The 55,713-nt window shown below is 71.9% G+C and carries 51 protein-coding genes and 2 pseudogenes (1 of these 53 running past the window's edge); 24 read left to right on the top strand and 29 right to left on the bottom strand.

Annotation, left to right across the window (positions count from 1 at the left end):
• The 3 genes and pseudogenes from ACFW9Z_RS03485 to ACFW9Z_RS03475 all read right to left on the bottom strand — a co-directional run.
• Positions 1-428: pseudogene (locus ACFW9Z_RS03485) on the bottom strand (class I SAM-dependent methyltransferase); its annotated part reaches 256 nt to the left of the window's first position; the annotation flags it as partial.
• On the bottom strand, positions 425-586 hold the full coding sequence (locus tag ACFW9Z_RS03480; RefSeq protein WP_384633696.1) for a hypothetical protein: 162 nt from the start codon (positions 584-586) through the stop codon (positions 425-427). The pseudogene ACFW9Z_RS03485 and the gene ACFW9Z_RS03480, both read right to left, overlap by 4 nt.
• 569 nt (positions 587-1,155) lie before the next feature.
• Positions 1,156-1,704 (bottom strand): hypothetical protein, encoded by a 549-nt coding sequence (locus tag ACFW9Z_RS03475; RefSeq protein WP_384633693.1) that lies wholly within the window; start codon positions 1,702-1,704, stop codon positions 1,156-1,158.
• 95 nt (positions 1,705-1,799) lie between these two features.
• Here ACFW9Z_RS03475 and ACFW9Z_RS03470 point away from each other — a divergent pair.
• Together ACFW9Z_RS03470 and ACFW9Z_RS03465 are read left to right on the top strand one after the other, a co-directional pair.
• A pseudogene (locus tag ACFW9Z_RS03470) lies at positions 1,800-2,132 on the top strand (transposase family protein); the annotation flags it as partial.
• 395 nt (positions 2,133-2,527) lie between these two features.
• A complete protein-coding gene (locus ACFW9Z_RS03465) occupies positions 2,528-4,345 on the top strand; it encodes a SpoIIE family protein phosphatase (RefSeq protein WP_384633690.1) in 1,818 nt (605 codons plus the stop codon).
• A gap of 77 nt (positions 4,346-4,422) precedes the next feature.
• Here the strand turns inward: ACFW9Z_RS03465 and ACFW9Z_RS03460 are convergent, their stop codons facing one another.
• Positions 4,423-4,635 carry a DUF397 domain-containing protein gene (locus tag ACFW9Z_RS03460; protein WP_384633687.1) on the bottom strand — a complete coding sequence of 71 codons (213 nt, stop codon included), beginning with the start codon at positions 4,633-4,635 and terminating at the stop codon, positions 4,423-4,425.
• Entirely contained in the window at positions 4,632-5,516 is an 885-nt protein-coding gene (locus tag ACFW9Z_RS03455; protein ID WP_384633683.1) for a helix-turn-helix domain-containing protein, read from the bottom strand. Before ACFW9Z_RS03455 ends, ACFW9Z_RS03460 begins: the two co-directional genes overlap by 4 nt.
• A 239-nt stretch (positions 5,517-5,755) precedes the next feature.
• Between ACFW9Z_RS03455 and ACFW9Z_RS03450 the strand changes: the two genes are divergently transcribed.
• Both ACFW9Z_RS03450 and ACFW9Z_RS03445 read left to right on the top strand, forming a co-directional pair.
• A complete protein-coding gene (locus tag ACFW9Z_RS03450; protein WP_384633680.1) occupies positions 5,756-6,049 on the top strand; it encodes a recombinase family protein in 294 nt (97 codons plus the stop codon).
• Positions 6,046-6,555, top strand: coding sequence for an ATP-binding protein (locus ACFW9Z_RS03445; RefSeq protein WP_384633678.1), 510 nt, complete (start codon positions 6,046-6,048; stop codon positions 6,553-6,555). The genes ACFW9Z_RS03450 and ACFW9Z_RS03445 overlap by 4 nt, the downstream gene beginning before the upstream one ends.
• A 92-nt stretch (positions 6,556-6,647) precedes the next feature.
• Here the strand turns inward: ACFW9Z_RS03445 and ACFW9Z_RS03440 are convergent, their stop codons facing one another.
• Together ACFW9Z_RS03440 and ACFW9Z_RS03435 are read right to left on the bottom strand one after the other, a co-directional pair.
• Complete coding sequence (locus ACFW9Z_RS03440; RefSeq protein ID WP_384633674.1) at positions 6,648-7,922, bottom strand: Ig-like domain-containing protein; 1,275 nt, start codon at positions 7,920-7,922, stop codon at positions 6,648-6,650.
• Positions 7,923-8,158: 236 nt separating this feature from the next.
• Positions 8,159-8,608, bottom strand: a complete 450-nt coding sequence (locus ACFW9Z_RS03435; protein WP_384633671.1) for a hypothetical protein — start codon at positions 8,606-8,608, stop codon at positions 8,159-8,161.
• Between the two features lie 108 nt (positions 8,609-8,716).
• On the opposite strand from ACFW9Z_RS03435, the gene ACFW9Z_RS03430 reads away from it, so the two are divergent.
• Positions 8,717-9,025 (top strand): hypothetical protein, encoded by a 309-nt coding sequence (locus ACFW9Z_RS03430; RefSeq protein ID WP_384633668.1) that lies wholly within the window; start codon positions 8,717-8,719, stop codon positions 9,023-9,025.
• A gap of 153 nt (positions 9,026-9,178) precedes the next feature.
• Here the strand turns inward: ACFW9Z_RS03430 and hutH are convergent, their stop codons facing one another.
• Positions 9,179-10,729 (bottom strand): histidine ammonia-lyase, encoded by a 1,551-nt coding sequence (hutH, locus tag ACFW9Z_RS03425; protein ID WP_384633665.1) that lies wholly within the window; start codon positions 10,727-10,729, stop codon positions 9,179-9,181.
• Between the two features lie 163 nt (positions 10,730-10,892).
• Here hutH and ACFW9Z_RS03420 point away from each other — a divergent pair, with 163 nt between their 5' ends.
• Entirely contained in the window at positions 10,893-11,630 is a 738-nt protein-coding gene (locus ACFW9Z_RS03420; protein ID WP_384633662.1) for a translation initiation factor IF-2, read from the top strand.
• 43 nt (positions 11,631-11,673) lie between these two features.
• On the opposite strand, the gene ACFW9Z_RS03415 is transcribed toward ACFW9Z_RS03420, so the two are convergent.
• From ACFW9Z_RS03415 to ACFW9Z_RS03400, 4 genes are all read right to left on the bottom strand, one after another.
• Positions 11,674-12,828 carry a diguanylate cyclase domain-containing protein gene (locus ACFW9Z_RS03415; RefSeq protein WP_384633659.1) on the bottom strand — a complete coding sequence of 385 codons (1,155 nt, stop codon included), beginning with the start codon at positions 12,826-12,828 and terminating at the stop codon, positions 11,674-11,676.
• Positions 12,829-12,930: 102 nt separating this feature from the next.
• Positions 12,931-13,743, bottom strand: coding sequence for an enoyl-CoA hydratase/isomerase family protein (locus tag ACFW9Z_RS03410; RefSeq protein WP_384633656.1), 813 nt, complete (start codon positions 13,741-13,743; stop codon positions 12,931-12,933).
• A 216-nt stretch (positions 13,744-13,959) separates the two neighbouring features.
• Positions 13,960-15,162, bottom strand: a complete 1,203-nt coding sequence (locus ACFW9Z_RS03405; RefSeq protein WP_384633653.1) for an adenylate/guanylate cyclase domain-containing protein — start codon at positions 15,160-15,162, stop codon at positions 13,960-13,962.
• Positions 15,163-15,489: 327 nt separating this feature from the next.
• Positions 15,490-16,362: a biotin--[acetyl-CoA-carboxylase] ligase gene (locus tag ACFW9Z_RS03400; RefSeq protein ID WP_384633650.1), complete on the bottom strand. Its 873-nt coding sequence runs from the start codon at positions 16,360-16,362 to the stop codon at positions 15,490-15,492.
• Between the two features lie 213 nt (positions 16,363-16,575).
• Here ACFW9Z_RS03400 and ACFW9Z_RS03395 point away from each other — a divergent pair, with 213 nt between their 5' ends.
• From ACFW9Z_RS03395 to ACFW9Z_RS03380, 4 genes are all read left to right on the top strand, one after another.
• Positions 16,576-18,156, top strand: a complete 1,581-nt coding sequence (locus ACFW9Z_RS03395) for an acyl-CoA carboxylase subunit beta (RefSeq protein WP_384633648.1) — start codon at positions 16,576-16,578, stop codon at positions 18,154-18,156.
• A gap of 27 nt (positions 18,157-18,183) precedes the next feature.
• Positions 18,184-18,390 (top strand): acyl-CoA carboxylase epsilon subunit, encoded by a 207-nt coding sequence (locus ACFW9Z_RS03390; protein WP_384633645.1) that lies wholly within the window; start codon positions 18,184-18,186, stop codon positions 18,388-18,390.
• 86 nt (positions 18,391-18,476) lie between these two features.
• The gene (gene mmpB / locus ACFW9Z_RS03385; RefSeq protein ID WP_384633642.1) at positions 18,477-18,605 is read left to right on the top strand and encodes a morphogenic membrane protein MmpB; all 129 of its coding nucleotides are present in this window, start codon (positions 18,477-18,479) and stop codon (positions 18,603-18,605) included.
• Between the two features lie 47 nt (positions 18,606-18,652).
• Positions 18,653-19,255, top strand: a complete 603-nt coding sequence (locus ACFW9Z_RS03380; protein ID WP_384633639.1) for a nucleoside triphosphate pyrophosphatase — start codon at positions 18,653-18,655, stop codon at positions 19,253-19,255.
• A gap of 32 nt (positions 19,256-19,287) precedes the next feature.
• Here ACFW9Z_RS03380 and ACFW9Z_RS03375 read toward each other — a convergent pair whose 3' ends face one another.
• Positions 19,288-19,770, bottom strand: a complete 483-nt coding sequence (locus ACFW9Z_RS03375) for a hypothetical protein (RefSeq protein WP_384633636.1) — start codon at positions 19,768-19,770, stop codon at positions 19,288-19,290.
• A 362-nt stretch (positions 19,771-20,132) separates the two neighbouring features.
• On the opposite strand from ACFW9Z_RS03375, the gene ACFW9Z_RS03370 reads away from it, so the two are divergent.
• Positions 20,133-21,887: an acetyl/propionyl/methylcrotonyl-CoA carboxylase subunit alpha gene (locus ACFW9Z_RS03370; RefSeq protein ID WP_384633633.1), complete on the top strand. Its 1,755-nt coding sequence runs from the start codon at positions 20,133-20,135 to the stop codon at positions 21,885-21,887.
• Positions 21,888-22,041: 154 nt separating this feature from the next.
• A complete protein-coding gene (locus ACFW9Z_RS03365) occupies positions 22,042-22,638 on the top strand; it encodes a TetR/AcrR family transcriptional regulator (RefSeq protein WP_384633630.1) in 597 nt (198 codons plus the stop codon).
• Positions 22,639-22,656: 18 nt separating this feature from the next.
• Here the strand turns inward: ACFW9Z_RS03365 and ACFW9Z_RS03360 are convergent, their stop codons facing one another.
• The 4 genes from ACFW9Z_RS03360 to ACFW9Z_RS03345 all read right to left on the bottom strand — a co-directional run bounded on the left by ACFW9Z_RS03360 (position 22,657) and on the right by ACFW9Z_RS03345 (position 28,302).
• Positions 22,657-25,098 (bottom strand): tetratricopeptide repeat protein, encoded by a 2,442-nt coding sequence (locus ACFW9Z_RS03360; RefSeq protein ID WP_384633627.1) that lies wholly within the window; start codon positions 25,096-25,098, stop codon positions 22,657-22,659.
• Complete coding sequence (locus tag ACFW9Z_RS03355; protein WP_384633625.1) at positions 25,095-25,499, bottom strand: hypothetical protein; 405 nt, start codon at positions 25,497-25,499, stop codon at positions 25,095-25,097. The genes ACFW9Z_RS03360 and ACFW9Z_RS03355 overlap by 4 nt, the downstream gene beginning before the upstream one ends.
• A 181-nt stretch (positions 25,500-25,680) precedes the next feature.
• Entirely contained in the window at positions 25,681-26,643 is a 963-nt protein-coding gene (locus tag ACFW9Z_RS03350; protein WP_384633623.1) for a DeoR/GlpR family DNA-binding transcription regulator, read from the bottom strand.
• A gap of 219 nt (positions 26,644-26,862) precedes the next feature.
• Positions 26,863-28,302: an NAD(P)H-quinone dehydrogenase gene (locus ACFW9Z_RS03345; protein WP_384633620.1), complete on the bottom strand. Its 1,440-nt coding sequence runs from the start codon at positions 28,300-28,302 to the stop codon at positions 26,863-26,865.
• 276 nt (positions 28,303-28,578) lie between these two features.
• Between ACFW9Z_RS03345 and ACFW9Z_RS03340 the strand changes: the two genes are divergently transcribed.
• The 3 genes from ACFW9Z_RS03340 to ACFW9Z_RS03330 all read left to right on the top strand — a co-directional run bounded on the left by ACFW9Z_RS03340 (position 28,579) and on the right by ACFW9Z_RS03330 (position 31,920).
• Positions 28,579-29,016 carry a gamma-glutamylcyclotransferase gene (locus tag ACFW9Z_RS03340; protein ID WP_384633617.1) on the top strand — a complete coding sequence of 146 codons (438 nt, stop codon included), beginning with the start codon at positions 28,579-28,581 and terminating at the stop codon, positions 29,014-29,016.
• A 163-nt stretch (positions 29,017-29,179) separates the two neighbouring features.
• Positions 29,180-30,004, top strand: a complete 825-nt coding sequence (locus tag ACFW9Z_RS03335; protein WP_084748871.1) for a purine-nucleoside phosphorylase — start codon at positions 29,180-29,182, stop codon at positions 30,002-30,004.
• Positions 30,005-30,279: 275 nt separating this feature from the next.
• A complete protein-coding gene (locus ACFW9Z_RS03330) occupies positions 30,280-31,920 on the top strand; it encodes a phospho-sugar mutase (protein WP_384633614.1) in 1,641 nt (546 codons plus the stop codon).
• 75 nt (positions 31,921-31,995) lie between these two features.
• Here ACFW9Z_RS03330 and ACFW9Z_RS03325 read toward each other — a convergent pair whose 3' ends face one another.
• The 10 genes from ACFW9Z_RS03325 to ACFW9Z_RS03280 all read right to left on the bottom strand — a co-directional run bounded on the left by ACFW9Z_RS03325 (position 31,996) and on the right by ACFW9Z_RS03280 (position 45,505).
• The gene (locus ACFW9Z_RS03325; RefSeq protein WP_384633611.1) at positions 31,996-32,823 is read right to left on the bottom strand and encodes a phosphate ABC transporter ATP-binding protein; all 828 of its coding nucleotides are present in this window, start codon (positions 32,821-32,823) and stop codon (positions 31,996-31,998) included.
• A gap of 140 nt (positions 32,824-32,963) precedes the next feature.
• Positions 32,964-33,929: a sortase gene (locus tag ACFW9Z_RS03320; protein WP_384633608.1), complete on the bottom strand. Its 966-nt coding sequence runs from the start codon at positions 33,927-33,929 to the stop codon at positions 32,964-32,966.
• Positions 33,930-34,242: 313 nt separating this feature from the next.
• Positions 34,243-35,715, bottom strand: coding sequence for a hypothetical protein (locus ACFW9Z_RS03315; protein WP_384633605.1), 1,473 nt, complete (start codon positions 35,713-35,715; stop codon positions 34,243-34,245).
• 236 nt (positions 35,716-35,951) lie between these two features.
• Entirely contained in the window at positions 35,952-36,875 is a 924-nt protein-coding gene (locus ACFW9Z_RS03310; RefSeq protein WP_384633602.1) for a substrate-binding domain-containing protein, read from the bottom strand.
• A gap of 217 nt (positions 36,876-37,092) precedes the next feature.
• A complete protein-coding gene (locus ACFW9Z_RS03305; protein WP_384633598.1) occupies positions 37,093-39,702 on the bottom strand; it encodes a hypothetical protein in 2,610 nt (869 codons plus the stop codon).
• A 32-nt stretch (positions 39,703-39,734) separates the two neighbouring features.
• Complete coding sequence (locus tag ACFW9Z_RS03300; protein WP_384633596.1) at positions 39,735-41,552, bottom strand: phosphate ABC transporter substrate-binding protein PstS; 1,818 nt, start codon at positions 41,550-41,552, stop codon at positions 39,735-39,737.
• Positions 41,549-42,937, bottom strand: a complete 1,389-nt coding sequence (gene pstA / locus ACFW9Z_RS03295; protein ID WP_384633593.1) for a phosphate ABC transporter permease PstA — start codon at positions 42,935-42,937, stop codon at positions 41,549-41,551. The genes ACFW9Z_RS03300 and pstA overlap by 4 nt, the downstream gene beginning before the upstream one ends.
• Positions 42,938-43,115: 178 nt before the next feature.
• A complete protein-coding gene (gene pstC, locus ACFW9Z_RS03290) occupies positions 43,116-44,195 on the bottom strand; it encodes a phosphate ABC transporter permease subunit PstC (protein ID WP_384633590.1) in 1,080 nt (359 codons plus the stop codon).
• A gap of 61 nt (positions 44,196-44,256) precedes the next feature.
• Positions 44,257-44,646 (bottom strand): hypothetical protein, encoded by a 390-nt coding sequence (locus ACFW9Z_RS03285; protein WP_384633587.1) that lies wholly within the window; start codon positions 44,644-44,646, stop codon positions 44,257-44,259.
• A 220-nt stretch (positions 44,647-44,866) separates the two neighbouring features.
• Positions 44,867-45,505 carry a PH domain-containing protein gene (locus tag ACFW9Z_RS03280; RefSeq protein WP_384633584.1) on the bottom strand — a complete coding sequence of 213 codons (639 nt, stop codon included), beginning with the start codon at positions 45,503-45,505 and terminating at the stop codon, positions 44,867-44,869.
• Between the two features lie 191 nt (positions 45,506-45,696).
• Between ACFW9Z_RS03280 and deoC the strand changes: the two genes are divergently transcribed.
• The 3 genes from deoC to ACFW9Z_RS03265 are packed head-to-tail and all read left to right on the top strand — an operon-like array spanning position 45,697 to position 48,997.
• On the top strand, positions 45,697-46,644 hold the full coding sequence (gene deoC, locus ACFW9Z_RS03275) for a deoxyribose-phosphate aldolase (protein WP_384634586.1): 948 nt from the start codon (positions 45,697-45,699) through the stop codon (positions 46,642-46,644).
• Between the two features lie 6 nt (positions 46,645-46,650).
• Positions 46,651-48,087 carry an aldehyde dehydrogenase family protein gene (locus tag ACFW9Z_RS03270; RefSeq protein ID WP_384633581.1) on the top strand — a complete coding sequence of 479 codons (1,437 nt, stop codon included), beginning with the start codon at positions 46,651-46,653 and terminating at the stop codon, positions 48,085-48,087.
• Positions 48,080-48,997, top strand: a complete 918-nt coding sequence (locus ACFW9Z_RS03265) for an aldehyde dehydrogenase family protein (RefSeq protein WP_384633578.1) — start codon at positions 48,080-48,082, stop codon at positions 48,995-48,997. Before ACFW9Z_RS03270 ends, ACFW9Z_RS03265 begins: the two co-directional genes overlap by 8 nt.
• Positions 48,998-49,074: 77 nt before the next feature.
• Here ACFW9Z_RS03265 and ACFW9Z_RS03260 read toward each other — a convergent pair whose 3' ends face one another.
• Entirely contained in the window at positions 49,075-49,497 is a 423-nt protein-coding gene (locus tag ACFW9Z_RS03260; protein ID WP_384633575.1) for a hypothetical protein, read from the bottom strand.
• Between the two features lie 62 nt (positions 49,498-49,559).
• Between ACFW9Z_RS03260 and ACFW9Z_RS03255 the strand changes: the two genes are divergently transcribed.
• Entirely contained in the window at positions 49,560-50,291 is a 732-nt protein-coding gene (locus ACFW9Z_RS03255; protein WP_384633572.1) for a uridine kinase, read from the top strand.
• 435 nt (positions 50,292-50,726) lie between these two features.
• Here the strand turns inward: ACFW9Z_RS03255 and ACFW9Z_RS03250 are convergent, their stop codons facing one another.
• A complete protein-coding gene (locus ACFW9Z_RS03250) occupies positions 50,727-51,515 on the bottom strand; it encodes a SigE family RNA polymerase sigma factor (RefSeq protein ID WP_384633570.1) in 789 nt (262 codons plus the stop codon).
• 210 nt (positions 51,516-51,725) lie between these two features.
• Between ACFW9Z_RS03250 and afsQ1 the strand changes: the two genes are divergently transcribed.
• The 5 genes from afsQ1 to ACFW9Z_RS03225 all read left to right on the top strand — a co-directional run bounded on the left by afsQ1 (position 51,726) and on the right by ACFW9Z_RS03225 (position 55,563).
• Complete coding sequence (gene afsQ1 / locus ACFW9Z_RS03245) at positions 51,726-52,403, top strand: two-component system response regulator AfsQ1 (protein WP_078533099.1); 678 nt, start codon at positions 51,726-51,728, stop codon at positions 52,401-52,403.
• Positions 52,400-53,965, top strand: coding sequence for an ATP-binding protein (locus ACFW9Z_RS03240; RefSeq protein WP_384633567.1), 1,566 nt, complete (start codon positions 52,400-52,402; stop codon positions 53,963-53,965). Before afsQ1 ends, ACFW9Z_RS03240 begins: the two co-directional genes overlap by 4 nt.
• Positions 53,962-54,642: a hypothetical protein gene (locus tag ACFW9Z_RS03235; protein ID WP_384633565.1), complete on the top strand. Its 681-nt coding sequence runs from the start codon at positions 53,962-53,964 to the stop codon at positions 54,640-54,642. Before ACFW9Z_RS03240 ends, ACFW9Z_RS03235 begins: the two co-directional genes overlap by 4 nt.
• Before the next feature lie 31 nt (positions 54,643-54,673).
• Entirely contained in the window at positions 54,674-55,258 is a 585-nt protein-coding gene (locus ACFW9Z_RS03230) for a VanZ family protein (protein ID WP_384633563.1), read from the top strand.
• 101 nt (positions 55,259-55,359) lie between these two features.
• Positions 55,360-55,563: a PspC domain-containing protein gene (locus ACFW9Z_RS03225; RefSeq protein WP_384633560.1), complete on the top strand. Its 204-nt coding sequence runs from the start codon at positions 55,360-55,362 to the stop codon at positions 55,561-55,563.
• Positions 55,564-55,713 lie beyond the last annotated feature (150 nt).

Raw genomic sequence — 55,713 nt, 5'->3', positions numbered from 1 at the left:
AGCAGGCCGCCCCGTCGGGCGTGGGCCGCGAACGTGACGAAGACCTGAGCGATCTCGTTGTTGTCGTGGACGTAGGCGAGGCTGTTGCCCATGCAGGTCACCACGTCCAGGCTCCGCCGGAGTCGGGTGGTGCGCATGTCTCCGATGCGGATGTCCAGCTCCGAGCGGATGTGACGGGCGTAGTCGACCATGCCGGGCTGGAGGTCCAGGCCGATGCACTCGAAACGCTCGGCCAGGATCTCCAGGTCCCTGCCGGTGCCGCATCCGAAGTCGACCAGCGTCCGCGCGTCCGGCCGGTGCCGTTCGATCAGGGTCTGGCACATCTCCGCGCCGGTACTGTCGGACTGGACCACGTCGTACAGGGCCGGGTCCCGGTAGAGGAGGTTCGTCGCTTCCCCTGGTTCCGCTTCCGTGTGGTGGCTGGTCACATGAGGCTCCGCAGTCCGGCCTCAAGGGCGAGGACATCGCACAGCAGATCAGGGACGGTCGGAACGGCGTCGGCGTCCTTGCGGGCCTGAGCGAGTGCCTTGCCGTCAACGTAGCCGAGATCGACCAGGACAGATTCCTTCAGCATGTCGTCCAGCACGGGCAAGCCGTAGGAGCGCAGGCCCTTCTCCTCTCCAGGACGGCCAGGAAGTTCTCCGGTTCGGTCGGCGAAGCCACGGATTCCGGCAGTCCCGCCCGTCTGATCGCTCGCGGAACAGCGCCTTGCCTCGCTTGTGCTCGTGCGGCAGTTGCTCCATGAACCGGACGATCCGCGGGTGCGCGAGCAGGCTCACAGGCCAGACTCCGACCCGCAGGAAGCCGGGGTTGTGCATCCCGAACGCCATCGGGGTCGGCACCGGCAGGACAGGAATGGGCGCCCGGTACTCGTTCACTTCGGCCAGGGCTCGGACCGCCCTCGGGCCAAGCCACGGAACTGGTTCCGGCGTCGGCAGTTCCGCGTCCGTTCTGGAGTGGTGGGCGTTGATCTCGTCCCCTCCACTGCCGGTGAACATGACCTTGCACCGCCGGACAGCTGCCTGCTCGCGTACGACGTCGAAGGCTTCCTGGTAGAACGCCCCGGCCGGATCGTGGGGCCGACGCAGGGCGCGCACGCCACCGGGGCAGAACGGCGGGTGCTGCCTCGCGGGGATGGCTGTGTCGGCGAGGTACTCAGCCGGTGGTTCGTGAGGTGTCCAGGGACCGGGCGAAGTCGGCGAGCGCGTGGAAGTCGTTCTCCCGTAGGCCGATCCGCGGGTTGACATGGTGCAGGAGCCCGGCAGCTTGGTGGTGAGCGGTCACGTAGGTCTGATCCAGTTCGCTCTGCTCGTCGTCCACCCAGGCAAAAGGACGGCCGCCTGCGTAGGCCACCAGCGGCCCGGTCTTCCAGTGGACTCCGTCAGGGCGTTCTCGAAGGAGGACGTCGCCGAAGTCCACGAAGGGAAGTTCTGGGAGACCCAGGACCGGTGCGATCCACCGGTTGGCGTCGTCCATCCATGTGGTGGCCCAGCACAGCTCGAAGCCGAGCTGGAGCAGGATTCGTCCGTGCTCCGGGTTGAGCCAGACCCGCAGGGGCCGTCGGGACGAGAGCCCTCTGTCGTCCTGATGCGCGTCGTCCCGGGGGACTCTGAGTGTCGTGTAGCCGTCGGGACGCCTCCCCGCCTTGGCCGCGTAAGGGTTGAGCGGCCCGTCCACGTCGAGGAACAGCAGTGGTCGGTTCACGGTTTCCCCCGGGTCTTGCCGCACTGTGGACTACCCCGATCAGCCTAACTGTGGGATTGCCTCGGCATTGGACCGGCCTGAGTGATGATCATGATGTGGCGAGTGCGATCACGGCATCGGAGCCGTCCTGGACAATCCCGTTCGCGGGGCTGAGCCCGCGCTGCTTCGGCAAACTGCTGACCACGCTCCGGCGCGATGGAGCAGATCTGGTCCACCGAGGCCGGCCATGGAGTCTGCCGCTGGAGGACCGGGGTGTTGCTGGTCACGACCTACTGGCGCACTAGTCTGACGCTACGACAACTCACGCCGTTGTTCGGCATCTCGAAGTCCACAGTCGGCCGAGCCATCAACCATCTCGGACCCCTGCTCGCACTCCACCCTCGAAGCAGTTCGCCAAGGACACCGTGCTCATCGTGGACAGCACTATGGATTTCGAACACCAAATCGAATAAGGGATCGGCTGAACCCTGACCAGCTCGCCGCCCTCGCCAAACTGGGCAGGGACTGGGCAGGGACTGGGCCGGGCCACCCGCCATGTGACCCGCTCCCGCGCACCTGAGTTCCGCGACATACGTGCCGCGGGGTGACTCCATGCCGTAGGGCTCAGATCGTTCCAAGCCGCAGTCGGCGTCGCCGCTGACGGTGGTGTCCGCGCAGTCCAGCCGGGGCGGTCAAGGCGGGGACGTACTGCTCGACAGGGACGGGCGCCGGGGCCCAGTCACTGAACAGGTGATCCCTATCAGGGGTACCCGGAGGTGCCGCGGTCGTTTCCGGTGCACACTGGGCACCAAGAGGCGTCGAGTCCTGTTGGGAGGCGCAAAAAGTGAACGCCGGCAGTGGTAGACGGCGGCTGCCCGGCCGGGGCTCCGCCGGGCTGCGCTCGGCCGGCGCGAACGTGCGGTTCCGCCGGGGCAGAGGCGTCCTGCCGCCGGACCGGTTCACCACCCGCAGCCGTCTTGCCTGGCTGAATTCCGCCAGCTCCCGCATCGGCACGACCCTGGACCTGGAGCGCACCGCACAGGAACTCGCCGAGTTCACCGTGCCCCGTTTCGCCGACGGGGCGGCCGTGGACATCCTTGAGAGCGTCCTGCGGGGTGACGAGGGCTCCCGGAAGACCGAAACCGGCATCCCGCAGATGCGAGCCACGGCGCTGTGCGCGATCGAGGAGCTCTCCAGCCTGGAGCCGACCCCGGTGGGGGAGATCTTCGTGCACGCCAAGGAGCCGCACGAGACGCTGCTCCACCGGTACGTCCTCCGGCAGGGCAAGCCGGTGCTGCTGAGCAAGGTGCGCGACGACGACTTCATCCGCGTCGCGCCGACCGCGAGCGCCGCCGCGCAGTTGCGTGCCGCCGGCGTGCACAGTTACCTGGCCGTGCCCTTGATCGCCCGTGGGCTGCTGCTCGGCAGCGCCGACTTCGTACGCGGCCGTGGAACCCCGCCGTTCTCCACCACCGACCTGGCTCTGGCGGAGCAGCTCGCCTCCAAAGCGGCGGTCTTCATCGACAACGCGCGACTGTACGGGCGGGAGCGCGAGCACGTCGTCTCGTTGCAGCGCTCCTTGCTGCCGCGCGTCACCCCGGCGACGCCGGGCCTGCTGGTGCACTCCGAGTACGCGCCCGCGGCGGCTCATCACGGCGTGGGCGGGGACTGGTACGACGTGATGGCCCTGCCCGGCGGACGGACGGCCCTGATGGTGGGCGACGTGATGGGGCACGGGCTGCCCGCCGCCGCCACCATGGGGCGCCTGCGGACGGTGGCCCGCACGCTGATGACCCTGGACATGGCCCCCGAGCGGATCCTCGCGCGGCTCGACCTGGCCACCCGCGACCTGGAGGACGAGCAGGTCGCCACCTGCCTGTGCGCGGTCTACGACCCCGCCGACTCCTCCTACACGCTGGCGAGCGCCGGGCACCTGCCGCCGCTGCTCCTCGACGGGCAGGGCGCCGCCGACCTCGTCCCGGTGCCCACCGGCGCGCCGCTGGGGGCGGGCGTGATCCCGTACGACCCCCTGCGGCTGCGCGTCCCGGACGGCGCCCACCTGATCATGTACACGGACGGCCTGATCAAGTCCCGGGACGCGGACGTGGACACCCAGTTGGACCGGCTGCGTGCGGCGGCGCTGAGCCTCCCGCCCGGATCGCTGGAGAAGGGCGGTCTGGTGGAGCGCGCCCCGGCCGCCGCCGCCCGGTTCGACGAGGCAGTACTCCTCGTCACCACGAGCGCCGCACTCCCGGCGGGGGACCTGTGGGTATGGGAGCTGCCGCAGGGCGGCCGGGCCGCCTCGGCCGCCCGTGGTCTCGTCACCGGCCAGCTCGCCGCATGGGGCCTGGAGGAACTCGCCGACGTCTCCGAGCTCGTCGTCTCCGAACTGGTCGGCAACGCACTGCGCTACGGGAACGGCCCCGGCAAGCTGCGGCTGCTGCGCGGGGACCGCCTCGTCGTGGAGGTGTCGGACACCGGCCCCGACCTGCCCCAGATCCAGCACGCGGGCCTCAGCGACGAGGGCGGACGGGGCCTTCAGCTCATCAACATGCTGTGCCGCCGCTGGGGTTCGTCCCGCACGGTGACCGGCAAGGTGGTCTGGGCAGAACAGAACATGCCGTCCTCGGCCTTGGACCGCAGCTCACCGCCGCGCACCTGACGACCCGGCAGCCGACGCGTCTGCGCCCGGCCAGGAAGCCGGCCGGGCGCTCTTGCGATGGCGTGCGGGGGCTTGCTCTACGACCGCTGGAACCCGCCGCCCACGACGCCGCCCTCGAACGCGGCCCACTCACCGGAGGTGAAGACGAGAGCCGGGCCGCTGCCCTGGTCCTTGCTGTCGCGCGTGGCCACGCGACCGTCGCCGAGGAAGGCGACCTCGACGCAGGTGGCGTTGTTCTGCGAGCGGCTGGACTTACGCCATACCGCGCCTGTCAGATCCGCGCTCATCATCGGGAAAACTCCTTTGCCGCTTGCCGAAGGATGTTCTGGGTGCCCTTGTGATCCAGGGCGGCACCCCAGATGGAAGTGAACGCCTGGTCGTACCGCTCGATCTCCTGCGGCTTGTCGAGGTACAAATCGCCGGTGAAGCCCTCCATGTAGACGGTGGGCGGCTCCATCGGTTGCCCGTCACCGTTGGCGGGGAAGCGCAAGAGGGTGAACGGCCCCGACACGAGGCCATAGTGCAGGCCCGCCGAGAACGGTACGACCCGCAGTGAGACGTTCGGCAGGTCCATCGTCTCCGTCAGGCGGTGCAGCTGGCGAGCCATTACTTCACCTCCGCCGACCGGCTGACGGAGCACCGCTTCACCGAGCACCAACTCCAAGGTGGGCGGGCTGGTCACCCTGGTCAGCAACTCCTGGCGCGCCATGCGGACATGTACCCGTCGCTCGATCTCGTCGCGGTCCACGCCATGGGTACCTTCCCTGATCAGCGCTCGCGCGTAGTCCTCCGTCTGCACCAGCCCCGGCACCAGGTCCTTGATGTACTGACGCAGACTTGCCGCCGCCCCCTCCAGCCCGATGAAGAGGTCGAAGCCCTCCGGGATCACGTCACCGTAGGCGTGCCACCAGCCCCGGTTCTTGGTCTCCTTGGCGAGCCCCATCAGCCCCTTGGTCAACTCGGCGTCAGCACCGTACGCACGACACATGGCCTCAACGTCCAGGCTGCGCATGGACGTCTGACCCGTCTCGATGCGCCAGATCTTCTGATCCGACCACTCCAGAGCCGTCGACGCCGCGCGCACGGTCAGCCGAGCGCGATTGCGCAGCTCACGTAAATGTCGCCCCAGTTGACGGCGGGGCACGGTCGAACCGCTTGCTGCTTCCACCACTTGATGCGCCTCCGATCTGCAACCCAACCTACATCCGGAATGGAACTCTGAGTATCCCTGATATGGAATAGGGGATGTTTGTTCGAGAAATCGAATTCCAGATTTCCAATCTGGAGTGTTGCACATTCGAATAATCCAGTGCTTCACTCGGTGACCCACAGAGCTCCCGCGAGCACTCCACGTGATCGCAGGCATGGCGAGGGGACCGACGCCCGATGAACCCGCTGATCTTTGGCTACATGCGCGTGCCCGACGGCATGAGCGACGAAGAGGCCAAGCAGAAACAGGACGACCTCAACACCTACGCCGAGAGCAACGGCTTCCACCTGGCGGTCGTGTTCTACGAGTACGTGCCGGGAGCGCAGTCGGTGTTCACGGAGTTAGTCGAAGCGGTCAAGCGCGCCGAGGCGAAGCATGTGGTCGTGCCGTCCTACCGGGAGCTGGCGCTCAACCGGTCGCTCCAGGACGCCATGCTCACGCACCTCTTCTACGCCACGGGCGCGGTGGTCGTCAGCCTGGACGACTGCTCATGACGGGCCAGGAGCCGCCGTACCAGGCCGGGCACGTGCGCTTCGTCGACCAACTCTCCCTGGTCGCGGCGCAGTCGGCCGTCCCCACCTCGCGCCGTTTCCTGCGGCTCGCCCTCTCCAAGTGGCAGGCCGCCCTCATCGAGGACGACGTCCTTCTCATCGCCTCGGAGCTGGTCACCAACGCCATCACCGTCACCGGGCCCGGGGTGCTCCCGGAGCCGCCGACGTGGGGCGAGTTGGGACGGCTCGGCCTCGTCCACCTCCGCCTCGTCGGCCTGCGGGACAGCGTCGTCGTCGAAGTGTGGGACGTGTCGGACGAGCCGCCCGTGCTCAAGCATGCCGACGATGACGCCGAGGGCGGGCGCGGGCTCGTCCTCGTACAGGAGCTGGCGGCGCGCTGGGGTTCCTACCGCACGGCGGGCGGGAAGGTGGTGTGGGCCGAACTGGCGGCCCGGCCCGATGTCGCGTTCCTCAAGCGGGTGCTGGTGGGGCTGGACTCGGCGTTATGAGAACCCCCGAACACGCCGAAGGCGGCAGCCCGCCGAGCGTTCCGGGGGCCGCCGCCTTCAGGTGGGGACGGGGAGAAGCAGGAAGCAGGGGATCAGGCGGCGGAGCCGGCCTTCCACTGGGACCAGTCCATGTTCCAGCCGTTGAGGCCGTTGTCCGGCTTGATCGTCTTGTCCGGGGAGTTCTTGACGATGACCACGTCGCCGATGAGCGAGTTGTTGTAGAACCAGGCGCCCGGCGCGTTGGGGTCGTTCGCGCCCTTCACGTCGGCGAGGCCCACGCAGCCGTGGCTGGTGTTGGCGGAGCCGAAGATGCCCTTGCCCCAGTAGTTGCCGTGGATGAAGGTGCCCGAGGTGGACAGGCGCATCGCGTGCGGCACGTCCTTGATGTCGTACTCGCCCTTGCCGTCGTCATCGGTGAAGCCGACGGTGGCGCCGTTCATCCGGGTCTCCTTGTACTTCTCGGAGATCACCATCTGACCGTTGTACGTGGGGGTCTCCGGCGAGCCTGCGGAGATCGGGATGGTCTTGATGGTCTTGCCGTCGCGCGTGACCGTCATCATCTTGGTCTTCGCGTCGACGGTGGAGACCTGGTTGCGGCCGACCTTGAACGTGACCGTCTTCTGCTGCACGCCGACCACGCCGTCGGCGCCCTCGACGCCGTCCAGCTCCAGCTTCAGGGTGACGGTGGAGCCGCCCTGCCAGTAGCTCTCCGGGCGCAGGTCCAGGCGCTGGCTGTTGAACCAGTGGCCGACGACCTCCTGGCCGCTGCTGGAGGTCACGGTGATACCGGCCTGGACGGCCTTCTTGTCCGTGATCGGCTTGTTGAAGTTGATCGAGACGGGCATCCCGACGCCGACGGTGGAGCCGTCCTCGGGGGTGAAGTTCCCGATGAAGCTGTTGTCGGGCGAGACGGTGGTGAAGGAGCTGTTCTCGTGGGCCTGCCGGCCCTTCGCGTCCTCGGCCGTCGCAACGATCTTGTACGTGGTGGAGCGCTGGAGCTGCCCCGCCGGCTTCCAGCTGGAGCCGTCGGCGGCCAGCGTGCCCTCGACCGGCTTGCCGTCCGCCCCGGTCATGACGACCTCGGTCAGCTTGCCCTTCTTGACGGAGATCTGGGCGGCGTTGTTGATGCTGGCGTTGGTGGCGCCGTTCTTGGGCTCGATCGCTATCTGGGCCTCGGACGCGTCCTCGGCCGCGGCCTTGTCCACCTCCTGCGCCTGCGATGCCTCCGAGCTCCCGGCGCTCGGCTTCGCCGCGCCCTTGTCGCCGTCGTCGCTACAGGCCGAAAGCACCAGCACGCCGCCGAGCAGTGCGGACACGGCCGCGAGGCCCCTGCGCCGCTTGCTGTCCGTCATCACACGCTTCTCCATCGTTGCCGATTCCCCAAAATCCCCGGACGGGGCTGCCAGGCGGCGATTCCCCGTCAATGTTCCTAGAACACCCGGAACGGGTGCTCCGTTCCGCATCCGCCAGGGATGTGGGGAACACCACTCATCGACGCGGCCCGGGCAGCGGTGGTTCCCGCTGCCGGGCCGGTATCCGGAACCACCGCACAGCGCGGCCCCGGTCCGCGGTGAAGCGGGGCCGGGGCCGGTGTTCTCACACGTCAGACCCGCTGCGCGAGGTCACCGTCCTCGCCGTCGTTCCTCCCATTGTGCGCGACCTCGTCGCCGTACCCCTCCTCGTCGTCCCCGATCTCGGCCAGGTACGGGCCGTCCTCGTCGTTCTCGTCGTCGTCCCAGCCCTCCGCTTCGGGGTCGTAGTCGACGCTCTCACTGCTCCAGGAAGCCTGGGCGAGCTCGACCCCGGGCACCTCGCTGACCAGGTCGAAGGGGTCGACCAGCGAGGCGAGGGCCTCCGCTCCGTCTGCCCGGACGGTGGCCTCGGCATGCATCCGCTCCTCGGCCGTGTCGCTCTCGGTGATACCCGATACGGGTTCCCCGTACTCGGCGGCGATGGATTCGAGGGCGGTACCGGTGAGGGCGTCGAGGTCGGTGACCTCCAGCACCATTTCCACGCGAAGTCGAACAAACCTGGATGTCTCTTCTGTGCTCATGCTCCGGAGCGTATGGCTCGGGGCCGCCACGACTTTCCTCCGACCCGCTGCTTTGCTTAGCATCGGCCCACGGGGCTAACTCACGGTTGTTGCAAGGGGATCGAAACTGTGTCCGTCACTCGTCGCACACTCCTGACCGCCTCCGCCGCAGGAACGCTACTGGCCGCTCTCTGGTTCGTCCCGTCGGCCAACGCGACCGTCGAGACCACCTCGCGGAGCGGCGCGGCCCCGGCCTCCGGCCAGGACGCCCGGCCCGCCACCCAGGACGAGGACACCGCCTCCGGCCTGCGGCTCGCCGAGACCGGGCCGGGGATGGACACCACCCCGTATCTGATCGGCGGCACGGCCCTGCTGGGCATCGGGGCGGGGTTCGTCGCCTACTCGGTACGCCGCTCGGGAGCGCGCCCCGCGTTCTGATCCCGGACGCCGGAGAGGCCCGGATGCCCAGACTCCCGGGCTTCCAGGCGCCCGGACGTCTGGAAGTTCCTGGAGGCTCCTGCGGACAGACAGGCGAAAGGGCTGTCGCACCCCCCGATGCGGCAGCCCTTTCCGTGCGTACGGAGCCGGTTCTCAGGCCAGCGGGCCCGTGACCGGCTCCACCGCCGCGACCAGACGCCCTTCCCGTACGAACGTGTCGGCGGCGGCCAGGTCCGGCGCCAGGAAGCGGTCCGGGCCCGGCCCCTCGGCTCCGGCGGCCCGCAGCGCGGCCACGGCGGCCTGCGAGGCGGGGGCGGGGACCAGTCCCTCGGCGGCCCGGATCTCCACCGCGCGGGTGGCCGCGTACAGCTCGACGGCGACGATCCGGGCCAGGTTGTCCACGGCGGTACGGAGCTTGCGCGCGGCCGACCAGCCCATGGAGACGTGGTCCTCCTGCATCGCGGAGGACGGGATGGAGTCGGCGGAGGCGGGGACCGCGAGCCGCTTCATCTCGCTGACCAGGGCGGCCTGCGTGTACTGGGCGATCATCAGCCCCGAGTCGACCCCGGCGTCGTCCGCGAGGAACGGCGGCAGGCCGTGCGAGCGGTGCTTGTCGAGGAGCCGGTCGGTGCGGCGTTCGCAGATCGAGCCGAGGTCGGCGGCGACGATCGCGAGGAAGTCCAGGACGTACGCCACGGGCGCCCCGTGGAAGTTGCCGTTGGACTCGACCCGGCCGTCGGGCAGCACCACCGGGTTGTCGACCGAGGAAGCCAGTTCGCGGCCCGCGACCACGGCCGCGTAGTCGAGGGTGTCGCGTCCGGCGCCGTTGACCTGGGGGGCGCAGCGTACGGAGTAGGCGTCCTGGACCCGGGGCGCGTCGTCCTGGTGATGACCCGTCAGACCCGACCCGGCGAGCACCCGCAGCATGTTGTCCGCGCTGACGCCCTGGCCCGGGTGCGGGCGGATGGCGTGCAGCTCGGGGGCCAGCACCCTGTCCGTGCCGAGCAGCGCCTCCAGGGAGAGGGCGGCGGTGATGTCGGCGGAGGTGTAGAGGTTACGGAGGTCGGCGAGGGCCATGACCAGCATGCCGAGCATCCCGTCGGTGCCGTTGAGGAGGGCCAGGCCCTCCTTCTCGCGCAGCTCGACGGGGGTGATGCCATGCGCGGCGAGCAGTTCACCGGCCGGGCGGACCGTGCCGTCGGGACCCTCCGCGTCACCCTCGCCCATCAGGGTGAGCGCGCAGTGCGAGAGGGGCGCGAGGTCGCCGGAGCAGCCGAGGGAGCCGTACTCGTGGACGACGGGCGTGATCCCCGCGTTGAGCACGTCCGCCATGGTCTGCGCGACCTCGGGGCGTACGCCGGTGTGGCCGGAGGCGACCGTCTTGAGCCGGAGGAACATCAGCGCGCGCACGACCTCGCGCTCCACCCGGGGGCCCATGCCCGCCGCGTGCGAGCGGACGATGTTGCGCTGGAGCTGGGCGCGCTGCTCGGTGCTGATGTGGCGGCTGGCGAGGGCGCCGAAGCCGGTGGAGACGCCGTAGACCGGCTCGGGCTTGGCCGCGAGCGCGTCCACGATGAGGCGGGAGGCGGCCAGCGCGTCCACGGCGGCGGTGGAGAGCTCGACCCGGGCGCCGTGGCGGGCCACGGCGACGACGTCCTCGGCGGTGGTTCCGGACGTCCCCACCACGACAGTGTGCATATCCATATTCAGCAGCGTACGGATTGAAACCCTGCGTGTCACTAGTGGTGGGGCACAGGGCCCCTTACCGGCCCGCTCGCGGTCAGCCCTCGGGGAACGGACAGCCGCCCGGCCCGTCTGAGTACGAGAGCGGATTGCCCGCCCGGCGCTCCACCGGAAAGCTGCGCGTATGCGACGACTCCTGCTGCTCGCCCCACTGTTGTTGTTCACCGTCGGCTGCGGATTACTGGTGCAGTCGGCCGAGAGTGCGGCGACGGACGCCGCACGGGAGACGGCCAGGAAGGCCGGTGAGCGCCTCCATATCCCGCGCTCGCGGACGGCGGAGGAGGTCGGACGCTCCGCGTCCGGTATCGACGGGGTGGAGGTGCTGCGGGTGAAGGGCGCCTCGACCCACGAAGGGGACGGCATCGACCTGGTCGTCCGCACCTCCGGTACGGCGTACGGGCAGCGGCGCGACCACGAGCCGGTCACCGTGGTGCGCTGCTTCTCGGTACGGGTCTCCCCCAAGACCGAGTGGGGCGAGGATCCCCGTGCCGTGGGCTGCCCGGACGGCCCTCCGCTGACCTTCGCCCCGCTGCCCGAACCGCCCCGGCTGCCGCACGAGGAGCTCCGCGCGAAACTTCCGCAGGTGCCGGAGGACGGGCGGGTGGACGAGGCCGCGATACGTCGTACGCTCGCCGCCCTGGATCTGGATCAGGCGATACGTACCGAGGTGAAGGCGGACGGCGACCGGGTCGGCATCCTCATGTCCCTGAAGGGCAACGGCCATGACCCGCAGGACTGCCTGGTCGCCCATGTGCGCCCCGGCACCACCGCGGTGTGGGTGCCGTCCCGGATCCAGCGGATGCCCGGGGAGGGCGGGTGCAGCATCGGCAACGCCCTGGAGCCGTTGGCCCCACCGCACTGAGCCGACTCCGCACCGCACACCCGACCGCGCCGAACACCCGCGCTCACGGCCGGTTGCCGCGCAGCCTGCGCCGGTCGTGCGCGGACTTCGGCGGGGAGTCGGCCAGCCGGATGACCTCGCCGTCCCGCCCCGCCACCACCGGCTGCGGCGAACGGGCGGCCTTGGCCCGGTACTGCGCCGCGTCCGCCAGCCGGAACAGCCGGCGGGCCGAGCGCACCGGGCCGATCGGGTCGCCGGTCGACGCGACCCCGCAGGCCACCCCGTTGCCGAGCTCGATCACCGCCGCCCGGTCGCACAGTTCGGTGGCCACCCCCACCACGTCGTCCGCCGGGGGCCCGTCCGCGAGCAGGCAGAACTCGTCGCCGCCGAGCCGGGCGGCCAGCGCGTCCGGGAGCATCGCCCCGCAGAGGGAGAGTACCGAGCCGAAACGTTCCAGCAGGCGGTCGCCGACCGCGTGGCCGTGGGTGTCGTTCACCGCCTTGAGGCCGTTCAGATCGCAGACGACGAGGCTGACGACGATCCCCGCCGTACGGTGCGCCTCGATCGCCTCGTCCAGACGGATGTCGACGGCCCGGCGGTTGGCGAGGCCGGTCAGCGGGTCGGTGAAGGCCAGCTTGCGGACCTCCTCCAGCCGTTCGGTCTGGGCGATCCCGGAGGCCACGACGGCGGCGAGCACGGTCGCGAAGTTGGCGTCGTCTCGGTCGAAGACCGGCTTTCCGGCCGGTCGGGCCACATACAGCTCGCCCCAGGCCCGCCCGTGCAGCACGATCGGGGCGACCACGCAGCAGCCCCGGCCGCGCCGCCGCAGGGCCGCCACCCGCTGGTGGCAGTACGGGCGGGCGCCACGCGCCGGGCCGCCCGCGCCGGGGCCGCCGTCGGCGGTCTCCACCCAGGCGTCGGGCTCGCCGCCGCCGGCCCAGCGTTCGTGCAGGAACTCGGTGATCTCCGGGAACTCGTGGACCGGGTAGGCCTCCTCCTCGGGGAACTCCTCCTCCCCCTCGGCCCGCTGCCCCGCGTTCACCAGGACCCGCAGCCTGCCCCGGTCCCGCTCCCACACGGAGAGCGCGGCGAAACTGCCGCCCAGCGCCTCGCAGGCCCCCAGCGCGGCCGCCCGCCACGATTCACGCGGCGTGTAGGCCGCGGCCATGGTCTGCGCCAGCGCCACCACGGCCCGCAGCCGCGCATCGTCTCCACCCATTCGTCCAGCTTATGTAGATTTGTTCGCTTTTGATCAGTTTGATGGGCAACTAATTTTCGGCGTCACGCGGCGGGCCGCCCCAGTACACGCAGAAGCGCCCCACTACTCACCCGGCCACCGCGGGCTCCGCTTCTCGTTGAAGGCGGCGACGCCCTCCGCCCGGTCCCCGGAGAAGGCCACCGACCGCCAGGCCGCGTCCTCCACCTCAAGACCCGCCCGCAGGTCGAGCCCGTGCCCCAGCCGGAGCGCCTTCTTGGCCGCGCGCAGCCCGACCGGCGAATTGGCGGCCATCCGGGCGCCGAGCGCAAGGGCCTCCTCCCGGTCCCGGCCCGCCGCCACCAGCTCGTCGACCAGGCCCAGCTCACGGGCCTCGGCCGCCTCCACCCGGCGCGCGGTGAACACCAGCTCGGCGGCGCGCGCCGCACCGACCCGGCGCGGCAGCAGCTGCGTACCGCCGCCGCCGGGGATGACGCCCACCGACACCTCGGGCAGCCCGACCACGGCGGTGGCGTCGGCGACGATCACATCGCAGGCGAGGGCCAGTTCGAAGCCGCCGCCGAGGGCGAAGCCGTGCACGGCGGCGATCGTCGGCATCGGCAGCTCCAGGACCCCGGTGTAGGCGGCCCGGGCGGTGGGCCGCTGGCGTACCAGCTCGGCGTCCGTGAAGGAGTTCCGCTCCTTGAGGTCGGCGCCCACACAGAAGGCCCGCTCATGGCTGGAGGTGAGGACGGTGACCCGCACGTCCCGGTCGGCGCCGAGCGCCTCGCAGGCGGCGGCGATGGAGCGGGCCATGTCGGTGGAGACGGCGTTCATGGCCTTCGGCCGGTCGAGCACCAGCTCGGCCACGTGCTCCTGGCCCTCGTGACGCCGTACGGCGACGAACTCCCCGAACCGCTGCTCGGACGTGACGGTCATGACTGCACCCCTGTCGGTCGACTGCCGGTGGACGACACCGGCGCCCACCCACGAGCGGCAACCGGTGAACGCCGGTTAACGAGCGTTACCGACAGGGATCCTAGACAGGGTGTACGGGGAACCGACAGGGCGAGCAGGCCCCGAACCCGTAAAGCGAGCCGGGCCCGAACCCGTAAAGGTAAACCGGGCCCGAACCCGTAAAGACGAAAATGGGGCTCAGGCCCCCGTCTTCCCCCGCCGCGCGAGCAGCCACGGCTCCACGACCCCCAGCCCGCGCACCGGCCGCTGCCACATCGGCTGGAGCCCGAAGCGGTACGTGGGCAGCGGCGGCTCGTCGAACGCCTCCCGACCCTCCTTCTCGGCCAGCCGCGCCCGCTCGGCGGCGGCCGCGGCCTCCTCGGCGGCCTGGGCCTCCGACTCCGGGGCGTCCCCGTGCCGGACCAGCTCCTTGGCGAACGCCCCGTCGACCAGGACGGCGTCCTTCGGAGCTATCGAGGTGAGCCGGCTGGCCAGGTTCACCGTGGTGCCGAAGACATCGCCCATCCGGGTGGTGACCGTGCCGAAGGCGATCCCGACGCGCAGCGCGGGCATCGTCTCGTCCTGGGACATCGCCTCGATCAGCCGGAGCGCTATCTCGGCGGCGGTGCCCGCGTCGTCGGCGGCGAAGAGCACCTCGTCGCCGAGGGTCTTGATGAGCCGTCCGCCGTGCGCGGCGACCAGGTCGGCGGCGGTCGTCTCGAAGGACTCGACCAGCTCGCCGAGCTCCTCCTCCTCCAGCCGCCGGGTCAGCCGGGTGAAGCCGACGAGGTCCGCGAAGCCGACGGCCAGGCGCCGGTCGACCATCTCGTCGTCGTCCGCCGCCTGCACGACCCGCCCGGTCGCGGCGGCCAGCTGACGCCGCCACACGTAGACAAGGAACTCCTGCAACTCCGGCAGCAACAGCTCGACCAGCGGATACGTGACTTCCGTACGGGTCATCCCCGGCTCGGGCGGCTCGGTGAGCCCCTCCAGGAAGGAGTCGATCTGCCACTCGGCCAGCCGGGCGGTGGTCTGCCCGGTGGAGCGGGCCACCTGGATCGCCATCGGCTCGCTGAGCAGCCCCGCCTCCACCAGACCGGCGAGCCGGCGCAGGGCCAGCACGTCCGCCTCGGTGAGCGCCTTGGCCTGGCCGATGTCGGCGAAGCCCATGGCCCGCCAGAACCGGGAGGCCAGGTCCATGGAGACCCCGGCGGTGCGGGCGGCCTGGAAGGGGGTGTAGCGGCGGTCCGCCCCGAGGATCAGGGCTTCGAGGCGGATCGCGAGGGGGTCGTCGGTCGGTTCGGCCGTGTGGTCGACCTCGTGATGCGGGGTGGCATGGACCGAGGAGTCCGACGGGGGCTGTTCCTCGCCCGCGCCGGACGTCGTGTCGCCGACGGTCACCAGCCGCCTCCTGCCCGTTCCCTGCGCACTGCCTGCCGATCTGTCGCTGATCGCCCCAACAGTGATCTGTCGCTGGATCGCCTCAACAATACGGCAGGTGTGCCCTAGCTCACGTCCTTGGTTGCCCGATACGGGTGCGTCGCACGTGACATTTACCGGATACGCGGTATCCACCGGTACAGCCATCGGGTGGATACGGCGTACTCGGGGAGCCGCCACGCGCTCCCGGCGCCCCGGCTGGAGCGCGCCCGGCTGGAGCGCGGCGCGCTCCCGGCGCCCCGGCTGGAGCGCGCCCGGCTGGAGCGCGCCCGGCTTGAGGGCTCGCCCTCAGGTCAGCCCGCCCGCCGCGCCCCGCAGGTGCACGATGTCGCCCGCCGAGACCGGCTGCTGGAGCCCGTCCTCGGTGGAGAGCACCAGACGCCCGTCGCCGTCGATCGCGACGGCCTGCCCGACCAGGGAGTTCCCGCCCGGCAGCTCGGCCCGCACCGTCCGGTCCAGGGTCGCGCACCCGGCCGCGTACGCCGCCTGGAGCCCGCTCGCCGCCGCGTCCCCGTTCGCTGCCTTCCACTCCCCGTACCAGTGCTCCAGCGAGCGCAGGACGGACCGCAGCAGGGTCTCCCGGTCGGTGGAGACCGCCCCGGCGAGCGCGAGGGACCCGGCGGTGGGGGCGGGGAGCTCGTCCGCGCGCAGCGAGACGTTGATGCCCAGGCCGACGACGATGCCGTCCCCGGCGAACTCGCCGAGGATGCCGCCCGCCTTGCGCTCGGCCCCTTCCACAGTGACCAGCAGGTCGTTGGGCCACTTCAGCGCCGTATCGACGCCCGCCGACTTGGCGAGGCCGGTCGCGGCGGCGACCCCGGCGAGCAGCGGCACCCACCCCCACCGCTCCACGGGTACGGCGTCGCCGGGCTCCAGGTAGACCGAGAAGAACAGCCCGGAGCGGGGCGGCGCGGTCCAGCTCCGCTCCAGGCGGCCGCGTCCGGCGGTCTGCTCCTCGGCGACCAGGACCGTCCCCTCGGCCAGGTCGCCGGAGCGGGCCCGCTCCGCGAGGTCGGAGTTGGTGGAGCCGGTGGCCTCCACGACCTCCAGCTCGGTCCAGAGGGCGTCCGGCCGCAGCAGCCCGCGGCGCAGTGCGGTCACGTTCAGGGGCGGCCGGTCCAGGTCCGACCAGCGGTTGTGTGGCGCATCCGGTGGTGTCATGCAAGCCACCCTAGGTGTGGCAAAGGACGCACTGCCTTTCCGGAGACACGCCGATACCCTACGAGTCAGTAGCCGGAGAGTTACGTACCAGAGTTGCGCGACCACCCGTTACGAGTACGAGTCAGTAGCCGCAGAGCCGGACAGACGACCGCCCGTCCCCCCGTGACCACCACCGGTCGTCGTCCCCGTGACCAGGCAGGGAGCCGCCCCCCGATGTCCGAGCCGCAGAGCGACATCCACACCACCGCGGGCAAGCTCGCGGACCTGAGGCGCCGCATTGACGAAGCGACGCACGCGGGTTCGGCCCGCGCGGTCGAGAAGCAGCATGCCAAGGGCAAGCTGACGGCCCGTGAGCGGGTCGAGCTGCTGCTCGACGAGGGCTCCTTCGTGGAGCTCGACGAGTTCGCCCGGCACCGCTCCACCAACTTCGGCATCGAGAAGAACCGCCCGTACGGCGACGGTGTCGTCACCGGGTACGGCACGGTCGACGGCCGCCCGGTCTGCGTGTACTCGCAGGACTTCACCATCTTCGGCGGCTCGCTCGGCGAGGTCTACGGCGAGAAGATCGTCAAGGTCATGGACTTCGCGCTGAAGACCGGCTGTCCGGTCATCGGCATCAACGACGGCGGCGGCGCCCGCATCCAGGAAGGCGTGGCGGCCCTCGGCCTGTTCGCCGAGATCTTCCGCCGCAACGTGCACGCCTCCGGGGTGATCCCGCAGATCTCGCTGATCGTCGGCCCGTGCGCGGGCGGTGCGGTCTACTCCCCGGCGATCACCGACTTCACGGTGATGGTCGACCAGACCTCGCACATGTTCATCACCGGCCCGGACGTCATCAAGACGGTCACCGGTGAGGACGTCGGCTTCGAGGAGCTGGGCGGGGCCCGTACGCACAACACCACCTCCGGGGTGGCGCACCACATGGCGGGCGACGAAAAGGACGCCATCGAGTACGTCAAGTCGCTGCTGTCGTACCTTCCTTCGAACAATCTCTCCGAGGCCCCGGCCTTCCCGGAGGAGGCGGACCTCGCCGCCACCGACGAGGACCGGGAGCTGGACACGCTCATCCCGGACTCGGCGAACCAGCCGTACGACATGCACACCGCGATCGAGCATGTGCTGGACGACGCCGAATTCCTGGAGACCCAGGCCCTGTTCGCGCCGAACATCATCACCGGCTTCGGGCGGGTGGAGGGCCACCCGGTCGGGATCGTCGCCAACCAGCCGATGCAGTTCGCCGGTTGCCTGGACATCAACGCGAGCGAGAAGGCGGCCCGCTTCGTCCGGACCTGCGACGCGTTCAACGTGCCGGTCATCACCTTCGTGGACGTACCGGGCTTCCTGCCGGGCGTGGACCAGGAGTACGGCGGCATCATCCGGCGCGGCGCCAAGCTGATCTACGCCTACGCGGAGGCCACGGTCCCGCTGATCACCGTCATCACCCGCAAGGCGTTCGGCGGCGCGTACGACGTGATGGGCTCCAAGCACCTGGGCGCCGACCTGAACGTGGCCTGGCCGACCGCCCAGATCGCCGTCATGGGCGCCCAGGGCGCGGTGAACATCCTGCACCGCCGCACCATCGCCGCCGCCGAGGACCCGGACGCGACGCGCGCCGAGCTGATGACGGCGTACGAGGACGCGCTGCTCAACCCGTACGTGGCGGCCGAGCGCGGCTACGTCGACGCGGTGATCATGCCGTCCGAGACCCGGGCCCACATCGTGAAGGGGCTGCGTCAGCTCCGTACGAAGCGGGAATCACTGCCCCCGAAGAAGCACGGCAACATCCCGCTGTAGCCCGTTCCCGGAGAAAGGAGCCCGCCCATGATCAGGGTCGTACGGGGCAACCCGACCCCCGAGGAGCTGGCCGCCGCCCTGGCGGTGGTCCAGGCGCGCGCCGCGGCGAGCGCCGCCGTGCCGTCCGGCGCGCCGGTCCCGCCCGAGCAGTGGTCCGACCCGGGCCGCATCGCCCGCACCCGGCGTCCGCAGCCGGGCCCCCGGGCCTGGGCCCGGACGTACTGGCCCGCCTGAGTGGCGCGGAGGTGTCCGGCGGGCGTCGATGCGGTTGAGTACCCGTACTCAGGCGTATCGGCGCCCGGCGCAGCAGGATCGGAAGCATGCTGTGGTCCGACCCCGAGAACAAGCCGCCGAAGGAACTGCGCGACGCCGAGGACATGATGCGCCGCGCGGGCTTCGTGCTCGCGCTGGCGATGCTGGTGGCGATGCTGGTGCTCGGCGCCCGCTGAGTCCCGGCAGGACCTTCGAGGGGGCGGGCCCCTTCTACGATGGCGGTATGACTGATCAGCGCCGCCTCGTGCTCGCCTCCGCCTCCCCCGCCCGTCTCGGTCTGCTGCGCCAGGCGGGTTTCGCCCCCGAGGTGATCGTCAGCGGGGTGGACGAGGACGCCCTGACCGCCCCGACCCCCGGTGAACTGGCCCTGGTGCTGGCCCGGGCCAAGGCGGCGGCCGTCGCGGAGCGCCCCGAGGCGGCGGGCGCCCTGGTCATCGGCTGCGATTCGGTGCTGGAGCTGGACGGCGAGGCGCTCGGCAAGCCGGCCGACGCCGAGGAGGCCACCGCCCGCTGGAAGGCGATGCGCGGCCGGTCCGGCATTCTTCAGACCGGGCACAGCGTGATCGACACCGCCTCGGGCCGTACGGCCTCGGCGACGGCGTCCACCGTCGTACGGTTCGGGGAGCCGAGCGACGCGGAGGTCGCCGCGTACGTCGCCTCCGGCGAACCGCTGCACGTCGCCGGGGCCTTCACCCTGGACGGCCGCTCGGCGCCGTTCGTCGACTCCATCGAGGGCGACCACGGCAATGTGATCGGCCTCTCGCTGCCGCTGCTGCGCCGCCTGCTGGGCGAACTGGACGTCTCCGTCACGGATTTGTGGGTCTGAGGCGCACGCGTCTCCGCCCGGCCTTCGGCGGCTCAGACCGCCGCCGGGGCCGCCTCGCCGTCGCCCGACCGGCCCTCGGGACCGGCCTCGACACCGCCCCCGGCACCGCCGCCCCCGGCGCGGCCCTCGGGGCCGTATGCCAGCAGGGTGAACACCAGCAGCGCCAGCACCACCATCATGAACGCGAACGCGGCCCACCCCACCAGTCCCACGGCCACCGCGCCGAGCACCCCGTGCACGACCGCGCAGCCGATCAGCGCGATCCGGCCGAACCGCCCCGGCGAACGGTCCCGGACCCCGGCGAGCAGCGCGATCACCCCGCAGCCGATCAGCAGCAGGGCGGAGACCCCGCCCATCACCCAGGTCCCGGTGGACATGGCCCCCGGGTCCATCCCGGCCAGCGACATGTTCTGGTTCTCGGCGACCGTGGCGAGGACGGCGTTGACGGCGAAGACGCCCACCGCCTCCCCGAACAGCACGAGCGCGGCCACGATCGCCACCGGTCTGCGCAGCACGGCGCCTCCCCTGTTGCCTGACCTGTTACCTGCGGTACGTACGTAGCGCGGACCTTACTTACCGGTATTCCTTCGGACAAGGGGTCGGGCCGCTCCGCACGCCGGGCAAAGAATCCATCGGCCGTTCGTAGGGAGTCCACAAAGAAACGCCGTGAGGCGTTGACCTTCAAGACAGAGACCTGGACCACACCGGCTGGTTACTGTGCGGTGGTAGAACCCGGCGTACCGTGGTGCCACAAGGGATTTCACTACTGGGGCAAGCCTCGGATCACACTCCGTGTGGGCAAGCTCACCATTGGGGACGGGTCGTAGCGCCGTGTCGGTAGTCCCTAAACTCAGCTTGTTTCAAGGAGGGAGTCATCGTGCGCAAGGTGCTCATCGCCAACCGTGGCGAAATCGCTGTCCGCGTTGCTCGGGCGTGCCGGGACGCGGGGATCGCGAGCGTGGCGGTCTACGCCGATCCGGACCGGGACGCGTTGCACGTCCGGGCCGCCGACGAGGCGTTCGCTCTGGGCGGTGACACCCCGGCCGCCAGCTACCTGGACATGGCCAAGGTGCTCCAGGCCGCCCAGGACTCCGGGGCGGACGCGATCCACCCGGGGTACGGGTTCCTGTCGGAGAACGCCGAGTTCGCCCAGGCCGTACTGGATGCGGGTCTGACGTGGATCGGCCCGCCCCCGCAGGCGATCCGGGACCTGGGTGACAAGGTCGCCGCCCGCCACATCGCCCAGCGCGCGGGCGCCCCGCTGGTGGCCGGGACCCCGGACCCGGTCTCCGGTTCGGCGGAGGTGGTGGCGTTCGCCGAGGCCAACGGGCTCCCGATCGCGATCAAGGCCGCTTTCGGGGGTGGCGGGCGCGGGCTGAAGGTGGCGCGGACGCTGGAGGAGATCCCGGAGCTGTACGACTCCGCCGTCCGCGAGGCCGTCGCCGCGTTCGGCCGGGGCGAGTGCTTCGTCGAGCGCTACCTCGACAAGCCCCGCCACGTCGAGACCCAGTGCCTGGCCGACCAGCACGGCAACGTGGTCGTCGTCTCCACCCGTGACTGCTCCCTCCAGCGCCGCCACCAGAAGCTCGTGGAGGAGGCCCCGGCCCCCTTCCTCACCCAGGCGCAGAACGACGAGCTGTACGCGGCGTCCAAGGCGATCCTCAAGGAAGCCGGATACGTCGGCGCCGGTACCGTCGAGTTCCTGGTCGGCGTCGACGGCACGATCTCCTTCCTGGAGGTCAACACCCGCCTCCAGGTCGAGCACCCCGTCACCGAAGAGGTCACCGGCATCGACCTCGTACGCGAGATGTTCCGCATCGCCGACGGCGAGGAACTCGGCTACGACGACCCCGCCGTACGCGGCCACTCCTTCGAGTTCCGCATCAACGGCGAGGACCCGGGCCGCAACTTCCTCCCCGCCCCCGGCACGGTGACCCTGTTCACCCCGCCGACCGGTCCCGGTGTCCGCCTGGACGCGGGCGTCGAGTCCGGCAGCGTGATCGGCCCGGCCTGGGACTCGCTGTTGGCCAAACTGATCGTGACCGGCGCGACCCGCGAGCAGGCCCTCCAGCGCGCCGCCCGTGCGCTGGCAGAGTTCCAGGTCGAGGGCATGGCCACCGCCATCCCCTTCCACCGCGCCGTCGTCGCCGACCCCGCCTTCACCGCGGACCCGTTCACCGTCCACACCCGCTGGATCGAGACCGAGTTCGTCAACGAGATCAAGCCGTTCGCCGCGCCCGCCGACGCGGACACCGAGGACGAGGCCGGTCGCGAGACCGTCGTCGTCGAGGTCGGCGGCAAGCGCCTGGAGGTCTCGCTGCCTTCGTCGCTCGGCATGAGCCTGGCCCGTACGGGCCTCGCGGCCGGTGCCAAGCCCAAGCGCCGCGCGGCGAAGAAGGCCGGTTCCGCCGCCTCCGGCGACTCCCTCGCCTCGCCCATGCAGGGCACGATCGTCAAGGTCGCGGTCGAGGAGGGCCAGGAGGTCAAGGAGGGCGACCTCGTCGTCGTCCTGGAGGCCATGAAGATGGAGCAGCCGCTGAACGCGCACCGCTCCGGCACGGTCAAGGGGCTCACGGCGGAGGTCGGCGGGTCCGTCTCCTCCGGCGCCCTGATCTGCGAGATCAAGGACTGACAGCTCAGTTCGTACGGAGGGGCCCGGCCCGCGTCCACCAGGACGCGGTCCGGGCCCCTCCGTATGCGGTCCCATGCGGTGGACCGGGCCACCGCGCGCGCAGTGGCATCCTGGACCCCACGAGAGGTGCGCGGACCGAGGGAGGGCGGGAGCCATGGCAGGGCCGATCTCGATGGAGACGGGCACGGCACGGCCGCCGGAGCGGCCGATGCGCGCGGACGCCCGCCGGAACCACGAACGGCTGCTCGGCGTGGCCCGTACGGCCTTCGCCGAGCACGGTACGGATGCCTCGCTGGAGGACATCGCACGGCAGGCGGGCCTGGGCATCGGCACCCTCTACCGGCACTTCCCCAACCGGCACGCCCTGATGAACGCGGTGTTCCAGGACGCGCTGTGCTCGCTCCTGGACCGCTCCCGGGAGCTGGCGGGCGCGGAGGCCCCGTGCCGGGCGCTGGTGGAGTGGCTGGGGGCGATCGTCACTCATGCGGGTGAGTACCGGGGCCTGGCCCGGGCCCTCATGTCGGCCTCGCAGGACGAGACTTCGGCGCTCGCCCAGTGCCATCTGCCGTTGCGGGAGGCGGGGGCGGGGCTGCTGCGGCGGGCGCAGGAGAGCGGGTCGGTGCGGGCGGACGTGTCCATCGATGATCTGTTGCAGCTGACGAACGCGATCGCGCTCGCCGCCGAACAGTCGCCGGATGATCCGGAGTTGGCGGAGCGGCTGCTGCGGTTGACGTTGCGGGGGTTGAAGTAGCCGACGTGGGGGCGGGGGTCAGTCGGCCAGGGGCGTCCTGAACACCTCCAGGAACTCCCGGCGCAACTCGTCGAGGTCCCCGCCCCGGAGCCTCTGGACGAGGATCCGAGTGAACATGGTGTCCAGGTGCTTGGGCCCCAGTGCGCGCTCCTGGACCGGGAGAATCTCCTCAAGCAGGGCAACGGCCTCGACCACCCGGCCCGCTCGTCCCAGGGCGTCGGCGAAATGGCAGCGGGCATTGAGGGTGAGGAAGTGTTCGGGGCCCAGGCAGTCTTCCCGAACGGCGACGATCTGCTCCCGAAGGGCCAGGGCTTCATCCGTGCGCCCCGCGTCTCTGTACCGGTCGGCCAGGTCAGCCTTCGCCTGGACGGCGTCGGAATGATCGGGGCCGACGCTCCTTTCGAAGGAAGCGAGAACCTGCCGCTGAAGAGCGATCGCCTCATCGGACCGCTCTGCCTTCCCGTAGCGGGCGGCGAGTGTCGAACGCATCAACAAGGTGTAGCGATGCTCCCGGCCGAGCCTCTGCTCGTACTCCGTCAGCAGTTGTTCCACCAGGGCGATGCCTTCCCCCACACGGCCCGCGAGTTCGTGACAACGGGCTATCAGAGAACGCGCGTACATGACAGCCGGGTCCGGTGAATCCCTCAGCCGCTCGATGCCGACAACGACCCGCCGCTCCAGCACCTCGGCGTCCTCGTGGAGACGGGCCAGACGACGGGACAGGGCAAGGCGGGCGCCCGAGGCGAGAGTGTCCGGGTGTTCCCAGCCCAACTCGCTTTCCGTGTAAGCGAGATTACGCTCTTCGAGGGCGACCGCCTCCCGGTTGCGGCCCGCCTGTCGATAAGCCAGGGCGAGCCGGTCACGGGCCGTCCGCGTGCTCGCACGGCCCGCGCCGAGAAGGCGTTCGTGCTGGGGGATCAGCCACTCGTGGTAGGCGATCGACTCACTGGCATGGTGAAGGGCCACGAGGCTCTCTCCCGCACGGTCGAGAGCCGGAAGACCGAGCGGGCCCCACAGGCCATCGCCTGCGTTCCGGGCCAGGGCGGCCGTATTGCTGCGCAGAGCGGCTTCGAGGTCCGGAGAGTCCTCCCCCGCGTCGGGCCAGGCGGTGAGCAGTGCCATCGCTGCCGCACTGGCAGGGGAGTCTCCGTGATCCGCGACCAGCGTCTCGCGGACCGCGCGGCCGGTGAGCGCGTGGCAGCGTACGGCGCGGGGCTCGTCGCGGAGGTCGCTGGTGATCAACCCGTAGCGGTGCAGGGTCCGCAGCGTGGCGTGCGCCTCCTCGCCCGTAACCAGCGCTGGAGGCTCCGCTTTTCGCCACCAGCGCCTCTTCCCGTACGCGCTCCCGCGAGCCTGGGTCAGATGGAGAAGAACGCCGATGCTGCCCCATAGGGCGTGCGGATGACCTGCCGGATCGAGAAGAGCTATGAGGGAGAGCGCGGGGGCGGCCAAACCCTGGGGCTCCGACCGCTGCGCCGCGTCCAGCGAGAGCAGCAGCGCCGCCGCCACCTGGCGGCCGTAGCCCTCCGTGTCGGCCTCCGGCGGGAGGAGCTGGTCGAGACGGCGGTCGCTCTCGCCGAAGCGGTCCAGGTACGCGGCGCAGGGCAGCGCCTGGTTGATCATGTAGGCAGCGGCGTGACCCAACGCGAGGGGCAGGCAGCCGAGTTCGCGGGTGAGGTCGTCGGCCGCCCCGTCCAGGAGGTGGTCGCAGCCGTCGGCGTGCAGACGGCCACTGAGGTAGTCCCGGGCCTCTTGAGGGCTGTATACGTCGACGTCGATACGGCGTCGCCCGGCGCCGGTGAGCTGGGCGTCGTACAGCCGTGTGGTGGCCAGGGTCCGGCCCGGGCCGCCCCTGCTCTGCGGCGGCCACCACTCCGCCATCCCCGCCGGGTCCGTGACGTCGTCCAGGACCACCAGCCAGCTGCGGGACGTCGTGGCCAGCCAGGAGAGGAAGGCCCGCGCGTCCGCGTCCGGGTGGGCGCCCTCCACGCCGGGTGCCCCGACGAGGACGGCGGCACGGGCGTACGCGGCGATGACCTGGTGCACGTCGCTCGCGGGGGCCCACAGCACCAGGTCGGTGCCGGTGCGTACGGCCTCGGCGGCGTAGGAGGCGGCGAGCTGGGACTTGCCGACCCCGCCGCTGCCGGTCAGCACCTGGGCCGCCGGGGCCTCGGCGGAGCGTACGGCGTCGATCCGCTTCCGTAGCGCGGTCCGTGGCTGGAACGCGGAGGCCAGTGGCGGCACCCGGCCGATCTCCAACGGCCATTCCACCGGTCGCGCCTCACCCTGCACGTGCTGGTGCTGGTGGTATTGCCGTTGGTCGAAGACCTGGCTGCCGGTGCCGAACGCGTTGTGGCTGATGTCGCGCCCCGCGCCGACACCGCCGTCCCCGATCCTCAGGTGCGGCGGCGCGAGGGGCTCTTCGGCACGGCCGCCCCGCCGGGGCCACCGGGATGTCACCGCCGCTCGCTCTCGTCCCCGATCGCGTTGCCGCGGATGTCGCCCGCCGCACCGATCCCGTCACGTCCGACGCGTACGTCCGTGGAGCCCGGCTGCGAGGGCGCCGGTCCGCGCCGGGGGCGGGTCGACTCCACCCGCGAGCCCCGGCCGATGGCGTTGTCGCTGATGTCCCCGCCCGCGACGATGCCACCACGTCCGGCCCGCAGGCGCCTGCGCTCTCCGGAGCCACCCGGTCCGCCGGAACCGGCTCCGGGACGTACCAGCGTCACCACCGCCACCACCAGCGCCGCGAGACCCGCGACGGCTCCCGCGAGGCTGGCCGCCCGGTCCGCCGCGTCCATGTCCACCAGCACAGCGATGGCGATCAGCCCCGCCGCCACCGCGCCCGCTACGACCGCCACGCCCCATGCCACCGCGCGACCGGCACCCGACACGCCTGCCATTCCAGCCCCCCCCCTACAGGTCGAGCAACACGTCCATGTCCAGTGTCTCTCAAGGACGTTGTCTCTCAAGGACGTTGAATGTACGTTGACCTGTCGGACGCCGAGGGGAAACTCTCGCGCCCGGTACGACGACGGAGGTCTACCGCCGCCGCAGATCCGCCACCCGGGCCCGCTCGCCCGGCGTCTGGTCGGGCGGGAGGGCGGACGCGCTGCGCAGCTGCGGCCCCAGCCCCCCGGTCCGGGTCGTGGTCCGCCGCTGTCCCGGCAACGGCATGTCGCGGCGGGGTCGGCGGCCCGCAGGGGGAGCCTCCCCGTCCGCCTCCGGACCGGCCACCGTGACCTCCACGCCCTGGTCCGCCAAGGCCTGGAGTTCGGCGGCGGCGCGCTCGTCGTGGAGCGGGGGTTCGTCCGTGACGAGGCGGGTGATCAGCTCCGTGGGCACCGTCTGGAACATGGTGTCGGCGCCGAGCTTCGTGTGGTCCGCCAGGACGACCACCTCCGCGGCGGCCTGCACCAGGGCCCGGTCGACGCTGGCCGAGAGCATGTTTGAGGTGGACAGGCCGCGCTCGGCGGTGAGGCCGCTCCCGGAGAGGAAGGCCCGGGAGACCCGCAGCCCCTGGAGGGACTGCTCGGCCCCGCTGCCCACCAGCGCGTAGTTGCTCCCGCGCAGGGTGCCGCCGGTCATGACGACCTCCACCCGGTTGGCATGGGCCAGCGCCTGGGCGACCAGCAGCGAGTTGGTCACCACGGTCAGACCGGGGACCCGCGCGAGCCGACGGGCCAGCTCCTGCGTGGTCGTACCGGCGCCGACGACGATGGCCTCGCCCTCGCCGACGAGCGAGGCGGCCAGGTCGGCGATGGCCGTCTTCTCCGCGGTGGAGAGATGGGATTTCTGCGGAAAGCCGGACTCCCGCGTAAAACCGCCCGGCAAGACCGCACCGCCGTGCCGGCGGTCGAGGAGTCCTTCTGCCTCCAGTGCCCGCACGTCCCGCCGTACGGTCACTTCGGAGGTCTGGACGACGCGGGCGAGCTCACGGAGCGATACCGCCCCGTTGGCACGCACCATTTCGAGGATCAACTGACGACGTTCTGCAGCGAACACGAAACTGACAGTAACCTGGCCGCCGGTGAGTTTTCAGCAGTTTGCGCCGAATAACGGAAGTTGTACATCCGGCGGTCCCCCAAGTGGTATAGGGGCTTTCGTTGTTGTCCGGGTGTGATCGCCGAGCGGTCATCACCCTCGCCCGGACTGGCGGGGGTTGCCGGGGAATGTCGCAATTCCCCGGCAACCGCAAGGCCTCCAGCAGGTCTTGACCCGCCGTCAGCCCTCGTCCGTCAGCTTGCGGGTGTGCAGCTGCCGCGCGACCTCTGCGATCGATCCGGACAGCGACGGGTACACGGTGAACGCCTTTGCGATCTGTTCCACGGTCAGGTTGTTGTCGACCGCGAGCGAGATCGGATGGATGAGTTCGCTGGCGCGCGGCGCGACGACGCAGCCGCCGACCACGATCCCCGTACCGGGACGGCAGAAGATCTTGACGAAGCCGTCGCGGATGCCCTGCATCTTGGCGCGCGGGTTGCGCAGCAGCGGCAGCTTGACCACCCGGGCGTCGATCTTCCCCGCGTCCACGTCGGCCTGGCTGTAGCCGACGGTGGCGATCTCCGGGTCGGTGAAGACGTTGGCGGAAACCGTCTTGAGGTTCAGCGGGGCGACCGCGTCACCGAGGAAGTGGTACATCGCGATCCGGCCCTGCATCGCGGCGACCGAGGCCAGCGCGAAGATCCCGGTGACGTCACCGGCCGCGTAGACGCCGGGGGCGCTGGTGCGCGAGACCCGGTCGGTGAGGATGTGGCCGGACTCCTTCAGCCGTACGCCCGCCTCCTCCAGGCCCATGCCCGCGGTGTTCGGGATCGCGCCGACCGCCATCAGGCAGTGCGAGCCGGTGATGACCCGGCCGTCGGCCAGCGTCACCTCGACCCGGTCGCCGACCCGCTTGGCGGACTGGGCGCGGGAGCGGGCCATGACGTTCATGCCGCGGCGGCGGAAGACGTCCTCCAGCACGGCGGCCGCGTCCGGGTCCTCGCCCGGGAGCACCCGGTCACGGGAGGAGACGAGGGTGACGCGGGAGCCGAGCGCCTGGTAGGCCCCGGCGAACTCGGCGCCGGTGACACCGGAGCCGACCACGATCAGCTCCTCGGGAAGCTCGTCGAGGTCGTAGACCTGGGTCCAGTTCAGGATGCGCTCGCCGTCCGGCTGCGCGTCGGGGATCTCGCGGGGGTGGCCGCCGGTCGCGATCAGCACCGCGTCGGCGCTCAGCCGCTCCTCGGTGCCGTCGGCGGCGGTGACGACGACCTCGCGGGAGCCGTCGGTCGCCTGGAGCCCGTCGAGCCGGCCGCGCCCGCGCATCACCCGGGCACCGGCCCGGGTGACGGAGGCGGTGATGTCGTGGGACTGGGCCAGCGCCAGGCGCTTGACGCGTCGGTTGACCTTGCCGAGGTCGACGCCGACCACCCGGGCGGCGTGCTCCTTGTGCGGCGTGTCGTCGGCGACGATGATCCCCAGCTCCTCGTACGAGGAGTCGAAGGTCGTCATCACCTCGGCCGTCGCGATCAGGGTCTTCGATGGCACACAGTCGGTGAGTACCGAGGCTCCGCCGAGGCCGTCGCAGTCGACGACGGTCACCTCCGCGCCGAGCTGGGCGCCCACCAGAGCCGCCTCGTAGCCGCCGGGGCCGCCGCCGATGATCACGATCCGGGTCACGAAAAGTCCGCCTCGCGTGGGTGTCAATCCCGCGGCCGTCTGCCGCCCCGGCCGGGGGTCCGGGGGATCGCCCCGGGGGAATGCAGTACGTACTCCATTGTCCCGCACGCGCCAAACAGATTCGCCCCGGGGCCCTCCATACGGGAGCCGGGGCTCCGGACGTACGGGAACGGCCCGCCCGCACAGCCCTTCGAGGCCCCGGCCGGTACTCCCCCGACCGGGGCCTTCGTCACAGGAACCGGCACTCCCGCGCCCCCCTCCCGTACCCTCGGTCCCATGTCGCTCTACGCCGCGTACGCCGGCAACCTCGACGCGCGGCTCATGACCCGCCGCGCCCCGCATTCCCCGATGCGCAGCACCGGCTGGCTCAACGGCTGGCGGCTGACCTTCGGCGGGGAGCAGATGGGCTGGGAGGGCGCGCTGGCCACCGTGGTGGAGGCACCGCGCTCCCAGGTCTTCGTCGCGCTGTACGACCTGGCTCCGATGGACGAGGACTCCATGGACCGCTGGGAGGGCGTCGGGCTCGACATCTACCGGCGGATGCGCGTACGCGTACACACCCTGGACGGCGAGGAGCCGGCCTGGATGTATGTGCTGAACGGGTACGAGGGCGGCCTGCCCTCCGCCCGCTACCTGGGCGAGATCGCGGACGCGGCCGAGTCCGCGGGCGCCCCCCACGACTATGTGATGAGCCTGCGCAAGCGCCCCTGCTGAGCGGGGCGCGCCGACGCCTTGCGAGAGCTTGCCGAGAAGGGTGCCGGCCCCTTGCCGAGCGAGGTGTGCCGACCCCTCTTCGTGCGAAGCCACAAAGCCTTCCGGCGAGTCTTTGCACCAGGACATCTACGCGCGTAGGCAATCAGCGGTTACGCTCTTCCGCGTGAACGCATCAGTTATTCCGGACAACATCCAGGGCGACCCGTACGCAGCCGCTGCCGGGGCCGCCGCCCGCCTGCGCGAGCTGACCGGCGCCGAGACCCACGACGTCGCCCTGGTCATGGGCTCCGGCTGGGCGCCCGCGGGCGAAGCACTCGGCGCCCCGGAGGCCGAGTTCCCCGTCACCGCGCTGCCCGGCTTCCCGGCCCCCGCGGTCGAGGGCCACGGCGGGACCATCCGCTCGTACAAGATCGGTGACAAGCGCGCGCTGGTCTTCCTGGGCCGTACGCACTACTACGAGGGCCGCGGCGTCGCCGCCGTCGCCCACGGAGTCCGTACGGCGGTGGCGGCGGGCTGCAAGACCGTCGTGCTGACCAACGGCTGCGGCGGCCTGCGCGAGGGCATGCGCCCCGGACAGCCGGTCCTGATCAGCGACCACATCAACCTCACGGCGACCTCCCCGATCGTCGGCGCCAACTTCGTCGACCTGACCGACCTGTACTCGCCGCGCCTGCGCGCGCTGTGCAAGGAGATCGACGACACCCTCGAAGAGGGCGTGTACGTCCAGTTCCCCGGCCCGCACTACGAGACCCCGGCCGAGATCAACATGGTCCGGGTCCTCGGCGGCGACCTGGTGGGCATGTCCACCGTCCTGGAGGCCATCGCGGCCCGCGAGGCGGGCGCCGAGGTGCTGGGCCTCTCCCTGGTCACCAACCTGGCGGCGGGCCTCTCGGGTGAGCCCCTGAACCACGAGGAGGTCCTCCAGGCGGGCCGCGACTCGGCCACCCGGATGGGCGCGCTGCTGGCCCGGGTGCTCGAACGCATCTAGCCCCCCGGGCTTTCCTCCGCCCCGCCCCGCTGTTCTTCCGCCCGTCCCGGCTGTCCTTCCGCCCGCCCCGGCTTTCCTTTCAGCCCGTCCGGCGTTTGAGGACCGGGGTCCGGGGCGGAGCCCCGGTTTCGGGAAGGGGCGGGGAGGGGAACAGCCCGCGCAGCGCCCCCACCCCGCAGCGCGCACCTCCCGCCCCACCCCGCCGGACGCCCGCACCACCACTCCGCCCACCCCACCCGCCCCACCGACCACCGCACCCCCGAAAGGCGGCCCCCGTGCAGCACGACCTCATCGCGCAGGCCAGGACCTGGCTGGCCGAGGACCCCGACCCCGAGACCCGTGACGAGCTGGGCGCGATCATCGAGGCGGGCGACACCGCCGAGCTCGCCGCCCGTTTCGCGGGCACGCTCCAGTTCGGCACCGCCGGGCTGCGCGGCGAGCTCGGGGCCGGACCCATGCGGATGAACCGGTCCGTGGTGATCCGGGCGGCGGCGGGGCTCGCCGCCTACCTGAAGGCCCAGGGCCAGGAGGGCGGCCTCGTCGTCATCGGCTACGACGCCCGCTACAAGTCGGAGGACTTCGCCCGCGACACCGCCGCCGTGATGACCGGCGCCGGACTCCGCGCCGCCGTGCTCCCCCGCCCGCTCCCCACCCCCGTACTCGCGTACGCCATAAGGCACCTGGGTGCCGTCGCGGGCGTCGAGGTCACCGCGAGCCACAACCCGCCGCGCGACAACGGTTACAAGGTCTACCTCGGCGACGGCTCGCAGATCGTGCCCCCGGCCGACGGCGAGATCGCGGCCGCCATCGCGGCGGTCGGCCCGCTGGACGGCGTGGCCCGCCCGGAGGACGGCTGGCAGACCCTCGGCGAGGAGGTCCTGGCCGCCTACCTCGCCCGTACGGACGCGGTTTTGGCCGCCGGCAGCCCCCGTACGGCACGCACCGTCTACACCGCGATGCACGGCGTCGGCACCTCCGTGCTGACCGCCGCGTTCGCGCGGGCCGGGTTCCCGGAGCCGGTGCTCGTCACCGAGCAGGCCGAGCCGGACCCCGCCTTCCCCACCGTGGCCTTCCCCAATCCGGAAGAGCCCGGCGCAATGGATCTCGCGTTCGCCACCGCACGCCGGGCGGCGCCGGACCTGATCATCGCCAACGACCCGGACGCGGACCGCTGCGCCGTCGCCGTACCCGACACCGCCGCCGAGGGCGGCTGGCGGATGCTGCGCGGTGACGAGGTCGGCGCACTGCTCGCCGCGCACCTGGTGGAGCGGGGCGTGAGCGGCGTGTTCGCGGAGTCGATCGTGTCGTCGTCACTGCTCGGCCGGATCGCGGAGAAGGCGGGCCTCGGTTACGAGGAGACGCTGACGGGCTTCAAGTGGATCGCCCGCGTGGACGGTCTGCGGTACGGGTACGAGGAGGCGCTCGGCTACTGCGTCGACCCCGAGGGCGTCCGCGACAAGGACGGCATCACCGCCGCCCTGCTCGTCGCCGAGCTCGCCTCCGTACTCAAGGAGCAGGGCCGTACGCTGCTCGACCTGCTGGACGACCTGGCCCTGGCCCACGGGCTGCACGCCACCGACCAGCTCTCGGTGCGGGTGGAGGACCTGACGGTCATCGCCGACGCCATGGCCCGGCTCCGCGAGCAGCCGCCGACCGCGCTGGCGGGCCTCGCGGTCACCTCCGCCGAGGACCTGTCGCAGGGCACGGCCGCGCTGCCGCCCACCGACGGGCTGCGCTACCACCTGGAGGGCGCCCGCGTGATCGTCCGCCCGAGCGGCACCGAGCCGAAGCTGAAGTGCTACCTGGAGGTCGTGGTCCCGGTCACGGACGCCGCCGGGCTGCCCACGGCACGGGCGCGGGGCGCGGAGCTGCTGGCCGGGATCAAGCGGGACCTGGCGACGGCGGCCGGGATCTGATGCCTTGATCCGGTGCCGGGGTCCGGTACCGACGGTTCGTGAACGGCCGCTTCGGGATGGGTGTGGTGTACCGCCCTATCCGAAGCGGCCGTTCACGTAGTCGGCGGTCCGCTCGTCCTGCGGGGAGCCGAACATGGCGTCGGTCGGGCCGTGTTCCACGATGACGCCGGGGGTGCCCTGCTCGGCGAGGAAGAACGCGCAGCCGTCCGAGACCCGGGCGGCCTGCTGCATGTTGTGCGTGACGATGATGATCGTGACCTCCTCCTTCAGGTCGTGGATCGTCTCCTCGATCCGCCGGGTGGACGTCGGGTCGAGCGCCGAGCACGGTTCGTCCATCAGCAGGACCCGGGGCCGTACGGCGAGGGACCTCGCGATGCACAGGCGCTGCTGCTGGCCTCCGGAGAGCGCCCCGCCGGGCCGCCGGAGCCGGTCCTTGACCTCCTTCCACAGCCCGGCCTTGGTCAGGCACTCCTCCACGAGGTCGTCACGGCCGTCCCGGGACGCCTTGATGCCGTTCAGCTTCAGGCCCGCGAGGACGTTGTCGTACAGGGACATCGCGGGGAACGGGTTCGGCTTCTGGAAGACCATGCCGATCTCGCGGCGGGCGTGGGTGATCCGGCGGCCCCGCTCGTAGATGTCCTGGCCGTCCAGGAGGACCCGCCCGGCCAGTGCGGCCGAACCGACCAGCTCGTGCATCCGGTTGAGGATCCGCAGGAAGGTCGACTTGCCGCAGCCGGAGGGGCCGATGAGCGCGGTGACCTGCCGCGCGGGCATGGTGAGCGAGACCCGGTCGAGGACCTTGTGGTCACCGAACCAGGCGGAGACCGCGTCGGCTTCGAGGGTCGCCGCCGTGGAGTGGGCGAGGACGCGGGGCTGGACGACGGTGTCGATGAGGTCGGTCATGGGGTGGGGCGCTCCTCGGGGATCAGGGATCGGGGATCGGGGATCGGGGATCGGCTGTGGGGACTCGGGGCTGGGGCCCGGCTCGGTGGGGACCGGCTCGGCTTCGTGCGTCGGGGGCGGGGTGCGTGTCGCGTCGGGCGTCAGAGCAGGTTCGGGAGCAGGCGGGTGATCGCCGCCGCCAGCGCGATCCCGCAGGCGGCGAGTACCGGCACGGCGCTCACCCAGGTCTGCCAGGTGCCCCGGCGACGCAGGGCCCAGGCGGTGAGCAGCGCGGCCGCGAGGAGGGCCTGCGACCACAGGAGTACGGGGAGCCAGGCGCCGCTCTCCCCCGCCAGCGCCTCCTCGCTCGGGCCGGGCGGGCCCGCGGGCAGAAGGCGGGGCGGCGCCGGCTGTACGGGGGTGGTCAGGACGGCGTCCACGCGGAGGACGCCGGACGGGGTGTACGGGGAGCCGGTCGCGGTGATGAGCGTGAGCGCGCCCTGTCCCGGGGCGCGGCGGTCGGGCAGCGCGTCGCCGGGGCGGCGGACGCCCGTGACCGCGTACACCGCCTTGGTCTGGCCGGTGGTGATCTCGATGCGGGCGCCGACCGGGAGCTTGTGCAGGGAGTGGAACGGGCTGCCGTACCCCCATTGGCGGCCCATGATCACGGAGGTCCCGGCCTGCCCGGGCAGCGGTGTGTCGCGGCGGTGGCCCGGACCCGACATCAGGACCCGGGAGGTGGTGCCCTCCCCGACGACCTCGCGCACCCCGAGTGCGGGGATGCGGAGGAGCGCGACCGGGGCGCCCATCGCGAGGGGGCGGTCGTCGTACGTGCGCGGCCCCACGGGCGCGGTGCCAAGGGCGAGTTGGCGGCGCAGCTCGTCGTAGGCCGTCTGCTGGTCCCGGGAGTGCTGGAGGTGGCCGACGAGGGTCAGGTTGGCGGCGAAGCCGAGGAGGACGGCCGCCAGGACGCAGAGCGCCGCCCCGGTGAGGGCGAGTCCGGGCCGGGCGGGCGGCCGCGGGGCCTGCCCGGACACCGGTACGGGCGGGGAGGGCGGCGGTGCCGTCACGGGCGGGGACAAGGGCGAGGGCGGGGGCGGGGGTGGGGGCGGGGTCAGCACGGTCACGGTGGCTGCGCTCCTGGCTGCGGGAGGGGTGTTGCGGGTGAGGGTGGAGTCGGGTGACGTGGGGCGGATGGCGGCGGGTGCCGGGGAGGTGGGCGGTTCCGCCCCGGCAGCCCCCGGAGTGCCCGCCGTTCCCGGACGGACCGGCGGAGGGATTCAGTGCGCCGGGGCACGGTCGCGCGCGGGCTCAGTCCAGCGGGCTCAGCGCGCCCGCCCCGATCCAGTGGGCTCAGCGCGCCCGCCCCGGCCCAGCGGGCTCAGCGCACCGCACCGGCCCGCCCGGCCCGTCCGCCCCGCCCCCGGCCCCCGCCCCGGCTCAGAGCGCCGGGCTGCCGAAGGTCAGCAGGGACTTTCGCCGGATGTGGATGACGAGCGCCGCGCCGAGGCTGAGGAGCGCCACGGCGGTGAGGCCGACCGCCGCCACGGAGCTGCCGGTGGAGGCGAGCGATCCCTTGCCGGATCCGCCGGAATCGCCGGACCCGCCGCCCCCGCCCGCCGTACCGTCGCTCCCGCCGTCGGAACCCGTCGACGTACCGCCGTCGTCGGAGCCCGTGGTGTCGCTCGGTTCCGGGGTGGGGCTCGGGCTCGGTTCGGCGCCGGTGGTGAAGGGGAACTCCACCCGGTGGCCCTCGTCCGCCTTCTCGGCGAGGGTCAGGGTGTGGTCGCCGTCCCCGATCTGCTCGGGCACGGTGAACGCGTAGTCCTCCACGGTGCCTTCGTCGTCGGCGGTGGCGTCGGCGAGGTCGTCGTCCCCCTCGTCGAGGTTCACGGTCACCGTGGCGTCCGGGGTGTAGCCGCGCGCCGTGATCAGCACCTTCTGGCCGGGTTCGAGGACCGGGTCGGCGTCGAGCGGGTTGCCCTCCTCGTCGGTGACGAAGAGGTCACCGGGCTCGTCGGGACCGTCCGTCGGGCCGTCCGTGGGGCCGTCGGTCGGGCCGTCCGTGGGCTTGTCCGTGGGGTCCGTCTCGCTCGGGTCGGGGCTCGGGGCGGGCTCGGTGATCTGGGCGCTGGCCCGGCCGGTCGAGGCGCGGAACGCCTCCGGGTCGTCCGGGGCGAACTCCGCCCGGTAGTGGACCTGTCCGGGTACGGCCGGTGCGGTGACGGTCAGTTCGGCCTTTCCGCCGGTCACGTCGACCGTGCTCACCTCGGTGAACGGGCCGTCGAACGCGGCGCCCGTCGCGAAGGTCACCTTGCCCTCGGCCGCCGCCGGGGTGACGTTCGCCGTCAGCTTCAGCGGGGTGCCGACGGGGCCGCCTCCGTTGCCGACGGTCAGGGCGACGGTGGTCGCCTGGGATTCGACCAGGGTCCAGGTCTCCCCGGTCACGCGGACGCTCGCCGAGAAGTAGTCGAACGTGCCGACGCTGACCGCCGTGTCGCAGTGCATGCGTATCTCGTACGTCCCGTCCAGCGGACCGGTCTTGACGTACTTGCGCAGGACCGTCTCCAGCGAGTCCTTGGGCGGCAGCTGCACGGTGAACGGACCCGAGTCCAGCGGTGCGCCCTTCTCCGAGGTCGTCAGCGGGAACGAGGGCAGCCCGCCGGTCACGGTCGGTGGCTTGGGGAGCCGCAGCCCCGCCCGTACGTAGGGCGCGTTCGGGTCCGTGGGGGCCGGGCAGGCGGCCGCCGAGGTCGCGGTGTCCGCCAGCTTGGCGTCGGAGATGGAACCGGTCGCGGGGGACAGCGTGAACGAGCCGATCCGGGTGGAGGCGGCGTGCGCCTCGGTGGCGCTCAGGGCCAGTACGGCGGCGAGCAGGCCGCAGACCAGCGCGAAGGAGCTGAGCAGCGCCACCGACGACCGGAAACCCGACCCCGGCGACCGGAAACCGGAGCCCGGCGAGCGCAAGCCCGAGCCCGGCGGCCGGAAGCGGATGCCGGGCGGCCGGGGACGATCCGGGCGTGGAGCGAGTGGTACGGGGTTGTTCATGGTGGTGTTCCCCCCTGGGGTGGTGGTGGGCTTCGGACACGCCGTGGGGCCGGGCACCCCTCGGGGCGCCCGGCCGTCGCGCGGTTACGGGATGGTGGTGGTCAGCGCTCGGCCTTGAGCGTGGTGTCACCGCAGTTGGCGACCGTGGTGAAGCCGAAGTACTCGATGACGTCGGTCTCGGTGCAGACCTTGGAGCCGGCGCCGACGAACGTGTCCGCGATGGCGGCGGTGCCGAGCTTCGCGGTCGGCACGACGTTGTAGACGTCACGGGCGATCACACCGCCGCCGATCGCACCGAGCACGGTGTCGCCGTGGCGGTCGGTGACGGCGCCGCCGACCTGGGCGTTGTACTGGGAGACGGAGTACGGGGCGATGTCGCCCGCGCTGTCCAGCTCGACCCCGTTGTGCTCCTGCATCGTGCCGACGCAGGTGCCGGGCACCGAGACACCGATCTGCTCCAGGAAGAAGGACCGGGTGCCGGAGCCGGCCTGGGGCAGCAGCGGGGTCAGTGCCACACCGTTGAGGGAGGTCAGGCTGCACTCGTAGACGGCCTTGAGCTGGGCGGCCGTGAGGTCGAGGTTCGCGTTGAGGGGGCTGTCGTCGCGGACGGCGATGGTCACCTGGTCCTCGGCGAAGGGGATGAAGGTCAGGTCGGAGGAGGTGAAGTTGACCGGGCCGCGCGAGGAGCGGGCGAAGTCGAGACAGCCGGTGGAGCCGTCGACGGACGCGTTGAGCGCGTCGATACCGGCCGAGGAGCCGTTGGGGCGGTTGATGACACAGCCGGCCGTACGGGTCTTGACCGTGGCGCTGCCGGTCGCGTCGTAGGAGGCGATCAGGGTGCCGCCGTCGATGGAGTCACCGAGCCCGTTGAGGACGTCCTGCGTGGTGTCCGAGCCGACCCCGGCGAGGGTGCGGTAGTCGGTCGGGACGGCGGGGTCGGCGTAGGCGGCGGGAGCCATGATGCCGAGGCCGAGAGCGGCGGCGCCGACTGCGGCACCGAGACGAACACGCGTCGTGACGTTCATTTCTGTTCTCCTCCATGAATCATGAATCGTGAATCGCGAAGAATCATGAATCGCGAATCGTGAATACGGAATGCAGGCAATGGACGCATCAGCAGAATCCGGATTTCGCTGCCACCGGCCCGTCGGCCGGCCACCGCAAATATTTCCGCAGAACGGTCCGCGGTGACCACCACATCCAGTTGCCGGTCAGGTTACGAATTCCTTTCCTGGGCGACTCCTAGGGAATTCGCCCCCGGGCGGAGAGGCGCAGCATCACGGGTCCGGCGCACGCTGCGGTGCCGCCCGCGACGAGCACGCCGAGGAGCACCCAGCGGACGAGCCCCAGGACCTGGGAGGGGGTCAGCCCCCCGGGCCCGGTGGCGGAGGCGTTCGTCGCCTCCACCGGGCCGGTCGGCGCGGGGTCCGGCGGGCCGCTGGCCTCCGGGTCGGCGCCCGCCGTCCCGCTGCCGCCCGGTGCGCCCGCGTCGGAGCCCCCGGATCCCCCGGAGCCCCCGGCCCCGCCGGAGCCGCCCGAGTCCGGAGCCGGGCCCCCCTCGCCCGGGCCGCCGTCACCGCCGCCCCCGTCCCCCGTACCGCCTCCCGGATCCCCTCCGCCGCCCGCCGCACCCGCTCCGGACCCGGTGGACGGGGGCGGCGGCTGCGCCACCCCGCGCTCCAGGCCGTCGGCCGCGCGGAGCGCCTGGGTGCGGAGCTCCTGCGGGAGGGGTGCGTAGCCGGGCGGCAGCTGTCCTGGGGTGAGGCCCGGGGTCTGGCCGGGCCCCGCGGCGTACCGGATCATCCGCGCGTAGTCCTTGCGGGCGTCGGCGGGCTGGTCGAGGGGGGCCGCCGCGTAGGCGATGGCGGTCAGCGGGTAGGCGCCGTCCTTCGCCCCGAGGGGGCCGGGCGCCTTCACCCCGGCCACGGCGGAGTCCTTCATCTGCGCCACCGCCTTGAGCAGGGCGTCCGGGGTCGGCTTCACATACCGGCCGGTCGCGTCGGGCAGGGCGGCGATGTCGAGTTCGTAGCGGTCGGCCGAGGGGATGTCGACGAGTCCGGCGATCCGGCGGGAGCCCTGCGGCCCCCGTTCGCCCTTCAGCCGGGCCCCGTTCGCGCACTCGGCGCAGGCCTCCGCGTCGGTCGTCTGCCCGCCGTAGCCGCGCCGGACGCGGAGGGCGCCGTCGTGCATGTTCTCGACGTAGGGCACGACCTCGTTGCCGGTGTACTCCACCCAGCCGTTCGGAATGACCTCCAGCCGGGTGCCGGTGGGGTCCGCCTTAGGGAAATGGTCGAGCGCTTCCTTGTCCAGGGCCAGATCGGCGTAGAAGGGGTTGATCTTCATTCCCCAGGGGTCCGCTTTTCCGGACAGGAATTCCCGGGCGTCCTTGTCCGCCCGCAGATAGTTCCACAGGAGGCGGCTGGTGTCGGAATTCTCACCGGAGACGGCGAGGCCGAAGGGGGCGGATCTGGCCGCCCGGTCGGAGAGGTCCGGATTGAGCTCCAGGAATTCCGGGTCGCGGACGACGGTCTCCGGGTTTCCCTTCAGATGGGCGGGGACGGGGATGCTCATGTTCCAGAGGCTCACGCTGCTGATGTAGGACTGGGTGAGCAGCTTGGCCAGGAGGCGCGGGGTGAGCTTCAGCTCCCGTACGCGTTCGAGCGGTACGCCGGTCTCCTCCCACAGGAACGCGACCGTCAGGCCGCTCACCGCGAGCGGTGCGTGCACGACCCGGGGGCCGTCCGCGCCGGTCTCGACCGGGTCGACCGTGACGGCGAGCCCGGGTGAGGTGCCGGTGGCGGCGGTGACCAGTTCGCGGGCGCGGTCCTCGCCGGACTGGCTGTAGGTGAACCGGGCGTCCGACCCGGCGCACAGGACGGACTGCCAGGACGTCATGGCGTCGGTCAGCAACTCCGATCCGATGACGCGCCGTTCGGCCTTGTCCGGCTCGCAGGTCTCGCCGACCGGGTCGAAGTGCAGGGGGAAGACGATGCGCCGGTCCCAGTTGGACCGGCTCAGGGCGGAGGTGTCGAGGCTGCCGTTGCGGTGCGGCTCGATCTCGTGGTCGCCGCGCGGGACCACCACCAGCCAGCAGGGCCGGGGCTGGGTGCGGCCCCCGGCCGTGTCCACCGCCCCGCAGCCCAGGTGCGGGGCTTCCAGGGCCGTCTGCACCTCGAAGACCGCCTCGCCGGTCCCGTCGCCCTGGGTCTTGCGCAGCGGCTCGGTGTTGGCGTCGCCGGGACCGAAGTACGTCCAGTCCACGGCGGACTTCGTCGGCTCGCCCTCCACCGGCCGGAACGGCACGAACGGGTTGTCGTTGTCCTTCCCCTCGGTGTACTCGGTCTCCAGCGGATCCTGCCCCACCGGCAGGCTGCGGGTGGAGTTGTGGCCGCTGCCGCCGCCGACGGGGCCGAAGACACACTGTTCGCGGTCGGGGCCCTGCGGACCGTCGCCCCAGCACTGCATGATCTGTACGTAGTTGAGGTACCGGGTCCCGCCGGGTGTCGGCTTCCCGCCGGTCCAGGAGACGCGTACGCCCTGGGCCCGCAGGTGCTCCGTCTGGTGGACCGTCACCCGCATACCGGAGAAGTCGTCCCAGGGCCCCTTGGTCCCGCTCCTGGTCATGGCGGAGGAGTTCTCGGGGCCTGCGGCCGCCCGAGCCTCACCGCTGCCCGGGGGCAGCGGCAGCAGGGCCAGCAGGACGGCGGTCAGCAGGGCGACGGCTCCGGCGGCGGCGCGGCGGGGGCGGTTCCGGGTGGGGCTGTGGTCCCGGGCACGGCCGAGGCTGTGATCTCGGGCGCGGCTGCGGTCCCGGTCCCGGTCCCGGTCAGAGTGTGACCGTAGGGCGGTCATGAGACGGCTCCCCCGGCGTGACCGTACGACCCTCATGACAGGTATCCCTTCCGGCGGGACCGGGCCGCCAGCGCGCGGGCGGCGAGCGGCGGGCCGACGACCACACCGGCCAGGAACAGGGCGGACAGGGCCATCAGCGCCCCGCGCAGGCCCACCGCGTCGTCGGAGGCGAGACCGACCGGGTTGGCCACCACCGAGGAGTCGCCGCCCGTGGTTCCGGCGGCGGCGATGATCTCGCCGGTGTCCGGGTCGACCGCCCCGCCCCCGGCGGCCCCGCCGTCCTCGGCGCCCGGCTGCCCGGCATCCGGGGTCCCGTCGCCGTCGGAGTCCGTACCGCCGGTCGCCGTGGAACCGCCGGAGCCGGTGGTGGTCCCGGTCGTTCCGGTGGCCCCGGAGCCGGGGGACGGGCTGCCCGCCGCGCCCCCGCCGCCCGTACCGCCGGTCGGGCCGGTACCGCCCGTGGAGCCGGTCCCGCCGGTACCTCCGGCACCCGGGGTGCCGGAGGAGGAGCCGGGGCCCTGGGCGGACGGCTTCACCGGGGTCTGCTGGTCCTTCGCCCCGGCCGTGCCGGTGGAGCACTGCGTGGGCCCGCGCTTGTCGCAGGCCTTCGGGTACGGGGCGTTCTTGGCGAGCGTGTTGCCGCCGTCGGCGGAGAACGTGGGGTTGCGGCAGCTGTTGATGTTGACCGCCCCGGTGGGCGCGCCGGGGATGCGGCGTACCTGTTCGAACCCGGCGAGCACCAGGTTCTTCGGCAGCGGCGAGTAGCCGAGTTCGTCGGCCTGCTGCTGGCCGTCGCAGAGGAAGTAGTTGGCGAAGGCACCCAGCGTCCGGCCCTTCGCCTCGGTCATCGGGTTCTTCTCCCCGTCCAGCGAGGTCGGCACGACCATGTAGCTGTAGCTGGAGAGCGGGTAGGTCCGCCGGTCGCCCGAGCGGTAGACCCCGTCGAGGATCTGGGTGAGGTAGTCGGTGGAGCCCTTGTCGTTGTTGATCCGGGCCGCCATCAGGCCGACGGCGACGCTGGCCGCGGTGGGCTCCACGTAATAGCCGGACCGGTTGAGCATCTTGGCCACCGGGAAGCCGGTCTTGATGGCGTAGGAGTACTCGACGTAGGTGATGGCGCCCTCGGCGTGGTTCTGCCGTACGTACCCCGAGACCCCCAGTGAGCCGGACTTGGCGATCTGGGAGGTGCCGGGCGCGGTGGGGAAGTACGAGGTCATCCGGCAGGGCGTGGACCGTCCGGCGCGGCGGCAGAAGTCGTCCCACTCGGAGCGGTGCTCCTTGGCCAGCCAGCTGGTGAACTGGGCGGTGGTGCCCGAGCCGTCCGAGCGGACGACGGGGATGATCTGCCGTCCGGGGAGGGTGAGTCCGGGGTTGTCGGCCTTGATCTCGGGGGCGTCCCAGCGGGTGATCCTCGATGTGAAGATCTTGGCCAGGACCTCCCCGGAGAGCCGCAGGTTGGTGACCTTCTTGCCGCCGATCCGCAGGTTGTACATGAAGGCGGTGCCGCCCGCGACGATCGGCATGTACGCGAAGCCGCGCCGGGGGGCCGGTTCGGTGACGCCGCCCTCCTCCAGCCCGTACGGGATCTCCGAGACGGCGAAGTCGGCCGTGCCGTTCCTGAACTGCTGACGGCCGTCGGAGGAGCCGGTGGCGGCGAAGTTGACGGTCATCCCGAGGTTGGCGGCGACATTGCGGCGCCACTGGTCGAGGGCGTTGGAGCTCCAGGTGGACCCGGCGCCGGTGATCTTGGTGTACGAGGCCGCCTCGGCGGGCGGTTGGCCGACGGCCAGCAGGGCGCAGAGCAGCGCTGCCAGGGCCAGGGCCGTACGGGACAGGGTCGCGGGTCTCACGGAGTACTCCTGGGGGTGGTGGCGTCGGGCGGGCTGTTCCGCGGAGGCGAGGCGGCGTCCGTACGAGAGGCGTCCGCACGGGAGGAGGTCGTACGGGAGACGTCCGTACGGGCGGAGGCGCGGGGAGCGAACCGTTCCGCGTCCCGGCGCGAGGCGAGGACCCTGCGGTGGGTCTGGCCCTTCGTCAGCCGGCCCGGATCGCGGCCGCCGATGATCCGGGCGACCACGAAGAGCAGCAGCACGAGGGCCATCAGGGCCGCCGCCGTACCGAAACCGCGCGCGATCATGTCGGGTTCGGGCGACTTGACGAACTCGAAGGTGGCCAGCGGGAGGGAGACCTGCGGGCCCTCGAACGGGTCGGCGTTCAGCTCGGCGGTGAAGCCCGCGGTCAGCAGCACCGGGGAGGTCTCGCCGACGCCCCGGGCGGTGCCGAGGATGACCGAGGTGGTCAGGCCCGAGCGGGCGGTGGGGAGCACCACATGGCGCACGGTGCGCCAGCGCGAGGTGCCGAGCGCGTACGAGGCTTCGCGCAGGGTGCCAGGGACGAGGCGGATCACGACGTCGGCGGCCCGGATGATGATCGGCAGCATCATCACCGCGAGGGCCAGGGAGGCGGCCAGGCCGGACTTGCCGACGCCGAGGGCCAGGATGGCGGTCGCGTAGATGAACAGGCCCGCCACGATGGACGGCAGCGCGGTCATCGCCTCCACGATGGTGCGGACGAAGCGGGCGAACCGGCCGGGCACCTCGTTGAGGAAGACCGCGCAGAGGAGCCCGGCCGGCACGGTCACGGCCAGGGCGAGCGCGATCTGCTGGAGGGTGCCGACGGCGGCGTGCAGCACCCCGCCCACGCCGAGGCCGTCCAGCGGACCGGCGAGCTTCATGTCCTGGGTGAAGAAGTTGGCGTGGGCCAGGGCGGTGCGGCCCTCCCAGAGGGTGAAGACGATCACGAAGGCCAGCGCGGTGAGCATGAGGAGCCCCAGACTCCGCACGACGACCCCGGCCAGCCGGTCCCTGATCGTGGGGCCGTCCTCGTCGAAGGAGACCAGCAGGGCGTAGAGGCCGAGGAAGAGGACGTAGGCGACGACGACGAAGCCCACCGCGCCGTCGAAGGGCAGCATCCGGGTGAAGAGCAGCCCGGTCAGGCTCAGCGCGGCGGCCGCCGCCCCGGCCAGGGCGAAGGTGTCCGAGGGCCGGGTCAGCACGAGGGACCTGCGGACCTCGCCGACGGCCCCGTCGGTACGGCGGGTGCGGGCGGGCAGGACGGTACGCGGGGCGGATGCGCGTACGGGGTACGGAGACGGGGACTGGGGCTGGGGCTGGGGCTGGGAGGGGGACTGGGGCTGGGAGGGGGGCGGAGACGGGGACTCGGGTGCGAGGGTCATGGCAGACGGGGTCCTTTCCGAGCGTCCGGGCGGCTGGGCGCCTCGGTGTCCAGACCTGTTGGCGGCTCGGCGGCTTGAGGTCCAGGCACTTCCTGGCGGCCAGACGTCGTGGCGTCCGGGCGTTGGGCGTCCGGGCGTTGGGCGTCCGGGCGTTCAGGCATCGCTGGACGCCGGGCGTTCAGGCATCGCTGGACGCGCCGGAGCGGCTGCGCGCGACGATCGAGGAGGCGGCGAAGTTGACGACGAGGGTCATCAGGAAGAGCGCGAGCCCGGCGGCCATCAGCGCGGACATGCCGAACGGGCTGGCTTCGCCGTACCGCAGGGCGATCAGCGCCGCGACCGAGCTGGTGCCGTTCTGGAGCACATGCCACTGGATCTCGAAGACCGGCGAGATGATCAGGTAGACGGCGATGGTCTCGCCCAGCGCCCGCCCCAGGCCCAGCATCGTGCCGCCGATCATGCCGCCCTTGCCGAAGGGGAGGACGACGCTGCGGATCATGCCCCAGCGGGTGGCGCCCAGCGCGTAGGCGCCCTCCCGTTCCCCGGCGGGCGCCTGCGAGAACACCTCGCGCATCACCGAGCAGATGATCGGCGCCACCATCAGGGCGACCACGATGCCCGCGATGAGCGTGGAGGAGGTGTAGACGGTCTCGGGCGCGAGCGGATCGCTCGGATCGGCCCCGTCGACGGCGAAGACCGGGATCCAGCCGAGATAGGTGGCGATCCAGCGGGCGGTGGGCAGGACCGCGCCCTCGAAGAAGAACAGCCCCCAGAGCCCGTAGACCACGGACGGCACCGCCGCCATCAGGTCCACGACGCTGACGAGGGTGCGGCGCAGCCCCGGCGGCGCGTACTCGGAGATGTAGAGCGCACTGCCCACGGCGAGCGGTACCGCGATCACGATCGCGGTCACGGCGATGAGCACGGTCCCGGTGAGGACGGCGGCGATGCCGAACCGCCCGGCGTCCGGCTCCCAGGCCTCGGTGGTCAGGAAGGACCAGCCCGCCCTTTCCAGCGCCTGCCAGGCCCGGTACAGCAGGAACCCGCCGACCAGCAGCATCACCGCGAAGACCGCCGCGCCGCCGCCCCGGGCCACCGTGCGGAAGACCCGGTCGGGCAGGCCGGGGTCCGTGTACAGCCGCCGGGGTACGGAGGCCCCGTCGGCGGCCCCGCCGGCGGACGGGCCATCCGGTGGACCGCCGGGCGGGCCCCCGGACGGGCCTCCGGGCGGTGGCCGCTCCTCAGTTCGTGTCGTCACGCGGACGACGGTCGTGGGATGCGGTGAACCGGTGCGCCCGCCGATGTGAATGCGGCGCGGCCTAGAGGCAACTTCCGGCGCCCTCCCCGATCCCGGCGAGCAGCCCCCGGAAGCGTACGTAGGCGGCCCGGCAGGTCGAGTGCCGTTCGTAGGACCGGGCGGAGACGGCGGTGGCGCGGCCGTCCGCCTCCCGCAGCAGCCAGATCCAGCCGTTGCCGGAAGGCGTGTGCTGGACGCCGCCCGCCTGCTCGCGGTGGTTCCCGCGCAGTTCGTCGAAGGCGCGGCGGCAGTCGCCGTACGCCGTGAACGCGTGTGCGGAGACGGCCACCACCCGGCCGTTCTGCGCGATCATCCGCCAGGCGTACCGGCCGTCCGCGTCGATGTCGATGCGACATCGCACCCGGGCCGCCCCGGCGCTCCCGGCTCTCTCGTCGCCATCGGTGTCCCTCATCGTGCCCCACCCCCCGCCGCCCCTTCGGAAGTCGGACGGCAGGCGCAATTTATTGAGGCGGGCGGGGCGAGAGGTACCGCAAACCAGGTGAGCGGTCGGTTTTCATCGGGATGTAGTCCTTAGGGCGCCCGGCATACACCACGAGGCCCCGGCGCACTCCGTGCAGACCCCGCACGCCCCCGCGAGCCCGCGCACCCCGCGGGCCCGACCCCCTCGCGGCTCAGCCCACCGCCCACAGCACCACGAGCAGCACCCCGCCCACGACGGCCGGGACGATCACCTCGTACGCCCATCGCACCGAGACCTGGGCCGCCCCCTCGGGCGTCGACGCGCCCGCCTTCTCGGCCAGGTCCCGCAGGTCACGGACGGTCTGGTCGGCCGAGGCGGTGCGCTGGGCGGAGTCGCGGACATCGGCGCTGACCGAGGTGCGGCCGTAGGGGTCGTCGTGCGCGGCGCGGGCCGCGGCCCGCGCCGCCCGCTTGCGGCTGCGCAGGGAGACGGGGACGGCCCACAGCTGGTACTTCGTACCGTCCTGGCCGAACAGCTCCGAGGAGAACGAGGCCCGCACATCGGCGACCTCGCTCCAGGGCAGCTGGACCGTCCGGTACGGATTCCGGACCCGGATGCGCTCGTCGTTCACGAAGACGGCGGGCCGCAGGGTGAACGCCACGACCAGCGGCACCACGAAGAGCAGGGCGGCCAGCGCCAGCCACGGCACCCGTCCCTCGCCCCGGATCAGGGCGTCCCCGCCCATCCAGGCGATCAGCAGGAGCAGCAGCGACCCGCAGACCAGTGCGGCTGTCGAACGGTAGGTCCGGTCGGCGAACTGCGACTCTGCGGGAGGTGTGGGGCTCGTCATGGGGCCGATTCTGCCTGACGGGTACGGAGGAGGGGCCTCCGCCCGGCCCGGCCGACCGGAGGAGGGACCTCCGCCCGCCCGGCCGACCGCCCGAGGGGGAAGGGGTGGCGGGACAGGAGCGGGTGGGACGCACGGATGGCCCGGCCCCCTGTACAGGTCGCTACGCGCGTAGATATGCTCCTCTGGTGACCATGCCCACCACTGCTCCCGCATTTTCCGACGCGACGGCGTCCGACAGTGCGCTGCGCCGCTTCCTCTTCGGGCTTCCCGGCGTCGACGCCGTCGGCCTCGAAGCGCGCGCCGCCTCCCTCGGAACCCGTTCGATCAAGACGACGGCCAAGGCGTACGCCATCGATCTCGCCATCTCGATGATCGACCTGACGACGCTGGAAGGCGCGGACACCCCGGGCAAGGTCCGGGCTCTCGCCGCCAAGGCCGTCCACCCCGACCCGCTCGACCGCACCACCCCGCGCACCGCCGCGGTCTGCGTCTACCCCGACATGGTCGCCACCGCCACCGCCGCGCTCGCGGGCTCCGGTGTGAAGGTGGCGTCCGTGGCGACCGCCTTCCCGGCCGGCCGGGCCGCGCTGGACGTCAAGCTGGCCGACGTCCGTGACGCGGTGGCGGCCGGGGCCGACGAGATCGACATGGTGATCGACCGGGGGGCCTTCCTCTCCGGCCGGTTCCTGAAGGTCTACGAGGAGATCGTGGCCGTCAAGGCCGAGTGCGGGGCCGCCCGCCTCAAGGTGATCTTCGAGACCGGCGAGCTCTCCACGTACGACAACATCCGCCGGGCCTCCTGGCTCGGGATGCTGGCAGGCGCGGACTTCATCAAGACCTCGACCGGCAAGGTGGCCACCAACGCCACCCCCGCCAACACGCTGCTCATGCTGGAGGCGGTCCGCGACTTCCGGGCGCAGACCGGCGTACAGATCGGTGTGAAGCCGGCCGGCGGCATCCGCACCACCAAGGACGCGATCAAGTTCCTCGTCCTGGTGAACGAGACGGCGGGCGAGGACTGGCTGGACAACCACTGGTTCCGGTTCGGCGCCTCCAGCCTTCTCAACGACCTGCTGATGCAGCGCCAGAAGCTCAGCACCGGCCGTTACTCCGGCCCCAATTACGTGACGGTGGACTGATACGCCATGGCATCCGCATTCGAGTACGCACCGGCGCCGGAGTCCCGTTCCGTCGTCGACATCGCCCCTTCGTACGGGCTGTTCATCGACGGTGAGTTCACCGAGGCCGCCGACGGCAAGGTCTTCAAGACCGTCTCGCCGAGCACCGAGGAAGTCCTCTCCGAGGTCGCCCGGGCGGGCGCGGCGGACGTGGACCGGGCCGTGAAGGCAGCACGTAAGGCGTTCGAGAAGTGGTCGGCGCTGCCCGGCTCCGAGCGCGCCAAGTACCTGTTCCGGATCGCCCGGATCATCCAGGAGCGCAGCCGTGAGCTGGCCGTCCTGGAGACGCTCGACAACGGCAAGCCGATCAAGGAGACCCGCGACGCGGACCTCCCGCTGGTCGCCGCGCACTTCTTCTACTACGCGGGCTGGGCCGACAAGCTGGACCACGCGGGCTATGGGGCCAACCCCCGGCCGCTGGGTGTGGCGGGCCAGGTCATCCCGTGGAACTTCCCGCTGCTGATGCTCGCGTGGAAGATCGCCCCGGCGCTCGCCACGGGCAACACGGTGGTGCTGAAGCCCGCCGAGACGACCCCGCTCTCCGCCCTCTTCTTCGCGGACATCTGCCGTCAGGCCGGGCTGCCGAAGGGTGTCGTCAACATCCTGACCGGTTACGGGGACGCGGGCGAGGCCCTCGTCACGCACCCGGACGTCAACAAGGTGGCCTTCACCGGTTCGACCGCCGTCGGCAAGGCCATCGCGCGCTCCGTCGCGGGCACGGAGAAGAAGGTCACGCTGGAGCTGGGCGGCAAGGGCGCCAACATCGTCTTCGACGACGCCCCCATCGACCAGGCCGTCGAGGGCATCGTCACCGGCATCTTCTTCAACCAGGGCCAGGTCTGCTGCGCGGGCTCCCGGCTGCTGGTCCAGGAGTCGGTCCAGGACGAGGTGCTGGACGCGCTCAAGCGCCGCCTCTCCACCCTCCGCCTCGGCGACCCGCTGGACAAGAACACCGACATCGGCGCGATCAACTCCGCCGAGCAGCTCGCCCGGATCACCGCCCTGGTGGAGACCGGCGAGGCGGAGGGCGCGGAGCGCTGGAGCGCCCCCTGCGAACTGCCGTCGTCGGGTTACTGGTTCGCCCCGACCCTCTTCACCAACGTCACCCAGGCCCACACGGTCGCCCGTGACGAGATCTTCGGCCCGGTCCTCTCCGTGCTCTCGTTCCGCACCCCGGACGAGGCGGTCGCCAAGGCCAACAACAGCCAGTACGGCCTGTCGGCGGGCATCTGGACGGAGAAGGGCTCCCGCATCCTCGCGGTGGCCAACAAGCTCCGCGCGGGCGTCGTCTGGGCCAACACGTTCAACAAGTTCGACCCGACGTCGCCGTTCGGCGGCTACAAGGAGTCGGGCTACGGCCGCGAGGGCGGCCGCCACGGCCTGGAGGCGTACCTCGATGTCTGAGCAGAACCGACTTGGCGTCTTCAAGACCTACAAGCTGTACGTCGGGGGCAAGTTCCCCCGCTCCGAGAGCGGCCGGGTGTACGAGGTGACCGACTCCAAGGGCCAGTGGCTCGCCAACGCGCCGCAGTCCTCCCGCAAGGACGCACGCGACGCGGTGGTGGCCGCGCGCAAGGCGTTCGGCGGCTGGTCGGGCGCGACCGCGTACAACCGCGGCCAGGTCCTCTACCGCGTCGCCGAGATGCTGGAGGGCCGCAAGGAGCAGTTCGTCCGCGAGGTGGCCGCCTCCGAGGGGCTGTCGAAGTCCAAGGCGGCGGCCGTCGTCGACGCGGCGATCGACCGCTGGGTCTGGTACGCGGGCTGGACCGACAAGATCGGCCAGATCTCCGGCGGGGCCAACCCGGTCGCGGGCCCGTTCTTCAACCTCTCCACCCCCGAGCCGACGGGCGTGGTCGCGGTCCTCGCGCCGCAGAAGTCGTCGTTCCTCGGCCTGGTCTCGGTGATCGCCCCGGTCATCGCGACCGGCAACACGGCGGTCGTCATCGCCTCCGCCGACGCCCCGCTGCCCGCGCTCTCGCTGGGCGAGGTGCTGGCCACCTCCGACGTCCCCGGCGGTGTGGTCAACATCCTGTCCGGCGCCACGGCGGAGCTCGCGGCCCCGCTCGCCGCCCACCAGGACGTCAACGCGATCGACCTCACCGGCGCAGGCGCGGAGCTGGCCAAGGAGCTGGAGATCGCGGCGGCGGACAACCTGAAGCGGGTCCTGCGCCCGCTCCCCGCCGAGGCGGACGGCTCGGACGCCTCCACCGACTGGCTGGCCGCGCCCGGCACGCACCGGCTGACGGCCTTCCTGGAGACCAAGACGGTCTGGCACCCGACGGGCGCTCTGGGAGCCGCGGGCTCCTCGTACTAGCCCTTCGGTACGCGAACGAGCGGGGCCGCCCCCAGGACGTGGGGCGGCCCCGCTCGTCATGCCGTACGCGACCGGCGTCAGCCCGTGACCAGCCGGGCCACCTGCCCCACCACCGGCAGGTCGCTGATCGCCCCGCCGCTGGTGAGGGGGTCGGTGAGAATCGCCGTCGACACCGGCTGGAAGTCGGCCACCTGGGTGCCCACCGCGTTGTCCAGCGGGTCCACCCCGGTCTTGGCCAGCGGGTGCAGCTGGAGCTCGGTGACGGGCCGGATGCTGTTGGTCAGCGAGGTCCCGAGCGCGTTGGTCACCGCGGGCCCGGCGCTCTCGGTGACCGCCTGGACGGCCGCGACGCCCTGCTCGGGGATCTCGGCGACCGGGGGCAGCTGCGGGGCGGCCTGCGCGGAGCCCGCACCGGCCCCCAGGGCCGCCCCCAGCGCGGTGACGGTCAGACCGGCGCGCAGCAGGACGCGACGTTCGGGCTTGCGTGCGTGAAGTGCCATGTTTTCCACCTGATCGAGCCTGGTCGGGTAATCGTCCGTACGCGCAGAGTAGTTGAGGTGTGATGCTGGATACCAACAGGAGGCCCGAGTGGTCCCCTGCGCGGGTCAATGCCTCACACTTCTGTTCTGTGAGTTCCAGTTCCCAACCGATTCCGACCCGCGTCGTGCTGCTCGCGGGCCCCTCCGGCTCCGGCAAGTCCGTCCTGGCCGCCCGCACCGGCCTCCCGGTGCTGCGCCTGGACGACTTCTACAAGGAGCACGACGACCCGACGCTGCCCCGCGTCCCCGGCTCCACGGACATCGACTGGGACTCCGCCCTGTCCTGGGACGCGGACGCGGCGGTGGCCGCCATCGCCGAGCTGTGCCGCTCGGGCCACACGGACGTCCCGGTGTACGACATCGCCACCAGCTCCCGTACGGGCCACGAGACCTTCCACATCGAGCGCTCACCGCTCTTCGTGGCCGAGGGCATCTTCGCGGCGGACATCGTCGGACGCTGCCAGGAACTGGGCCTGCTCGCGGACGCGCTCTGCCTGCGCGGCCGCCCCACCACGACGTTCCGCCGCCGCCTGGTCCGGGACCTGCGCGAGGGCCGTAAGTCGGTCCCGTTCCTGCTCCGGCGCGGCTGGCGCCTGATGCGCGCCGAACGCCGCATCGTGGCCCGGCAGACGGCGCTGGGGGCGTACCCGTGCGCCAAGGAGGAGGCCCTGGGGCGGCTGGCCGCGGCCGCGGCGGGGCGGTGCCGCCGGGGGGCTCCGGCGGATCGGGCGGCCCGGGCGACTCGGGCGGTCTAGGGGGCTGGGGGCTAGGGGGCTGGGGGCTAGGGGGCTGAGGGCTAGGGGGCGTCCGAACCGTCCCTCGTGGGCGGGTGGGGCGCCTGCGGCGGGCTTTTCCCCCACCCCGCCCCTTCCCGGAACCGGGGCTCCGCCCCGGATCCCGCTCCTCAAACGCCGAAGGGGCTGAAAAACCCGCCGGAGCAGGGTTCGGGCATGCCGACGGGGCCGTACAGGACCCCCCGGCCCGTACGACCCCGCTGCGTTTCCCCCGTGGCCCGCGCCTCCCCCGAAGCGACGGGCCGCCGTTCCCCCGTGTTTCCCCCGGGTCCCCTCGGTCCCCGTTTTTCTTGCGCTCCCCCGTGGTCCCCCCACATCCCCCGTGGGTTTCCCGCTGCTCCCCCGTAGCCCCTGCCTCCCCCGAAGCAGTGGCCGTTCCCCCGTTCCCCCGTTGCCTCAGGCCACCAGCTCGCCGAAGGACTCCTGCTCGTCACGGCCGAAGCTGAGGACCTCGTCCTCGCGCAGTCGGCGGAGGGACCGCCAGATGCTCGACTTCACCGTGCCGACACTGATGTCGAGGATCGACGCGATCTCCGGGTCGGTGCGGCCCTCGTAGTACCGCAGGACCAGCATCGTGCGCTGGAGTTCGGGCAGCCGGGCGAGCGCCTGCCAGAGCACCGCCCGCAGCTCCGTGCCGCGCATCGCGTCCGTGTCGCCCACCGTCTCCGGGAGCTCCTCGGTCGGGTATTCGTTCAGCTTGCGCCGGCGCCAGGCGCTGATGTGCAGGTTGGTCATGGTGCGGCGCAGATAGCCGCCGACCGCCGCCTTGTCGCTGATCCTGTCCCACGCCCGGTACGTCGAGAAGAGGGCGCTCTGGAGCAGGTCCTCGGCCTCGAAGCGGTCGCCGGTCAGGTGGTAGGCGGTGGCGTACAGGGAGGCCCGCCGCTCCTGGACGTAGGCCGTGAACGCCGCTTCGGCGCCCTCGGTCTCCACCCGGGTGGTGCGGTCCCCCGTGACCTCCCCGTACGCGCTTCCCCCGTTGTCCCCCGTGGGCGCGTCGACCACCGTCATGTACGGCTTGCGCAGCTGCTCCGCGGCCGACGGCAGGTGCTGACGCCCTACGCTCCGAACACACCCCCGTATGTTCGCCGCGTTCATCCCGCCGGACTTCTCCGTGGACCGGCCGACATCGTGAAGACGCGTGACAACTGCGCTTGAGCTGGTGCTGCTGTGCAGTGCGTTCATCTCGCGCCCCCTATCGGTGGAGATCGGTGAAGTCCGTTCGTTTCCTGCGTTCCTTGCGTTTCCCGCTGACCAAGAGCTTGCCGGGGCAGTTTCATGGCGCTGTCGCCCGACTGTCACAGGCCTGTCACAGGGGCAGTTGCGGCCGTGCCCGGGCAACCGGACCGGGCCACAGGTCGAACTGAAGCGCCACCATGGGCCAGAATGACGCTCGTGCCTTTCCTGTTGCTGATCGAGGACGACGACGCCATCCGCACGGCCCTCGAACTCTCGCTGTCACGCCAGGGCCACCGTGTGGCCACCGCGGCGACGGGAGAGGACGGCCTGGAGCTGCTGCGTGAGCAGCGGCCCGACCTGGTCGTGCTGGATGTGATGCTGCCCGGGATCGACGGTTTCGAGGTGTGCCGACGGATCCGGCGCACCGACCAGCTGCCGATCATTCTGCTGACCGCGCGCAGCGACGACATCGACGTCGTGGTGGGACTGGAGTCCGGCGCGGACGACTATGTGGTCAAACCCGTCCAGGGCCGGGTGCTGGACGCCCGGATCCGGGCGGTGCTGCGCCGCGGTGAGCGCGAGTCGACCGACTCGGCGACCTTCGGCAACGTGGTCATCGACCGTTCCGCCATGACCGTGACCAAGGGCGGGGAGGATCTGCAGCTCACGCCGACCGAGCTGCGGCTCCTGCTGGAGCTGAGCCGCCGGCCCGGCCAGGCCCTGTCCCGCCAGCAGTTGCTGCGCCTGGTCTGGGAGCACGACTACCTGGGCGACTCACGCCTGGTGGACGCCTGTGTGCAGCGGCTGCGCGCCAAGGTGGAGGACGTGCCGTCCTCGCCGACCCTGATCCGTACGGTGCGGGGCGTGGGCTACCGGCTGGACTCGCCTCAGTGACGGAGAGAGCCAAGCGTTCGATCCGGGCGGGTCTGCGCTGGACCAGTCTGCGGCTGCGGCTCGTCGTGGTGTTCGCGCTGGTCGCGCTGACCGCCGCGGTCTCCGCCTCGGGGATCGCGTACTGGCTCAACCGCGAGGCCGTGCTGACCCGTACGCAGGACACCGCGCTCGACGACTTCCGCCGTCAGATGCAGGACACGGCGGCGGCGCTGCCGGTACGGCCCACCAAGGACGACCTCCAGCGGGCCGCCGGGCAGATAGCGGCCGGCGGCCCCGGCTACGACGTGCTGCTGGAGGACGAGCGCGAGCGGGGCAAGCCGATCGTCGGCTACTCCGACCTGGACGCCTTCACCCGGACCGACGTACCGGACTCACTGCAGAAGCAGGTGGCCCGCAAGCAGCCGCTGACCTCGAACAACGACCACGAGTACCACCTGTTCTGGCAGCGTACGAGCATCGCGGGGACCCCGTACCTCGTCGCCGGTACGCGGATCATCGGCGGCGGCCCGACCGGGTACATGCTCAAGTCCCTGGACCAGGAGCGGCAGGACCTCAACTCGCTGGCCTGGTCGCTGGGGATCGCCACCACCCTGGCCCTGATCGGCTCGGCGCTGCTGGCCCAGGCCGCCGCGACGACCGTCCTGCGCCCGGTGCAGCGGCTCGGTGACGCGGCCCGCAAGCTCGGTGAGGGCAAGCTCGACACCCGGCTCACGGTCTCCGGTACGGACGAACTCGCCGATCTCTCCCGTACGTTCAACCGGACCGCCAGCTCGCTGGAGAAGAAGGTCGCGGACATGAGCGCGCGGGAGGAGTCCAGCCGGCGGTTCGTCGCGGACATGTCCCACGAGCTGCGCACCCCGCTGACCGCGATCACGGCGGTGGCGGAGGTGCTGGAGGACGAGGCGGACAGCCTCGACCCGATGATCGCGCCCGCCGTGCACCTCGTGGTCAGCGAGACCCGGCGGCTGAACGACCTGGTGGAGAACCTGATGGAGGTGACCCGCTTCGACGCGGGCACGGCCCGCCTGGTCCTGGACGACGTGGACGTCGCCGACCAGGTCACCGCGTGCATCGACGCGCGGGCCTGGCTGGACGCGGTGGACCTGGACGCGGAGCGCGGCATGATGGTCCGGCTCGACCCGCGCCGACTGGACGTGATCCTGGCCAATCTGATCGGCAACGCCCTCAAGCACGGGGGTTCGCCGGTGGGGGTCAGGGTGCGGACCGAGGGCGAGGAGCTGGTCATCGAGGTACGGGACCACGGTCCGGGCATCCCCGAGGAGGTGCTGCCGCACGTCTTCGACCGCTTCTACAAGGCGAGCGCCTCCCGGCCGCGTTCGGAGGGCAGCGGGCTCGGGCTCTCCATCGCCGTGGAGAACGCGCACATCCACGGCGGTGACATCACGGCCGCCAACTCCCCCGAGGGCGGTGCGGTCTTCGTCCTGCGGCTGCCGCGCGACGCCTCGAAGCTGACGACCGGCGGCGTGGCGGACCCGAACGGGCGGGACGACAGCGCCGGGCCCCGGGACGGGGACCGGGGCCAGGAGGGTGAGGCGTCATGAGGGGCGCGTTCCGGCCCGTGGCGGGCGGCGCGTTCGGGCTGCGGAGGAGCGGTGCCGTCGCGCTCGGCGCATTCCGGCTGCGGAGGAACGGTGCCGTCGCGCTCGGCGCCGTACTGATGGCCGCCGTCCTCGCCTCCGGGTGCGGCATCCGTACGACGACGGTGCCCGTGGACGCGGGCGCCGCGCCGTCCCGGGTGCCGTGCAAGCTGCCCTCGGCGGACGTCACCACCCGCTCCCCGGACAGCGTGGTGGCACCCGTGTACCTGCTCTGCGCCTCGCAGCTGGTGACCGTGGACCGGCCGGTGGCGGCGGACGCGGCAGGCTCCGACCGGCAGGCGGCCGCCCGCGCCCTGCTCGACCAGGTCCGGCGGACACCGACCGAGAGCGAGCGCCGGGCCGGGTTCTCCACGGCGGTCCCGGCGGGGCTGCAGGTCGAGCCCGCCCGCGACGGCGACCCGGCGGGCACCGTACGGCTGAGCAGCCAGCCCGAGGACCTGTCGGGGGAGGCGCGGGCGCAGCTGGTGTGCACGTACGCGGAGAGCAAGGCGCTCGTGACCGACGGCTCGGTGTTCCTGGGCGGGCCAGGACCGTATCCGGCGCGCCCCTACCTGTGCACCTCGCAGACGAAGTCGCGGCCGCAGGACGTGACGACACCGGACGCGCTGATACGGGACTGACGGAACCGATCCTGCCGGTTGGGGCGTCTTGGTGGGCGTGCGTCAAGGTTCGCGTCAAGGTTCGGACGGTCAGACCGTCATCCACTTCCGCGCGGTGGGGGTCACGCTCCTCCTCGCGCATCTGCTGCTCGTCGGGTGGCTGACGCTGCGCCCGCTGGACGTGCCCTGGATCACGGCCGCGAACTTCGAGCCGCTCGCCGGCATCAGAGCCGACCTCGCGCTGGGCCCGGTCGAGGCCGCGCGCCGGATCGGCGGGGCGCTGCTCCTGCTGGCCCCGCTCGGGGTGCTGCTGCCGATGGCCGGGGGCCGGATCTTCGTCTCCCCCTGGGTCTCGCTGCTGCGCACGGTGACGGCCGGGGCGCTGATCTCGCTCGCCATCGAACTGGGTCAGACCGGGGTGCCGGGCCAGGTCGTCGACATCGATTCGGTGCTGCTGAACACCGCGGGCGTGGCCCTGGCCCATCTGCTGGTCGTCCCGGTCTGCCGGGCGCGGCTGCGCCGCCGGGGGCTGCCGGGTGTGCGGGACCTCCCCCGGTACCAGCAGGAGACCCGCCTCAGGGACGAGGCCCCTGGGGGCTCGACCCCGACGATTACCAGGGTCGGCATCGCCCCGTAGAGCGATGCTTTGTACCCCTTCGCGGGGGCACCATGGATACATCGGGAGCAGAAAGGGACCCGCTCCCCCGCTACGGTTCACGTCTCGCGAAGGAGCCCACCATGGCCGCACTCGTCCGCCCCACCGAAGGACGCATGATCGGCGGTGTGTGCGCGGGGCTGGCACGGCGCTTCGGCACCACGGCCGGCACGATGCGCATCATCTTCCTCGTCTCCTGCCTGCTGCCCGGCCCGCAGTTCCTCATCTACCTGGCCCTGTGGGCGCTGCTGCCCTCGGAGAAGTCCTCCTCCGCGACGGCCTGGTGACACCGGGGTCCACGGGGAGCGGGCACGACGGCGTACGCACAGTGGGGGGGGCCCCCCGCTACGGGGGGGGGGCCCCCCCGGGGGGGGGGGGGGGGGGCCCGGGGGGGGGGGGGTGTTAAAAAAAAAAGGCGGCGCACACCGGCGAAGTTT

This window comes from Streptomyces sp. NPDC059452 (assembly GCF_042750035.1).
Classification (GTDB): Bacteria; Actinomycetota; Actinomycetes; order Streptomycetales; family Streptomycetaceae; genus Streptomyces.
The sequence above is the reverse complement of the archived record's forward strand: the minus strand, read 5'-3'. Positions and strand labels throughout refer to the sequence as shown.

What these genes read in the sequence shown, in the direction of transcription:
- ACFW9Z_RS03460 (WP_384633687.1), bottom strand. Translation starts at nt 4,635, where the DNA reads ATGATGAGCGCGGATCTGACAGGCGCGGTATGGCGTAAGTCCAGCCGC.
- ACFW9Z_RS03450 (WP_384633680.1), top strand. Translation starts at nt 5,756, where the DNA reads ATGCGCGTGCCCGACGGCATGAGCGACGAAGAGGCCAAGCAGAAACAG.
- ACFW9Z_RS03445 (WP_384633678.1), top strand. Translation starts at nt 6,046, where the DNA reads ATGACGGGCCAGGAGCCGCCGTACCAGGCCGGGCACGTGCGCTTCGTC.
- ACFW9Z_RS03440 (WP_384633674.1), bottom strand. Translation starts at nt 7,922, where the DNA reads ATGGAGAAGCGTGTGATGACGGACAGCAAGCGGCGCAGGGGCCTCGCG.
- ACFW9Z_RS03435 (WP_384633671.1), bottom strand. Translation starts at nt 8,608, where the DNA reads ATGAGCACAGAAGAGACATCCAGGTTTGTTCGACTTCGCGTGGAAATG.
- hutH (WP_384633665.1), bottom strand. Translation starts at nt 10,729, where the DNA reads ATGGATATGCACACTGTCGTGGTGGGGACGTCCGGAACCACCGCCGAG.
- ACFW9Z_RS03420 (WP_384633662.1), top strand. Translation starts at nt 10,893, where the DNA reads ATGCGACGACTCCTGCTGCTCGCCCCACTGTTGTTGTTCACCGTCGGC.
- ACFW9Z_RS03415 (WP_384633659.1), bottom strand. Translation starts at nt 12,828, where the DNA reads ATGGGTGGAGACGATGCGCGGCTGCGGGCCGTGGTGGCGCTGGCGCAG.
- ACFW9Z_RS03410 (WP_384633656.1), bottom strand. Translation starts at nt 13,743, where the DNA reads ATGACCGTCACGTCCGAGCAGCGGTTCGGGGAGTTCGTCGCCGTACGG.
- ACFW9Z_RS03400 (WP_384633650.1), bottom strand. Translation starts at nt 16,362, where the DNA reads ATGACACCACCGGATGCGCCACACAACCGCTGGTCGGACCTGGACCGG.
- ACFW9Z_RS03395 (WP_384633648.1), top strand. Translation starts at nt 16,576, where the DNA reads ATGTCCGAGCCGCAGAGCGACATCCACACCACCGCGGGCAAGCTCGCG.
- ACFW9Z_RS03390 (WP_384633645.1), top strand. Translation starts at nt 18,184, where the DNA reads ATGATCAGGGTCGTACGGGGCAACCCGACCCCCGAGGAGCTGGCCGCC.
- mmpB (WP_384633642.1), top strand. Translation starts at nt 18,477, where the DNA reads ATGCTGTGGTCCGACCCCGAGAACAAGCCGCCGAAGGAACTGCGCGAC.
- ACFW9Z_RS03380 (WP_384633639.1), top strand. Translation starts at nt 18,653, where the DNA reads ATGACTGATCAGCGCCGCCTCGTGCTCGCCTCCGCCTCCCCCGCCCGT.
- ACFW9Z_RS03365 (WP_384633630.1), top strand. Translation starts at nt 22,042, where the DNA reads ATGGCAGGGCCGATCTCGATGGAGACGGGCACGGCACGGCCGCCGGAG.
- ACFW9Z_RS03340 (WP_384633617.1), top strand. Translation starts at nt 28,579, where the DNA reads ATGTCGCTCTACGCCGCGTACGCCGGCAACCTCGACGCGCGGCTCATG.
- ACFW9Z_RS03325 (WP_384633611.1), bottom strand. Translation starts at nt 32,823, where the DNA reads ATGACCGACCTCATCGACACCGTCGTCCAGCCCCGCGTCCTCGCCCAC.
- ACFW9Z_RS03310 (WP_384633602.1), bottom strand. Translation starts at nt 36,875, where the DNA reads ATGAACGTCACGACGCGTGTTCGTCTCGGTGCCGCAGTCGGCGCCGCC.
- ACFW9Z_RS03305 (WP_384633598.1), bottom strand. Translation starts at nt 39,702, where the DNA reads ATGACCGCCCTACGGTCACACTCTGACCGGGACCGGGACCGGGACCGC.
- pstA (WP_384633593.1), bottom strand. Translation starts at nt 42,937, where the DNA reads ATGACCCTCGCACCCGAGTCCCCGTCTCCGCCCCCCTCCCAGCCCCAG.
- ACFW9Z_RS03285 (WP_384633587.1), bottom strand. Translation starts at nt 44,646, where the DNA reads ATGAGGGACACCGATGGCGACGAGAGAGCCGGGAGCGCCGGGGCGGCC.
- ACFW9Z_RS03280 (WP_384633584.1), bottom strand. Translation starts at nt 45,505, where the DNA reads ATGACGAGCCCCACACCTCCCGCAGAGTCGCAGTTCGCCGACCGGACC.
- deoC (WP_384634586.1), top strand. Translation starts at nt 45,697, where the DNA reads ATGCCCACCACTGCTCCCGCATTTTCCGACGCGACGGCGTCCGACAGT.
- ACFW9Z_RS03270 (WP_384633581.1), top strand. Translation starts at nt 46,651, where the DNA reads ATGGCATCCGCATTCGAGTACGCACCGGCGCCGGAGTCCCGTTCCGTC.
- ACFW9Z_RS03265 (WP_384633578.1), top strand. Translation starts at nt 48,080, where the DNA reads ATGTCTGAGCAGAACCGACTTGGCGTCTTCAAGACCTACAAGCTGTAC.
- ACFW9Z_RS03260 (WP_384633575.1), bottom strand. Translation starts at nt 49,497, where the DNA reads ATGGCACTTCACGCACGCAAGCCCGAACGTCGCGTCCTGCTGCGCGCC.
- ACFW9Z_RS03255 (WP_384633572.1), top strand. Translation starts at nt 49,560, where the DNA reads ATGCTGGATACCAACAGGAGGCCCGAGTGGTCCCCTGCGCGGGTCAAT.
- ACFW9Z_RS03250 (WP_384633570.1), bottom strand. Translation starts at nt 51,515, where the DNA reads ATGAACGCACTGCACAGCAGCACCAGCTCAAGCGCAGTTGTCACGCGT.
- ACFW9Z_RS03235 (WP_384633565.1), top strand. Translation starts at nt 53,962, where the DNA reads ATGAGGGGCGCGTTCCGGCCCGTGGCGGGCGGCGCGTTCGGGCTGCGG.
- ACFW9Z_RS03225 (WP_384633560.1), top strand. Translation starts at nt 55,360, where the DNA reads ATGGCCGCACTCGTCCGCCCCACCGAAGGACGCATGATCGGCGGTGTG.